This is a genomic window from Belliella kenyensis (genome assembly GCF_022549675.1).
In the GTDB taxonomy this organism is placed as follows: domain Bacteria; phylum Bacteroidota; class Bacteroidia; order Cytophagales; family Cyclobacteriaceae; genus Belliella; species Belliella kenyensis.
Map to the genome: position 1 here is coordinate 1 of NZ_JAKZGR010000014.1, position 57,671 is coordinate 57,671.

Sequence of the window (57,671 nt, forward strand, 5' to 3'; positions counted from 1 at the left end):
CGTTACGCACCCGTGCGCCACTCTCATCAGAACCGAAGTCCCGAATCCCGTTCGACTTGCATGTATTAGGCCTGCCGCTAGCGTTCATCCTGAGCCAGGATCAAACTCTCCATTGTAAAGTTTCTATACGCTACTATTAGGTAGCTGTTTCCTATTGCTCTTGGATAATAAATTTGAAATTGATCAATCAATTTCCTGTCGTTTCGTCCTACAATACTTCAATGAACTTTCTCTCTTTTGAGATTTGTTTCAAACCCTTTGTCTGAAAGCGAGTGCAAATATCGAGATGTTTTTTTTAACTTCCAAAAAGTTTTTAAAAATAATTTTGACTATTTTTTTTCAACTTTTCGAACTCAAAATTTACTCTAATTTCAATCGGCTTTTAATCATTTTATTTGATCGTTTCCCTCATTTGGGATTGCAAACATAGAGGCTATTTATAAATTTACCAAACCAGATATTCATTTTTTTTGAACATTCTTGGTAAACCGTTGTAGGCAAGCTAAATAAATTATTTGGGAGCCTTATATAATGGCACAGTGCTGCATGGTTCACCATACATAATTGATTTTGCATATGGCTGAATCAAATTTAAGAGACGACCATATGCATATGCTGGCACTGGAAACTTACTACAACCTTTGATTACAACAGGTCGATCTTTATAAATTATCGGGTCTACTTTTGAAATCGAAGATTCAAACAAAAAATTCTCTAAAACCATCAAATCTCCTATAACATGTTCTACCTCATTGCTTGACAAATAAGTGCTAACCAACATAAAAGCCCAAGCAGGCACTATTGCATCTGCTGTACAGGTAACTGCCACAAGCTTGCTTTTATACTTATTCCAATCCAAAGACTTCAATGCAGTTCTGAAATCGAGCTCTTTTAATACTAACTCTTGAAACAAAAAATCCTTTATATCAAACACTGCTCGCTCTTCCTTTCTATAAAGATCCTCTAGATTTATAGTAACAAGAGGACTATTTGCTACTCTATTAACAATCTCGCTCATGATAGAAATGGGTTTTTCTTAGATTGGACAACCTTAAATTCCTTTAAGTAGTTCGGCTCAAAGTAAGCTAAATCTTCAAAATCCTTTACTATAAACTTTTCATAAGCCAAAAGGCCTAAAGATTTACTGGAGTTTTCTATTCCCAAAAAGATCGCATTTCTATGATTGATGATATTTTTGAATTTTGTTGCTCCGTCTCCGATAAAATAAACTAAGCCATTATCTAACATAGTTCTATAGGAAAACTCATCAAGTATCACAGGTTTTGGTGACTCTAGTAAAGTGCCATCACCAAGGAACGAAGATGCATATACCTCCATTCTTCTAGCATCAATCATACTTACAATTGTACTTTTCCTATCAATTAGCCCTACTATTTGATATGCTAGAGCTTTGAGTGTGTCTAACCCGATTAACGGAATATCATTAGCAAAAGCTAGGCCTTTGGCAACCGAAACCCCAATTCTTAAGCCTGTATAGCTTCCAGGTCCAGCAGAAATAGCCACAGCATTTAAGTCCTTTGGAGATAAAGACGCTGTTTGAAGAAGGTTTTGAATCATAATCATCATAACCTTTGAATGCACATTATCATCATTCAGCTCAGAAAGTCCTACTAGCCTTCCATTCTGATGTAAAGAAATCGAGCAAACCTTAGTTGCTGATTCTATGGAAAGAATTGAAACCATTTAACCTACTTCCGCTTAGAATTCACACTTAACAAAGTATTTATTTTATTTGAATTGGACAAAATATCAAGTGATTGTTTGACCGCTAAGTCTTCACTTAAAGATGCCTCAATCACTCCCTCTTGATAATAATACCTAGATATCAATTCGTCTTTTATCGCTTCTTTGATTTCGGACTTGAAGGTTTGTAAGTCTTGCTCTTTACTATGCGTAACCTTCTTTTTTAGACTTTGAATCTGATCTTTTATTTCATCAAAATACTTCTCTTTTTCGGCATATTTCTCAAGATCTTCTATAGATTTCTCCACATAAGTCGTATAGTCATACTCCTTCCCTTCTAGCCATGCTACAAAATCGTTGTAAGTTTCATCAGAAACTTTGAATTCCCTAGGACTGGGAATTTCCTTATTTTTCAAAAAGTATTGATTTCCAAAATCAAAGATCAAACTCCTCGCAACCAAACTATATGTAATAGGTGCGTATGTTCTGTCTTCAACAGATTCATCAGGTTCTATTCCCGCTCCATCAAATACAACTCTTCCGTTTTTGGTTTTAAATTGATTTCTTAATGAATCGGGCACTACCCTTTCTTCACCATCCTTTTTACTATAATCTATAGCTTGAATACATCTTCCGCTAGGAATATAGTATTTTGCCGTAGTCAATTTAATTTGAGAATTATAAGATAAAGGCACGGTAGTTTGTACAAGACCTTTACCAAATGTCTTTTTCCCTACAAGCACTGCTCTATCATAGTCTTGTAATGCACCTGCTACAATTTCAGATGCAGAAGCACTTCTCTCATTAATCAGTACGACTAATGGTATATCTTTATCCAAAGGTGATTTGGTAGTCTTATATACTACATTGACACTTTCTAGTTTCCCTTTAGTGCTTACCACTTCTTTTCCTTTAGGAATAAACAAGTTCACAATTTCAACTGCTTCTTTCAAAATCCCCCCTGGATTATCCCTCACATCTAATACAAGACTGGTTATACCTTGAGACTTTAGGTCAATCAATGCTTTCCTTACATCAGAGGCAGCATTTGTGGTAAAATCTGTGAGTTTTATATATCCTGTGTTATCATCCAGTTTGCCATAATATGGCACATTGCTAATTACGATCTTCTTCCTCTCCAAATCTACAGAAATGGTATCTTGTCCTCTCTTCACTTGAACAAAAACAGATGTATTGGCTGGGCCTTTGAGTAACCTTGAAATGTCTGCGGTCTCCTTTTCTCTAACATCAACCGTATCAACTTTTAAAAATTCATCTCCAATTCGCAATCCAGCAGATTGGGCAGGAAAACCCTTGTAAGGCATGAGAACCATATTTTTACCAGTTCTGTTACCTATCAATGCGCCTACACCTCCATATTCTCCTGTGGTTAGCATTCTAAAATCATCTGAGTTTTCTTCTGGGATAAACTCTGTATAAGGATCAAGTTCTTCCAACATAGCGTTAATCCCCACAGTCACCAACTCTTCTGCATCTATTTCATCAACATAATATGAATCCAATTCTCTTACCAACGAAGCGAAAATATCTAGATTTTTGGCTATCGCAAAAAGCTTGTCATTCTTCAAATTGAAAGAAAGCAATATTGAAACTATGGCAGCTCCTAAAATTGATGGAAGGATGAATTTAGATTTATTATATTTCATGGTGTGGTATTATCTATTGTGGTGTGATTCATTCAATTTTGTAAGTGCCTTGATCACCGACGATTCAATTTTCTTAAATTCAAGAATCTCTGAAGAAACATAAATTAATGCTATCTGTAAGTTCGAGTGATTTCCTGAAGCTAACAGGCTCTTGTTCAACCTATAAGCTTCTTTTAATCTGCGTTTTATCAAATTGCGGCCAACAGCTTTTTTTATCTTTCTCTTTGAAACGGAAAAAAGTACCTGAATAGTTTCAGCATCGCTATTATTACTTGAAAAGTATAGAATCTTAAGTGGATATAAAAAAAAAGAGGAACCTTTATCAAAAAGTTCCTTTATAGCCTTTTGAGAATGTAATCTTTCATTCTTTGGAAGTCCGTATTTCTTCATATTCATTGCTTGCGTATAAATATACGAAATCAATGTAATGAATTACTTCTTAAGTGTCTTTTCTGAAGAAACAGTAAGTTTATGTCTACCCTTTGCTCTTCTAGACTTGATTACTCTTCTTCCATTAGCAGTAGACATTCTTTCTCTGAATCCATGCTTATTTCTTCTTTTTCTACGAGAAGGCTGAAATGTTCTTTTCATGACGCTATGTTTTAATATTTTGTATGCTTACCTAAATCCTTCCATCGGTTCACCCTAAAAAGGACTGCAAAGATAGATAGGTTTTTTTTATTTACAAATCAGAGATTTACTTTTGTTGAATAACAATCATATTTTGATATGCAATATTTAATCAATAGACCTTTTATCACATCCCAATATATAGATTTAAAGCTCTTAATTTCCTGCAAAGCAAATGAAATCGTTTCTCTACAACTTGCAACTTGGAGACCCGGAAGGTATGAAATCATTGATTTTGCTGCAAAAATAAAAAATTTTGAAGTTTATTTTCAAAATGACCTATTTGCTTGGTCAAAAGTAAGCAAAAGCCTGTGGGTATTTGAAGCAATAGAAGAAGGGATTTATGAAGTCAATTATAAGTTCTATGCGAATCAAATGGATGCTGGTGGCTCTTGGTCTGATGATACCCAACTATACATCAATTTTAGCAATTGTATATTTGAAATCAAAGAAAGGGCTGAAGAGCCAATTGAGGTTTCTATAGATCTTCCAAGTGACTATATCGTAGCTTCTTCCTTGAAAAGGATTAATCAAAACACCTGGGAGGCTCTGAATTACCAAGAGATCATAGATAGCCCATTGCTTGCAAGTTCTCAATTGACTCATTTGCATTATGAAAGCGAAAAGTCAGTTTTCCACATTTGGTTAAATGGGAATTCCTATTTCGACCATGAAGAATTGATCAAGGTGTTCAGATCTTTTACCAAAAGACAAGTTGAGGATTTTGGTGAATTTACTGCAAAAAACTATCACTTTATAATCCAATTACTCCCTTACAAGCATTACCATGGTGTTGAGCATAAGTTTTCAACAGTAATTACAATTGGCCCAGACAAGGATCTGGCAGACAAGAAACTTTTCAAAGAATTGATAGGTGTAAGCTCTCATGAGTTGTATCATTTCTGGAATGTGTGCAGGATAAGGCCAAAAGAACTATTGTCATATGACCTTAGTAAAGAAGTGAATTTAGATTCAGGGTTTGTATTGGAAGGAATCACTACATATATGGGGGATTTATATTTGCTAAAATCAAACTTTTTCTCTTTGGAGGAATACCTTCAAGAGGCTATACTCGCCAGACTGCAAAGAGAATTTGACAACTTTGGTTGGAAAAATCAAAGCATCATTGAATCAAGCATAGACCTCTGGCTAGATGGTTATAAACCTGGCATTCCTGATAAAAAAGTAAATATTTATAATAGAGGATCATTACTAGCCTTTTGTCTCGATGTAATGTTGGTTGAAAATCAGAGTTCACTAGCCAATGTAATGCGTATCATGTGGGAAAAGTATGGATCTCAAAAGACAGGATACAATATGACGCAATTCATCAACATAATCTCGAAAGCTATGAATGATCCTAGAAAAGCTGAAAAGTTTATGATGAATTTTGTATTTGGAAAGAATGACCTTTTCCCTTTAATTGAAAAATGCTGTGCTATGTTAGGGTTTCAAATAAATAAAAAATATGAAAGCGGTAATGAGTTATTGCACCAATTTGGGATAAGAGTTGTGGAGAATTGTGTCACTCAAATACATCCAGATGCTGTAGCATATAAATCGATTATGATAAACGACAAGATCACCTCATTAGAAACCTATAAGGAAGGGATCTATTTGGAGGTAGACCGTTATTCACGAAAGATATCAATTGAAATTCCACATTCTGATCTTAATTTTTTCCCAACATTTCAAATCGAGGTCAAATCCCCAACGCCTATATTTGAAAAATGGAAGAAATAAAAAAGGAGGCTCTCACCTCCTTTTTTATTTTCAATTAATTAAAATCTTCATCATTGAGCTCTTTGTTCAATTCAATCTTGACTATTTTAGTTTCTAGTGGAACGGGTAGCATGGGGCTATTCATTGTAATAGTATGAGGGTAGAGCACCCCACTTACTTCTTTATAATCAGAATAAATCATATCTCCTGCTGCATCTGAGCTGGTTTTCAACTTCAAGCCAGATTTTGTAGAGTAATACTCAACTGTTTTCATACCATTTGGTAACGTAAGTATCATAACATTTGCTTCTTCACCATCGACTTGCTCAGTTCCTCTAAGCGAAAGTTCAATACCAAGATCCTTATACATTGGTTCAGGAAAAACATAAGTCTGAGTCTTGATCATTGCTAACATTTCTTCTGGTAAATCTTGAGACTGACCACCAGCTTCCATATAACCTTTTCCATCCTTGAGAATCATTTTCTGCTGAACCTCACCCATTACTTTGGTCTCTTGTTTCAATCGTGAATTCTCGGAGTCAGCGAATAAAATTGTCTCAATTTTCATTCCTTGAAAATCCGCCACCATTGAAACATAAGATGTCTTAATTTTCTTAACATTTTCTAACCCGCCCACTGCTTCTACATATTTAGCTATCACTTCTTCAGGCTCGAGTAAAGTGAGCTTGGCTTCTATTTTGTGATTTTCGTCTAATGAACGTTCAAATGCAAATACAGAATGCATAAAAGTTGATCCCACTATGAAAGCAGTAGACATTAAAAGAATTTTAATTTTCATAATAAATATAGTTTAGTGATAATTTTACAAAATCCACGTCCAATGAATGAACAAGGTTAATTGAATTGCTCGTCTTCAATTGAAACATTGAATTCAATATTTTCTACTTTGGCCGCCAATGGCACAGGTATCATAGGGTTGCTGATAGTCATCAACATGGGATACTTTACACCATTTACTTCCCTGTAATTGTTATAGACTACTTCTCCTGAGGTTGGACTTTCCATTTTCAATTTCAAGCCACTTTCGACACCAAAAAAGAAATCAGATGAACTTCCTGAAGCTGTAGTTACGATTAATTTATAGGCATTTTCTCCCTCAACTTCTTTTATGCCATCAAGTTTTAGGGTGTAGCCTAGCGATTCAAAATGCAGTTCAGGGAAAATGTACATTGAAAGTTTCGCTTCCTCGTATTGTTCATCAGGAAGTTGTTGCGTTTGTCCCATTGCAACTACTGATGCCTTCCCGTCTTTTATAATGGTATTGGACATGACATTGCCGCCCATCAAAACTTTATTGGAGAAAGCTTCTTTATTTTCGTCATGATAAAAGTTCATGCCAAGTTTCATTCCTTGAATTTCGGCATTAGCTTCTATGACAGCTGTTCTCACCGATTTAACTTTATCCACTCCTCCTAAAGCTTCGAAATACTTTTCTAGTACTTTTTCAACTGTCATATCTGCATCCATAGCAATTATCTTCTCTGGATCGCCCGCTGTATTGAATCTATTGATATCTCCATATGCCATCAAACCCTCAGAAACCAAAGATCCATTTCCAACTATTGTAATGTACATGTTATCAGGCTTCAAAAACTTTTTGGCTGCTTCATTTACTTCTTCCACCGTTAAAGCATTTAATCTCTGAAGGTATGTTGCATAATAATCTTTGGGTAACCCGTATCTCTCAATATTGATTGCAAAATTCGCTATAGTTGAAGGGCTTTCAAGAGATCTTCCAAATGAGCCACTCAAATTGGCTTTAGCAGCATCTAATTCTTCTTGTGTGACACCATTGTCTTTCATATTTCTGATTTCATGAATCATCTCATAAATTGCTGAATCTGTAGCAGTACCTCTCACACTAGCATTTGCAGAAAAGCTTGAGACAAGGCTATTGGAGCCAATTCTGGCATAGGCACCGTAAGTATAACCTTTATCTTCTCTCAGGTTCATAAACAACCTTGAAGAACCACCTCCACCAAGAATAAACCCAGCCACTTGGCTAGCCAAATAATCTGGAGAAGGAAGGTGATTTTCGATAGGATAAGTCAATTCTACAACAGACTGTTGCGCAGATGGTCTATCTACAAGGGCCACTGTGTTTCGTTCAGGAATTTGAGGTTTCTTGTATTCATGCTTTGGAACCTCTTTCTTCTCCCATTTGGCAAAATGCTTATTGACTAGCTTTTTTGCTTGATCCAAAGTAACATCTCCTACAATAGCTAAATATGCGATATTCGGTCTATAATATGTTTCATAGTAAGCCTTTATATCCGCTACTTCGATATTATCAATGGTTTCTTCAGTCTCGCTCTCACCATAAGGATGATCTGTGCCAAAAACTAACTTACTTGTCAAAATTGAAGAAATTGTAGATGGGTCAGATTTCGCGGCAGCAATTCCAGATTTGGCTTGTGTTTTCAACTTTTGCAGTTCCTCTTCCGGGAAAATTGGGTTAAAAAGTACATCAGCCATAAGTTCCAATACTTTTTCTTGATGCTTAGTCAAAGTAGATGCTGAGATAGAAGTAGAAGATGCTGAAATTCTGGCTCCAAGAAAATCCACTTCCTCATTAAATTGATCCTTAGATCTGTTTTTAGTTCCCGCAGTAATCATTTCTCCTACAAAGTCTAACATTCCTGCTTTATCACCTTCCAGGATTGGATCCCTATCCAATATTAATGAATAGGTTACCCTAGGAAGCTTTGAGTTTTGAATCACAAAAACTTTCAATCCATTTGGCAAAGTAAACGATTCTGCGTCACCAAATCTGATCTCTGGAGCTGGACCAGCTTCAGGCATCTTGGACCTATCTAACTGTGCATTTGCTACAAATGACAGCGATATTAAAAGTAATATTATATATAGTTTTTTCATTTTTATTCACGTTAAATTCAAAACTTATTCAGTTGCATCGGTAGGTTTTGGCAAATACTTCAGTACTACGCGACTATCTTTCTTCAGGTATTCGTTAGCCACTCTTTTGATGTCGGATGCTGTCACCTTTCTGTACTTATCAAGCTGTGTATTTACATAGTCTGCACTTCCATAAAACACATGACCTTGTGCCAGTGACTGAGCGATACTAGCTATAGATCCAAAACCATTTACAAGCTGATTCTCTTTGATATTGATCAATTTCTCAAGGTCTTTTTCTGCGATTCCATTTGATTTCACAGATTCCAAAACTTCATCAATTGAAGTATTCAAATCATCTACATCTACACCCATGTTTGCAATTGCCAAAACCAAAAACATTCCTCCATCCTCAAGATCATTTGGGAAAGCAACCGCCTGTACTGCCTTTTGCTGCTTGTCTACCAATTCTCTATACATCAATGAACTTTTACCAGAGAGCAAATAGGTACTCAACAAACTCAGCGCATAGGTATCTGGATGATTCTTCTTAGGCATCAAATATCCCTGAAAAACTGCAGGTAGTTGGATGTTATCATATACTATATCCTCCTGCTGTGTGGAAAGCTTCGCTATTTCAATATTTGGCCTGTAGAAATCTCTTTTACCTGCTGGAATTTCAGAAAAATACTTCCGAATCATGGACTCGGCATTTGCATAATCTATATCACCTGCTACGACTAATGTAGCATTGTTTGGAACATAATACATGTCATAGAAATCCATAAACTCATCAAGCTTTGCGTTATCCAAATGCTCAGCTGAGCCAATGATAGGCCAATTGTATGGGTGATTTGGGTATAATCTTACTGGAATCTCTCTTTGAAAAGAACCATAAGGTTGCTCATCCATCACCTGCTTCATTTCTTGCTTGATCACTTCTCTTTGAGTATCTACACCTGTTTGATCTACTTTGGCATGCAACATTCTCTCTGATTCTAGGTAAAGCGAAAGTTCTAATTTATTTGAAGGTAGAATTTCATAGTAAACAGTGTAGTCTTGATTTGTACCTGCATTCAAAGTACCACCCGCTGATTCTACAATTTCAAAAAACTTCCCTCTAGGAATGTATTCAGAGCCTTCAAACATCAAATGTTCAAAGAAATGGGCAAAACCAGTTCTTTCTGGATTTTCATTTTTTGACCCAACATGGTACAATACTGTAGTAGCTACAATCGGGGTAGTTTTGTCTTGATGTAAAATGACATGTAGACCATTTTCTAATTTGAATTCTTTGAATTCTATCTTGTTTTGGGCAAAAACTGAGCATGTCACCAGCACACCCAGCAAAATAGATAGGGTAATTTTCCTCATCATCTTATTCATTTAATTTTAACAATATTTTACGTTTCAAAAATTATGCAGTTTAAAACAGTACAGGCAAGATAATTAGGAATGTTAAATAAAACATGTATTTGACAACAATTTATCAATTTAACACATTTTAAACTGTCTCTTTTATATCAAATATTAGAAAGGACAAGTGATCATATTCGGACGTTCGAAATGCAATTATGTCCCAAATCGGTCAATTTCTCACCTACCCTCCCTTCGAATACACAAATTCAAAAACCTTATTTAAATCCTTTCTAATTGATTTTTGACCAATTGAATTGTTTTCCAAATGCGAAGTCTGAAGTGTCAAATCAGCCATGACTAACCTTTCCTCAAGGTCATATAATATATATCTCGTTATAAGCCAATAATTCAAATTATCTAAAGGACCAATGGGACCTACATAGGGACTATTTTGAATAGTTTTATTATAACTCATTGTAGCACCGAGCTTACTTACTCTTAAATACCTTTTGGCAAGCACCTCAATTTCTAATAGGTATCTAACCCCCAATTCGTTAGAAAGTTTCTCTTTATTCCTAACAGTTGAAAAATCATGAATCCCCACAGACTTCAACTCCAGCTCATGAAAATCAGTATCCCAAACTTCCCTGAATCCTTTTGTTTTCAACTCTTTAGGCAATGTCTCAAGATAAGTATTATAATCTTTTTGAGGAAAACCTGCTGGAATCGTCACTAGAATAATTGCATCCCTATCCAAAGGCATTCTCATATCATTTATCCTAGCATCTACTACATATTGTTGTACAGGTTTTGCGCAACCTGTCAATAAAATACAACAAATTGATATGGTAAATGGTCTGAAAAGTTTGGTTAATTTCATAAGCAACATCAGATTCCATGCAAAGACTTAAAATAAGTCATTGATTTCGATAATCTACTCCCATACCAAGAAAAAGGTTCGCCATTTACCAAAATAATTTTAGTTTTCTGTAATTTACTTTCAAAAAAGGCAATGTGCTTTTCTTTGAAAGGAAAAGGCTCTGAGCTCAATAAAAGAAACTTAGGATTTAAAGATTGAATTGTTTCTAAGCTTACTACAGGATATCTTTCAAAATTGACAAGATTTTCAAAACCAGCAAAATCAAGCATTTGATCAATAAATGTATTGGATCCAGCACACATTATGGGATCATTCCAGATAAGGTATACCGCTGAACCCAATTTTGGCAATGATGAATCAAATTGACCTATGACTGAGTTGACGATATCCATTGCCTTGTCAGATGTCGAAGTAATTTTTCCAATTGCTCTAATCATCTCACATGCATCTGAAAGTTTAAAGATATCACTCATCCAGACTGGATATTTTTCCATTAACATCTCTATGCCTTCTTGATAATTTTCCTCTTTGTTACCTATGATCAAATCAGGCTTCAGCGCATCTATTTTATCAATATGAAAGTTCTTTGTACCTCCTATGATTTGTTTTTCGTTTTTAAAACCCCTTGGATGTATGCAAAACTTTGTAAGACCAACAATCCGATCACCTAGCCCCAAATCAACCAATAGCTCAGTCTGCGAAGGTACTAGCGAAATGATTCTTTGGGGATAAGAATTTATATTTACTACTCTTTGGAGCTGATCGATATAAGCTGGCATTTTCTTGAAATTTAAAGCAAGAGATAATTTTGGAAAATAAAATCACTCAAAATTTAACCAAAAGAATTATTGAATATCCTTCTCTTCAGAAAAAAAATTATCATTGTTCTTTAAATATTTTTTCTCGAACTTTAAATGCATTTCTAAAGATTTTAAAATAAACACATTTCCATTCAACCAAGATTTGAAAACTTGTTAACCAACTTTTATCCTCAATTTTATAATTATCAATCATTTAACTTTATTAATTATGGGACTTTTAAATTTAAACAAAAAGAAAACTTGCTTTGCTTATGTAATGCTGGTATTATCCTGCATCTCTTATTCATGTAATAGCTTTTTAGATGACAGCTATGCAGAATTAGAAGAGGCTAATATTCTGGAAGAAAAATTATTAACGCAGGGGCAATTGATTGACATCACAGATTATTCCAACTTAAGGGTGGGGGACTTTACAGGACATTATATATTACTTTCTAAATCTCCAAATTTATCTAAAAATATCACTCAGGAAATTGCAAAAGCGGGAGGTGAAATAATAAGCTCTTATCCTCAAATAGGTGTAGTTATAGCCAAAGCAATCAACGTAGATTTTGTCCAAAATGTCAAAAAACTAAATTCAGTAGAATCAATAACTGCGGACTACATCGTCCAATATACTAGTGAACCAGACCAATTAAAATTCACTGAAATGAATGATAATTTTTCTGAACCTTCCTCAAATTTAATTCCTTTTGATTACAAATCTGCATTTTTCGATGGGTTTCAATGGGCGCCGAAAGCTATTAATGCAGATAAAGCATGGGAAGCCGGAATAACAGGAAATGGAGTTAGAGTTGCAGTAATTGACGGAGGTTTTCATAGCACTCATATTGATTTAAGTCCTAATTTGGATCTTTCATTCTCAAGATCAACCGTCCCTGGTTTTAATTTCAATCAAGATGTTGGTACTTTTTGGCATGGGACACATGTTGCAGGCATTATTGCTTCCTCTGGTTTAGGTGCAGTTGGAATAGCGCCAAGGGCTAAAATCATAGGGATTAAATCACTCCATAATGGAACAGGAGCATTTTCGTGGATTCTAGAAGGTCTACTATATGCAGCCACGCCAATAGAAGCTGGAGGTGCTGGTGCAGACATTATTAATATGAGTTTGGGAGCAACCATAGATTACAGAAGTCCATGGGGAGATAAGGACTTTAGAGATGCATTTAGAGAATTACAAAAAATTTATGACAGAGCTACTAGATATGCGTGGCAAAATGGTGTAACCGTGATTGTCTCTGCTGGAAATGGAGGCAACAACTATGATGTTTCAAAGGAGTTGTTTCAATTACCAGCTCAAAGTCAACATGCACTTTCAATTAGCTCGACTGGGCCTACAGGTTGGGGTTTTGGAGCGAGTAATTTCTTCCAACCTGCCTATTATACCGATCATGGGAAATCTTTGGTGGATTTTGCCGCACCGGGTGGCACTGTAGGGTTAGCTTTGGTAGATGGTAATTTCAATCCTTGTACAATTTTAGGCACGTATACTTCTTCGACAAATACTTGTGCCGTTTTTGATCAAGTTTTTAGTACAATAAGAGGCACTAGTAATGGAAGCTTCGGATGGTCGCAGGGTACTTCTATGGCTGCTCCTGCGGTAGCAGGAGTAGTAGCTTTAATGATGGAAGCTGAAAGCAATAGAATTTCTCCTTCTCAAGTAAGGGCTAAACTTAGACAAAGTTCCGAAGACCTAGGAGCTCCTGGAAATGATGCATTTTATGGTCATGGATTTGTAAATGCAGCCAAAGCCATCGGAATCAATTAGATATCCCTGTTAAAATCTAAGGAAATGTTAAAGACTATTTTGAATATTTATCTATTCAAAATAGTCTTTTTTTGTTAAATATCCAATGAACACCTTAAATCCACTTAATGCAATTTTACCTAATTAGCTAATTTTAATTCCATTGGTAAATATATTATTCAATAATATGGATATACGGAACTTTGCCAATAACATTACAAAATTCCGGATTATCTAACTTCCGATATAAATTGATATTGGATATTTATGGATATTGACCATTTACAACCTGTTGAGCCAATGAATTCAAGTTACTGGCAAAAAAGCGTATAATCAGATATCGATAATAGTGATTTTTAAAAATCAAGACTAGAATTGTTAATTTTTAACTAAACGAAGCTAATTTACTTATATTTAAAAGTCTTCACACTACATACCTAAAATCAAAATTTGGATCAAAGTCTTCTAAAAATCCTTTGATCAAATTAATGACTTGTTGGATATCATCCTTACTAGCAGTCTCAACAGTAGTATGCATATATTTGAGTGGAAGAGAAATCAATGCAGAGGGGACTCCTTCATTTGAATAAGCAAAAGCATCAGTATCAGTACCTGTCACCCTTGATGCAGCAGCTCTTTGAAAATCAATTTTTCGCTTTTGGGCAGACTGTATGATTAAGTCTAGCAATTTTTTATGAACAGAGGCACCATAAGTCAATACGGGTCCTTTTCCAGCAACTTGCTCCCCTGAAGTGATCTTATTATATAAAGGTGCAGTAGTATCATGGCAAACATCAGTGATGATAGCAATCTGAGGCTTGATCCTAGCAGCTATCATGCTCGCACCTCGAAGTCCTATTTCCTCTTGTACCGCATTCACAATATATAACCCAAATGGTAATTTCACTTTCGATTCATACAACAGCCTAGCTACCTCAGCGATCATGTAACCACCTACTCTATTGTCGAGTGCTCTTCCACTATAAAATTTATCATTTAATTCTGTCAGTTCATCTTGAAAAGTAATCACACACCCTACATGTATTCCCATTTCAGATACTTCATCCTTGGTACGAGCCCCAACATCAATAAAAATATTATCTAAGGTTGGCGCATCATCTTTCCCATCTTTCCTGACATGAATTGCAGGCCATCCAAAAACTCCAGGAATCACCTTATTTTCTGTATGGATATTCACCCGCATTGAAGGTGCTATCATATGATCTGACCCCCCATTCTTTCTGACATAAATATATCCTTCTGGGGTGATGTAATGTACAAACCAACTGATCTCATCAGCATGTGCTTCAATCACTACTCTGAACTCCGCATTAGGATTGATCACTCCTACGGCCGTACCATAATTATCTGTAAAATAATCATCTACATAAGGCTTGATATAATCCAGCCAAACTTGCTGACCTGATGCTTCAAAGCCTGTCGGGCTAGCTGTGTTCAGGTATTTGTATATAAATTTTTCTGATTGAGACATCATTTCAATTTTTTGTATGATTAATCGACTGTCTATTGTCAATAGCAAACAACTATGAATTCAAAAACAGTTTCAAGCTTTATCTGAACCTGTGTTGCATCTGCTGTTTTCCGACTGTAGTTTGTTGACTATAGAGGAATATTGCCATGTTTTTTTCTCGGCAATTTATCTACTTTGTTCTCTAACATTTTGAAGCCTCTGATTAGTTTTTCGCGAGTTTCGGAAGGAATGATTACCTCATCTATAAATCCTCTATGAGCAGCTCTATATGGATTAGCGAATTTGGCAGTATAATCATCAATTTTCTCCTGTAACTTAGCCTCCGGATCTTCTGATTCTGCAATTTCCCTTTTGAAAATAATCTCTGCTGCTCCTTTAGCTCCCATAACTGCTATCTCTGCTGTAGGCCAAGCAAAATTCAAGTCAGCACCAATGTGCTTAGAGTTCATCACATCATAAGCTCCCCCATACGCTTTTCTGGTAATCACAGTCACTCGCGGTACCGTTGCTTCCGAAAAAGCATAAAGTAATTTTGCTCCATTAGTAATTATCCCATTCCATTCTTGATCTGTTCCTGGCAAAAAACCTGGCACATCAACTAAAACAAGCAAAGGCACATTGAAAGAATCGCAAAACCTCACAAATCGAGCAGCCTTGGTTGATGCATTGTTATCTAACACCCCTGCCATCGATTGTGGTTGATTGCCTACGATTCCAATACTTCTTCCAGCCAATCTAGCAAACCCTACAACTATATTGTCAGCATATTCCTTGTGAACTTCTAAAAAAGACTCTTCATCCACGATACCATGGACCACACTTCTGATATCATAGGGGTGATTTGGGTTTTCAGGAATAAGTTCATCTAAGACTTTTCTTGACTCATCCTCTTTCAACTCATAAGGATAGACAGGAGCTTCATCTTCACAATTTTGAGGAATGTAACTAAGCAAAGATTTGAGATGATTGATACAATCAAGCTCATTTGCACATGAAAAATGAGTCACACCACTCTTAGTACTATGTGTGCTAGCACCTCCGAGCTCCTCAGCAGTCACTGTCTCTTGTGTCACAGTCTTCACGACATTGGGTCCTGTCACAAACATATATGAGGTATTCTCAACCATCAAAATAAAATCCGTGATTGCGGGTGAATAGACTGCACCTCCAGCGCAAGGCCCCATAATAGCTGATAGTTGAGGTATGACTCCAGAGGCTAGTGTATTCCTATAGAAAATATCCGCATATCCACCCAAAGAAACCACACCTTCTTGTATTCTTGCACCACCAGAATCATTAAGACCAATCACAGGTGCTCCATTTTTCATGGCCATATCCATTATTTTACAGATTTTTTCTGCATGAGTCTCAGAAAGTGATCCACCAAAGACAGTGAAATCCTGGGAATAAACATAAGTGAGACGTCCATTAATCTCTCCATAACCTGTCACTACCCCATCACCTAGATAATGTTCTTTATCCAAACCAAAGTCCTTGGCCCTATGCATGACAAACTTATCAATCTCTTGAAATGTCCCTTCATCCATCAGAAGATAAATTCTTTCTCTAGCTGTCAGCTTACCTTTTTTATGTTGGGATGAAATTCTATCTATACCTCCACCTTCGAGCGCCTCCTGATTTTTCCTTTTTAAAAGTTCAATTTTCTCTTTGATACTTGGAAGGGTATATACTCCTACAGTTTTATTTTCCATAAATTTTATCCTAAAGTTAATTTGGCTTCTTCAAATATACATCCTGCAAGTAAAGTGCAAAAGTTTTTTATCATATATAGAAAGATTATAAAGGACTTAAAGAATTGATAATATACTTGGTAGAAAGTGTCTGGCATGATTTTAAATAAATCCTCTATATTCGCACAACTTTAACGGAGGCGCTTATGACTAATAGGAAAGCTGCTATCATTGACATGGGCACCAATACATTTCATTTGTTATTGGTTGAGTTGAATGCAGAGAACTTTAAGACTATATACAAGGAAAAAATACCTGTAAAAATCGGACAAGGTGGTATAAGTAATAATATCATTACAAATGCTGCAAGTAAACGAGCATTTCACACACTGGGTCATTTCAAAAACCTGATAGATGGAGAAGGTATTACCGATATTTTTGCCTTTGCCACTAGCGCAGTAAGAAATGCTGAAAATGGATTAGTTTTCGTCTCTGAAATCAAGATAAAGTTTGATATAGACGTTCATGTCATTGACGGTGATGAAGAAGCACAGCTGATCTATGAGGGAATTAGGTTCAGTGGGGCATTAGATGACTCTACTCACTTGATGATGGATATCGGTGGAGGATCTGTAGAATTTATCATTGGAAATCACAAAGAAGCATTTTGGAAACAAAGCTTTGAAATTGGAGGACAAAGACTTTTGGATCTATTTCATTATCATGACCCTATTTTAGATTCAGAGGTGGTTAACTTAAATAGCTTTTTGGCAGATAAACTACAACCTCTGATCAATGCTATCGAGCTTTATCGTCCAGGAAAAATAGTAGGAGCCTCTGGTACATTTGACACGCTTAGCGATATGTATTACGAAAGTATTCATGGCAAAAAGAGAGTCCAAGAACTAGCCTTTCAATTACCCCGATTGGGTTTTGAATCTCTTGCGAGTCAACTTGTCTCACTAGACAAATCTGCAAGACTACAAATTCCAGGCATGATTCCAATGAGAGTAGATATGATCGTAGTAGCAACATGTCTCATTACTTACATTTTACAATATGTTTCGGGAGATTACTTGATTTGCTCGAGTTATGCTCTCAAAGAAGGGGCTATCTCTAGGTTGGTGAAAGCTGATTCTTTGACAAGTGCGATTACAAATTAACTTAAGAACAAAACATGAACACCTATAACTACGAAGCTTTATATAAATTCACTAAAAGCCTACTTTTAAAAATTGGATGCCCAGAGGCTGATGCAGATACAGCTTCGAAAGTATTGCTATCAGCTGATCTAAGGGGAGTAGACTCCCATGGCGTAGCGAGATTATCTGGCTACATAAGACTTTGGGAAAAAGGCCGAATCAATCCTACACCAAATCTAAAAATCACCTATGAAACCCCAAGCACTGCTGTGGTAGATGGTGATGCAGGCTTGGGCTTGATAGTGGCACCCTTTGCAATGCAAGTAGCCATCGAAAAAGCGAAAAATGTAGGCACAGGTTGGGTAAGTGTAAAAAACTCCAATCATTACGGAATCGCTGGTTACCACTCCATGATGGCTTTAGAGCATGATATGATTGGAATATCTTTAACCAATGCAAGCCCTTTGGTAAGCCCAACGTTTTCTAAAGAAAGAATGCTAGGAACTAATCCAATTTCTGTAGCAATTCCTGCTGACGAACAGCCTCCTTTTGTGGCAGATATGGCTACGACTACAGCTGCAAATGGAAAGCTTGAAATTCTTCAGCGAAAAGATCTAGATGCTCCACTTGGCTGGGTCCAAGATGCTCATGGCACCCCTACTACAGATGCAAATGGTGTAAAAAAAGGTGGCGCATTGCTTCCTCTTGGAGGTGATCGAGAGCATGGGTCGCACAAAGGCTACATTTTAGGTTCGATAGTAGATATACTTTCAGCAGTCTTATCTGGTGCCAATTATGGTCCTTGGGCTCCACCTTTTGTTGCATTCTTAGAGCCTGACCCCAATCCAGTCGGTGAAGGCCTAGGTCACTTTTTTGGGGCCATGAGAGTAGATGCCTTTAGACCAGCTGAAGAATTTAAGGCTCATATGGACAACTGGATTGCCAGGTTTAGGAAAGCAGCACCAGCTCCTGGTTTTGACAAAGTATTGATCCCCGGCGATCCTGAAAGGGAACTTGAGGCTGAAAGAAAGGTATCAGGCATTCCATTGATCAAAGCTGTGGAAGATGATTTAATGGAATTAGGTGAAAAGTTTGGAATAAAACTCGACAATTGACCTTACACTTTACTATTTAGTCTTTATCTTTTGTTAACTTGAGAATCTCAAACCACACAAAAGATAGACATGTCACACCCGAAACAATCCAGAAGAGACTTTTTAAAAAAATCCTCAGCAGCATTAGCACTGGCAAGTCTTAGCCTAGGGTCTTTTAAATCTATTGCAAATCCAGACACTCTAAAAGTAGCTTTGGTAGGCTGCGGTTGGTATGGAAAAATGGATTTATGGAGACTATTACAGGTTGCTAATGTAGAAGTAGTTGCGCTTTGCGATGTGGATAAAAACCATTTAGAAGAAACAAAAAATCTACTCGCAAAAAGATCTCCAAAAAGTAATCCCAAACTCTATAAAGATTATAGATCTTTGTTTTCCTCCCATGAAATAGACATCACAGTGATAGGTACGCCAGATCACTGGCATGCACTTCAAACCATAGCTGCAATTGAAGCTGGGTCTCATGTATATTTACAAAAACCAATTTCGGTTGATGTGCTTGAGGGTGAAGCTGTAGTGGCTGCTGCTAAAAAACATCAGAGAATCGTACAAGTAGGTCTACAAAGGAGAAGCACTCCCCATCTAATTGACGCAAAAGAAAAAATTATAGATAAAGGAGTACTGGGTAAAATTGGTCATGTAGAGATTTGCTGCTATTACCACATGCGTGCAAATGGGAACCCTTCTAGGGAACCTGTACCAGATTTTTTTGATTATGAGTTATGGACAGGCCCAGCACCAATGAGAGAGTTTGATGGATTACCTCATCAGAGATGGTGGAGAACGTTCATGGAATATGGCAATGGAATCACTGGAGATATGTGTGTACACATGTTGGATTGTGTCAGGTGGATGCTAGATCTAGGTTGGCCAACTAAAATCTCCGCCACTGGAGGCATATTGGTTCAAAAAGAAGGTAAATCCAATATAGCAGATACGCAAACAGCCGTATTTGAATTCCCCGAATTCAACGTAGTATGGCAGCATAGGACATGGGGAAACCCAGTAGATCCTGAATACCCTTGGGCATTCAAGATATTTGGCGAAAACGGCTACTTGGCAGGAAGTCCTCAAAAAGCAGACTATTTCCCAAAAGACAAATCAGACCCCATTCATTGGGATGTCAAATACGAAAAAGAAGAATTTTCTGAAGACTTAAAAGAAGAAAAAATAGAACTTCATGCAGTTCCAGCCACAAGGAAACACATGAAGGATCTTTTGAAAGCTATTGAAAACAAAAAGTCACCAGTGGCCAATGTAGAAGAAAGTCATATATCTACTGCAAGTTGTATATTGGCAAATATCAGCATGGAACTTGGAAGGCCTCTTTCGTACGATCCAGATTCTAAAACAATCCCAAATGATAAAGAAGCATCGGACTTGCTCAAAAGATCCTATAGATCACCGTGGAAGCATCCTTATGTCTAATATTTCAATTGATAGCAGCAGGAACTTGAATCAGAGTAAAGTTGATTTTCTTGAAATACGACAACATTGATCTATAATTAAACAAAACACAAAAAGTGATGCTCCCTTAAGTATCACTTTTTTTTATCCTCAAATTTTCTTTTCTTTTTTTTTGGACTGTGTAGCATTTTTAAAAATTGTACCGTCTAGTGGATGAAAAGATTCAAAAACCAACTTATAATTACTACAATGAATATTAGAAATGCTTTTAAAAATTTGCTTACTCCTATTGTTATCATTTTAGGATTAAGTAGCTGTCTGAATGATAATGATGGTGCTCCTATCCAGCCATTTGCATTTGTTTCCATCTATCATGGTGCTCCTGAGACAGCTTCTCTTGATGTGTTTGCAAACAGTAGTAAAGTAACCAATAGTCCTTTTAGATTTACGGAAACCTTACCTTACTTGAGATATTATCTTGGACAAAGAACATTCAAGTTTTCTCCTTATAATTCTGTTACCACATTACTTGAGGACACTTTCACGATTGAAGACAATAAAGTGTACAGCATATTTTTAACAGGTTTACCTAACGATCTGGAAGCCATTATAGTAGAAGACTCTTGGGGGTCTTTCAATCAAAATCAAACAAAAATCAGGTTTGTGCATCTATCACCAGATGCCGGTGAGGTCGAAATCTTACTAGACAACGAAGAAACATCAAAATTCGAGAACAATGAGTTCAAATCACACTCTAATTTTGAGGCTTTGGAAGCAAAAAGCTATAATATCAAAGTGGTCTCTAAAGAAACAGGAGAGACTTTGATAACTGCAAACAATGTAGAGCTTAAAAGAAACAGGGCATACAGCCTTATCTTAAGAGGTTTAGAAAGTGAACAAACCGATGTAAATAAGCAACTCAATTTACAACTTATAACCAACTTTATTAATTACTAGAATATCATCATGCTTGTTGATTAAAATCAGGGTTTGTCTAAAATCACATCTTGCTAGTAAATTAACCTGATGCCACGATGAGCCAAAAATTTCAAGCTAAATAAAAAGTCCCGAGATCCAAACTCGGGACTTTTATTTTACATTCAAATTTTAAGCAACAGACTTATTAATTAGCTATTTTATAAGGAAATACACTCCTTAGCAAGCATTAATAAGCTCTTGCAAAAAGTACTCTACCTTTGGATGAGTTTCCAGTAAATACACATGTCCCTTGTTCTTCTTTTTGATCAAGAGGAATACACCTAATTGTAGCTTTCGTTAGCTCTTTGATCTTGTCCTCCGTTTCAGAGCTTCCATCCCAGTGAGCCGAAACAAATCCACCTTTATTTTCAATCACATCCTGAAATTCTTCCCAAGAATTTACTTCCGTGGTATGAGTTGTTCTAAAATCAAATGCCTTTTGGTAAATGGTTGTTTGAATTTCTTCCAACTTTGCTACGATAAAAGAATCAATTTCAATTTCATTAAGATTGATCGTTTCCTTTGTCAAAGTATCTCGTCTTGCCAATTCTATGGTATTGTTTTCAAGATCTCTAGGTCCCATTGCAATCCTTAAAGGAACTCCTTTCAGTTCATACTCTGCAAATTTCCAGCCTGGCTTATGCGTATCTCTGTGATCAAAATGAACTGAAACACCAAGCTTTCTCAATTTTGAAACTATTTCTTTCGCCTTTTCTGAGATTCTGTCCAATTCTTCATCAGACTTGAATATCGGAACTATTACCACTTGAATAGGCGCAAGTTTTGGAGGCAAAACCAATCCATTATCATCAGAATGCGCCATGATAAGTGCTCCCATCAATCTTGTACTCACACCCCATGATGTCCCCCAAACATAATCCAGTCCACCCTCTTTTGTCGCAAATTTCACATCAAATGCCTTGGCAAAATTCTGTCCCAGAAAGTGGGATGTACCAGCTTGTAAAGCCTTACCATCTTGCATCATCGCCTCAATACAGTAAGTGTCTTCTGCTCCTGCAAACCTCTCATTTGGGGTCTTCACTCCTTTGACTACAGGCAGAGCCATGAATGACTCGGCAAAAGTAGCATACACATTGAGCATTTGCACAGTCTCATCGATAGCTTCTTGCTTTGTAGCATGTGCTGTATGGCCTTCTTGCCACAAAAACTCCGCTGTCCTCAAGAATAGTCTGGTTCGCATTTCCCATCTTACTACATTTGCCCATTGATTTACCAAAAGAGGCAAATCTCTGTAGGATTGAATCCAATTCTTATACGTACTCCAAATGACCGTTTCTGAAGTAGGTCTTACGATCAGCTCTTCTTCGAGTTTGGCTTCGGGATCCACAACTACGCCCTTACCATCCTCAGAATTTTTAAGTCTATAATGAGTCACCACGGCACACTCTTTTGCAAACCCTTCTACATGACTTGCTTCTTTGGATAAGTATGATTTTGGGATAAAAAGTGGAAAATAGGCATTAGTATGTCCGGTTTCTTTAAACATCCTATCAAGCTCAGCTTGCATCTTTTCCCAGATGGAATAACCATAAGGTTTGATGACCATACACCCTCTTACCGCAGAGTTTTCGGCTAGGTCAGCTCTCTTTACTAATTCGTTGTACCACAAAGAGTAGTCTTCACTTCTTTTAGGCAATCCTTTGCTCATGATTTATTTGTTGATTTGGAAATTCTATTTATATTCGTCTCTTATTGAGAGTTGGCAAATATAATTCAAAAATAACAACCCTCTTAGATAACACTCGTATAATAGTGTTGGAGATAGTAAACAACAACAAAATGAAACGATTTAACACATTCCTGACTTTAGGTGCATCAGCATTGGTAGCCTTGTCGTCTTGTAGCACCAGCTACAATGCTATGCAAGGTGAATCTGATGACCTTTACTTCATGGCTTCTGACGCAAGATTAGCGACAGAATTTGCTGTAAGTAACAATAACGCCCAAAATTTCAGAGCGCTATCAGAAACAAGTTCAGATCAATTTGAACAGGAAAATTTTTCCGCTCGAAATGTAAATCCTGAATATATAGCTAAATATCAAGCTGATTCAAACACCAGCGGTGATGGAGCAGTATATTTTGATGACAGTCAAGCAGCCGCAGAAGGTAATCCAAATATCAATGTATATAATAATTACTATAGTAATGCTGGAGGTAATTTCAACACATTCGGAGGTCCATTTATGAGTCCATGGATGATGGGTGGCTTCTCTCCTTGGGGTATGGGTATGGGAATGTGGGATCCTTTTTGGGGTCCAGGTTTTGGAATGGGTATGATGCCAGGAATGGGCTTTGGATTTAGACCAGGACTTCACATGTCTGTAGGATTCGGTTTCGGCGGAGGCTGGGGCTGGGGCAATCCTTGGATGATGAGAAGAGGCTTTGGAATGGGAGGATTTTATGATCCTTTCTGGGATCCTTTCTGGCCAGGAATGGGATTCGCTGGCGGCGGATGGGGCTGGGGTGCTCCAGGCTGGGGATGGGGCGGAAGACCTATCTATGTGATTCCAGGAAATGAATTTGGAAATAGACAAATAGTACGTGGTGCTAGACCGACTAGAGGTTCAGCCCTAGCAGCGACAGGTTCTAGATCAAGAGTTAACAACACAGCTGTAAACCCAAGCTCTTCAAGAGCAGCAGCTAGAAGAGATGCCACAGCTACAAGTAGAACTGGTACATCTGTAGCTAATTCCACAAGAAATTCAAGAGCTGATTTTGGAAGAAGTCAGAATGATTACTACAATAATTCTAGAGGAAGTGCTGCGGCTTCTTCAAGGTCAGCAGCTCCTTCTTCAAGAAACACCAGGTCTGCTGTCATGGATAGAGGTGCAAATAGAGTTGGTAGTACTACAGCAGCTCCATCTTACAGAAACTCAGCTCCTTCAAATTCAAGATCAAATGTAGGAACTACAGCTGCTCCAAGCAGATCCACAGCATCTCCTAGTTATAATAATTCTAGATCTACAGCTCCAAGCAGGAATACTTATTCACAGCCAGCAAGAACATCTACGCCAAGTAGAAGTACTTACAGCGCTCCATCAAGAAGTTCTGGTGGAAGTATGGGAGGTGGTAGTGTAGGTGGAGGAAGTCGAGGTGGTGGATCCAGCTCAGGAGGTGCTTCTCGAGGTGGTAGAGGAGGCTGATATTAAAACTATCTCAACAAATAAAAAAGATACCCAAACCTTATAGTTTGGGTATCTTTTTTATTACATAATTTAATATTTTATGATCTCTGATTATCTTTTTTTTTATTTATTACGTTTATAAATTCAGATCAAGCACCATATTTGATAATTGCTTGAATGATTAACTTAACTTATTACTATGTCTCTAATCAAAAAATCACTAATAGTTGGGGCTTTAGCCTGTGGGTTCAACCTATCAAATGCTTCAGCTCAGACAAGCTTTCTAGACGACACACAACTTTTTAGTCAGTTTCGATCTACTGGTTCTGCTCGCGTTAGTGCTTTGGGTGGTGCGCAGATGTCCCTCGGAGGTGATGTATCTAACATCCACACCAACCCAGCAGGTCTTGGATTTTACAGAAGGTCAGAATTCTCTTTTACCCCATCATTTTCTGCGAATCAAGCTCGGTCGAATTTCCTCGGTCAAATACAGGAAGATCGAACTCCAAATTTCTCGGTCCCTAACCTCAGCTTAGTTATAAGCAAACCAAAAGGCGACTTACAGCCAGGCTCATTTAGAGGAGGCACATTTGGTATCAGTTTCAACAGAATAGCTGATTTCAATAATCAATTTGGCTTTTATTCTGATGTACAACACGGAAATTCTCTCCTAGATTTCTATATCAACCAGTACAGTACTTTCGGTGAGCCTCCATTAGGAGCTACGGATGGATTGGTATTAGATATAGAGCTGGTTCAAGGTAATCCTGCAAATGGATTCATCAAAGACCCTGAATATGCGATTGGTTTGCCATTTGCCGATGAGACTATCATTACAGAAGGAGGTATTACCCAAACTTCTTTTTCTTATGGAGCCAATTTTAACAACAAGTTATTTGTTGGGGCTGGTTTAGGTATTCAATCAGTTAATTTCTTCCAAAATAGAATTTATGGAGAGGAATTCCTTGATGGGAATGGCGTACGCTCTTTACTGTATTCCATTGAGGACAATACCAGAATCAATGGGTTCGGGGCTAGCCTAACAGCAGGATTAATATTCAAACCTGTTGAGACGGTGAACCTTGGCTTGAACTTCAAAAGTCCAACTTGGTACAGGTTAAACAAAGAAGTAGATGCCAATATTATTGGTGAGTTTTACGACCTAAATGGTCAGCTGGAGTTTACTGAAAGAGCAAATTCTGACTTGGAGATAAGCACAACAACTTTAAGTACACCACTTGTTTTGAGCGCAGGAGGAACAGTTTTCATTGGTAAAAACGGATTCTTAACCGCAGATGTAGATTATGTCGATTACAGCCAAAACAGATTGAACTCTAGAGATTTCGACACATCATTTGACAATGCGGACATCAATACATTCCTAGGTTCTACATTCAACTTTAGGGTTGGTGGTGAATATAGGTTAAATATTTGGAGATTAAGAGCTGGATATGCCCTATACGGAGATCCTACTACAGACGAATCTTTTGATAGAAGTATGCAGAGAATCACAGGAGGCATTGGTGTAAGACTTAGAAAAATGTATGTTGACTTTGCTTTAATCAATTCAAGATCTGAAAGTCTCTACAATTCATATGCGATCATCAACAGTTCCAATCAAAATGTAGGGCCTTTTACAGAAACAAGAAATAACATGACACAAGGCATGCTGACTTTAGGATTCAACTTCTAAAAAGTTAATCAATTTAGCCATTAAAAGCTCAGTGGAAGGATCATCCCCACTGAGCTTTATTTTTGCTTGATGATAATATCCCTCACGAGAAGCCAAAAGATCCTTCAGCTTTAAAATGATCTCGCCAGCATCCAAGCCAGAGAACATAGGCCTTTGATTTGCATGATCTCTTGTGAGCCTATGTAATATAGTTTCTAAAGAAACATCCAAGTAGACGGACACCCCCAACTTATTTATGATATTCATGTTATCATTGAAGCATGGCGTACCCCCTCCTGTTGATAAAACAAATCCTTCTACTTGATTCAAGATTTTATTTAGATAATTGGTTTCCAACTCTCTAAATCTTCCTTCACCTTTCTTTTCAAAAATCTCCTTTATTTGCATGCTTTCCCCAATTTCAATCTGATGATCGAGGTCAACAAAAGCAAAATTGAGTGTTCTTGCTAGATTTTTTCCAAAAGTAGATTTGCCAGAACCAGGCATCCCAACCAGTACTATCTTCAAAGGCAGTCTCATTTCGTTAAAATTGATTTAACTTCTTCTGGATTTGGAGTGTTTCTGAAATGATATTTTTTCACTACTGTACCCTCGTCTAATAGCAATAATCCAGGATTGGATCTCATGATTGTCTTCAATACAGTTGCATCAGCCTGATATCCTAAGACATCCCAACTATGTTGATTGAGGAAAGCATCTATATCAGGCTGAGAGGATGCAGCAACTAATATCACTTCGATTTCTGAATTTTGTAATCCAGTGACTAATCTTTCCAGCTTACTCAAGCTGTTATCTGTCACCTTTGCAAGATTAGTCGCCAAAACAACCGCTTTTTGTCCAGATAAAATTTCTTCTGTATAATCACCATCCTCATTCCAGACAGCAAAATCAGATATTTTTGGCAATGCTTCCTCATTATTGAGTTTCAATTCAACAAATTCATAAGCTTCATCAGAGGGATATTGATCAAAAATCTCTTCTTTACCATCCTTTTGCATAACATAACTATACTCAAGTGGTGCTGAAGGTTGCATTGCTTGCGGAATATTCACCCCTTCCTTATAGGCCCTGAAATCTATAAAAGGGAGATTTCTAATCGCTAAAATTGCCACCGAAATAGAAAATACCAATGAAAACGAAGCAGTCCATAGAGCCCAATTTGCTCGATTATCTTTAAGTGATTTTCTAGAAAGAAAAAGGATAAGAATCATCACCAGAAGTACAATATCCTTATAGAATGACTCCCAAGGTGTTAACTTGATCGCATCTCCAAAACATCCACAATCGGTCACCTTATTGAAATATGCTGAATAGAACGTAAGAAAAGTGAAGAATAAAATCATCAAGCCCAGAGCCCACACAGTAAATCTAAGCTTAAACCCTACTATCAGCATCACTCCTAACACGACTTCCGCCACGACCATTACTACACCAATCTCCAAAGCCCAAGGCTTGAACATTTCAAAAAATCCAGCAATATCATAGGAAAAAACATCAAAATACTCCTCAAGCTTGATCGCTGTACCTACTGGATCATTTACTTTGATCAATCCAGAAAAGATGAATAGACCGCCTACCAATAAGCGGATGAGACGCAATAGCAAGTCCTTAAGCATGGTTTTGTATTTTTATAAGACAAAAAATCGCATAATTGATCATATCTTGGTAGTTGGCCTCAATACCTTCAGAGACTAAAGTCTTGCCTGCATTATCTTCAATTTGTTTTACCCTGTAAAGTTTCATGAGGATAATATCTGTCATCGATGAAATGCGCAAATCTCTCCATGCTTCATCATAATCATGATTTTTATTTTCTAACAACCCCCTAGTGGCATTCACCCAGTGCTCATACATAGGAGCTAACTCTTCATAACTTAGCTCCATTCGATCATCATCCTTTAGAGAAATCTGAATAAGTGCAATCAGACAGTAGTTGATGATTCCCACAAACTCATCCGAAATCGGATCATCGACTCTTTGAGTACCTTTTTCTTGTATAGAACGTATGCGCTGTGCTTTGATAAAAATCTGGTCTGTGATCGATGGAATCCTCAAGATTCTCCACGCCGTACCATAATCTATTGTTTTCTTCTTAAAAAGTTCTTTACAAAGGCCAATAACTTGATTATATTCGCTGACAGTTTGCGTTTTCAAGGTAGTTTGATTTAATGAACAACTTATTCTCTTCTTCTTCGGAAATCGAAGATAAATTATTTCCTCCAAAAATAACACTTCAAAGTAGAGGAAAGCTATTTTTATTGGATAAACCCTGGGTAATGGGCATCATGAACATCACCACAGACTCATTTCATGAAAAAAGTAGAGTAGCATTTGATGAAGCGGCTATACTTAATGCAGCTTCTAAAATGATAAATGAAGGGGCTGACATATTGGATATAGGTGGCTACAGTAGTAGACCTGGCGCAGATGATGTTCCTGAATCTGTAGAAATTAAACGGGTAGTATCGGCAATCAGTGCGATTCGAAAAGAATTTCCTGATATTTTGATTTCCGTAGATACATTCCGCTCAAAGGTTGCTTGGGAAGCAGTAAATGAGGGTGCATCAATGGTAAATGACATATCAGCAGGTGAGTTAGATGAGCAAATGATCCCGACAGTAGGAAAGTTGAAAATTCCCTACATTGCTATGCATATGAGAGGTAATCCTAAAAACATGAAGGATTTGACGACCTATGATGATATTGTTTTAGAGTTAATGACTTTTTTTTCAAAAAAATTGAACCAATGTATCAAAGCTGGCATTAATGATGTGATACTTGACCCAGGTCTAGGTTTTTCAAAAACACTTGAACAAAATTATTGTATTCTTAAGAATTTATATTATTTTAAGAGTATGCAAAACCCGATCTTGATAGGACTATCGAGAAAGTCTATGATCTATAAAAAACTACATGTGGATCCTAGTCAAGCACTCAATGGCACCACAGCACTTCACATGGCTGCATTACTTAAAGGTGCAAATATCCTGCGTGTTCATGATGTAAAAGAAGCAAATGAAACCATAACTTTATTCAAACAACTATACTCTTGAGTTTATTATTTAAAATAGGATTTTTAGAAATATCCATCGTCAATATCATAGATATTACCTTGGTCAGTATGCTTTTGTATCAAGTCTACAAACTACTAAGAGGTAGTGTTGCCATCAAGATTTTCTTAGGATTTCTGTCTATATACTTGATATATTTGATGGTGAGTGCCGCTAGGATGGAATTACTCTCTATCATATTAGGCCAGTTTATGGGTGTAGGTGTGATCGCCGCAATCATCATTTTCGCTCCTGAAATTCGAAAATTCTTATTGATCATAGGAAAGTCCTCGTTTTTATCCAATGAAAACATCTTACAAGAACTACTATTTTGGAGAAAACGAGAAACTCAGGTATTCAATATTAATCCCATCATAGATGCCTCAAAATCTCTTTCTGGAACAAACATGGGTGCATTGATGGTGATTTCAAGAAACTCTGAGCTAAAGTTTTATGCAGAAAGTGGAGATTTGATGGATGCTATAGTTTCCAAAAGATTGTTGATATCTATTTTCAATAAATATAGTCCGCTACATGACGGAGCGGTGATCATCTATAATGGAAAAGTAAAAGCAGCTAGGTGCATTCTACCAGTCACGGAAAGAGATGTCCCTGCTCAATTTGGACTTAGGCATAGGGCAGCAATAGGAATGTCAGAAGCTACAGATACTTTGGTATTGATAGTGTCAGAAGAAACTGGACAAATTTCTTTGGCAAAAAACGGAAAAATCCTGCATAACCTTTCATTTCAAGAAGTAAGGGAATTTATCAATGATTACCTCACTGGTGTGGACATAGATGATAAATTTGAACCCATCACAGCTTATCAAAGAGACAGGTTGAAAACAAGCTAATACCTTCAAAGATAATTTAGACAATAAAAAAGAGGCCTTTCATAAAGCCTCTTTTTTATTGTCTTTGCAATAGGAAACAATTAAGAAATGACCCCTAGCTCTTTTCCAACAGCCACAAAAGCTTCGATAGCTTGATCTAAATGAGACTGTTCATGCCCTGCTGAGATCTGAACCCTGATACGAGCTTGACCTTTTGGCACCACAGGATAGTAGAAGCCTATTACATAGACCCCTTTTTCGAGAAGCTTTTCCGCCATTTTCTGTGATAGGACAGCGTCATAAAGCATAATAGGGACTATGGCATGCTCACCTGGCTTGATATCAAATCCAGCTTCTGTCATTTTTTTTCTAAAATAAGTAGTATTGGATTCTAGCTTGTCTCTGAGTTCCGTGGTCTCAGTAAGCAAATTGAACACCTCTATAGAAGCACCAGTGATAGATGGGGCCAAGGTATTAGAAAACAAATAAGGTCTAGAGCGCTGTCTGAGGATCTCTATGATTTCTTTTCTACCAGAAGTAAAACCACCCGATGCACCTCCGAGTGCTTTCCCTAATGTACCTGTAATGATATCGATTTTACCCATTACACCTTTTAGTTCATGTACTCCTCTTCCAGTTTTACCCATGAATCCTGTAGAATGACATTCATCCGACATTACAAGTGCTTTATACTTTTCTGCCAAAGCTACTATCTTGTCTAGTTGAGCTATGGTTCCATCCATAGAGAATACTCCATCTGTTACAATGATTTTGTTCACTGCACCTTTGGCTTCTGCCTCTTGAAGCTGTTTTTCCAAGTCTTCCATATCATTATGCTGATACCTGAACCTCATCGCCTTACACAGCCTTACTCCGTCAATGATGGATGCATGATTCAGCGCATCAGATATAATCGCATCTTCAGGACCAAGTATAGGCTCAAATACACCACCATTAGCGTCAAATGCAGCAGCATAAAGAATAGTATCTTCTGTACCCAAGAATTCTGAAATCTTTTGCTCTAAGGTTTTATGGATATCTTGAGTTCCGCAGATGAATCTTACAGAAGACATCCCGAAGCCATGACTATCGATGGCATCCTTTGCCGCTTGGATTACTCTTGGGTGTGAAGATAGCCCTAGGTAATTATTGGCACAGAAATTCAACACCTCTTTTCCTCCAGCAATGGTAATACTGGCTGATTGTGGTGAGGTGATTATACGTTCATTTTTGAACAAGCCTGCCTCTTGAATCTCTTTTAACTCTTGTTCTAATTTGGGCTTTAAGGTTTCAAACATATTATTTTGTTTTTATTCTAAATTCATGACAAATCAAAAGAAATTAAATAAGAATCCTCAATTGAAATTATTATTTTTGCTCCAATCGATACCCAAATATATCAAAAGCTAAAGGGTCTAAAAAACCTTATAGATTGAAAGTTTCAAAATGGAAAGAATTCTTATCATAGGAGCAGCTGGACAGCTGGGTTCAGAGCTCACATTCACCCTATCTCAGCAATACGGAGGTGATAACATCATCGCTTCCGATCTTAACCCGAAAGCACTAGAAAAGTTCGAATACTGTAAGACCGCAGTACTAGACATCATGGATCAAGATGCAGTAAGAAAACTTGTCAAAGACCAAAATGTCAAACAAATCTATCACCTGGCCGCCGTTCTTTCTGCCACTGGCGAAAAGAACCCAAGATTTGCTTGGCAACTCAACATGGACAGCCTACTATTTGTCTTAGAACTGGCCATGGAGTTCAAGATGGATAAAATTTACTGGCCTTCTTCAATAGCTGTTTTTGGTCCTAACACTCCTAAAATTAACACCCCTCAGTTCTGTGTCAAAGAACCAAATACAGTCTATGGCATATCCAAACAAGCTGGTGAGAGGTGGTGTGAATACTATTTTCAAAAATTCGGAGTAGACGTAAGAAGCTTGAGGTACCCAGGATTGATAGGATACAAGTCACTTCCAGGAGGCGGAACTACGGATTATGCAGTTGACATATACCACAAGGCAATAGCAGGAGAGCATTTCGATTGCTTTTTGAGTGCTGAGACTGCACTTCCTATGATGTATATGCCAGATGCGATCAAAGCAACACTAGACCTGATGCACGCACCTAAAGAAAGCGTTAAAATAAGATCAAGCTACAATCTGGCAGCTATTAGCTTTACACCAGAAGATATTTATCAATGCATCAAAACTCATCACCCTGATTTTACGATCTCCTATTCACCCGATTTCAGGCAGTCTATTGCTGACAGTTGGCCAGATAGTATAGATGATACAAGGGCAAGGGAAGATTGGGGATGGAATCATGAATATGACCTTAAAAAAATGACTGAAGATATTCTAAGAAACCTACCTGCATATTTGGTTAATTTTTAGAAAAAAGGGGGATAAAGCTAAGCTTTATCCCCCTTTTTTCTAAAAATTTTGATTATATCGTGTTTTGCAACAAATCATTTATTTTTCTATTCTGATTTGTCTTCTAATAACGCCTTCTTGATGAATTATATGAAGGTAATAAAATCCATATTTAAATTTCCGAACATCAACAATGGTTTTCTTTTCGGAAGTTACCGCAGCATGGACTTCATTACCAGATGCATCGAACAATTTTAGCTCTATCTTCCCGTTTTTGGAATATTTACTTTCCGGACTTTCAGACTGATTGATTTCAATATTGAGTACATCGGAGGCAGGGTTTGGGTATATCTTGTAATCACTGAGATATCCATAGCATTGTTCTGACCTAAATGCAAAGTCTTTGAAATCGCTTCCACAATCATTCTGTGTGGTCAGCCTAAATATTATTTCTTGACCATAGTCCCAGAAATCAAAATAAATTGTCGCCAAATCATCACTGAAAGTTACATTATAAGTAAGACTAGGGTCCGAAACATGAAGAATCTGAAGATTATGAAAGTTAGAAATTCCAGCTTCAATTGGTATTTCTGCACTAACTGGTGTATACAAATCACATACCACGTTGTTAATAATCGAAAAATAGGGCTGGGTGGGTTGGGTGTTATTATTATAGGAATAGGTTCCCATATTTATTTTTGGAGAACCTACAGTAATATCCTTGGTTATTTCAATTTCACCACACCCAGTATTCACATTAAAAGTTAAGGTAGCAGTACCCGATATAGCACTGCTTGCAGGGCTTAGACTTGCTGTAGCACCTGTGCCCGATGTCGCTCCCGAGAACAAATTAGTAGGAGAAACAGACCATGAGACCATACTGCCAGCAGGTGGGTTTTGAAGTGAATAGGAAGAGGAGGTGCAGAGAAAGTCAGGGCCGGAGATGGTGGGAAGGGCTGCTTGAACAGCGTCAAAGGCATTAACACGGCCAAAACCAAAAGTATTATTAAAACCAGCTGACCCCATGTCTGTTGCCGTTTGTTGTAAAATACTTCTAACCTCATTTTCTGTAAGGTTACAATTGACTGATAACATTAATGCTGCAACTCCAGAAACCTGAGGTGCTGCGGCAGAAGTGCCTCCGAATGTAAATGTATAATTCCCTGGATCATACCCTAAGTTCCCCATCCGATCTGTTGTAACCACATCACTATTGCTAGCACCATTCCCTGAAGGAGCCACTAAATCCATTTCTGCCCCCCTACTGCTGTAATTCCAAATATTACCGTTCCGGTCAATGGCACCAACAGTGATAACACCATCGACATTAGCAGGGAAAGTAACACCATTAAAACAGCCTGCCCCGACTGGGCAATCTGGTCTTGGATTAGAATTGCCTGATGAAAAAACAACTAAACTGCCTAATCCTCCACGACCCTGAGTTCTGGCATTATTTATAGCTTGTATGATTTGTCCTGATTCAATAATATTATTTGGATTTGTTGTATTATAACCCCAAGAATTACTTAATATATCAGATTGACCATCATCCCAAGCCCAATTTATAGCATCTGCTATATTTTGAGCATCTTCTATCCATCTTAGTCGTTGTCCTGCGGGAAAATTAAAATCCAATATCCAGCTATTAAAAATGTTTATTGGTACTATCTCTGAACTAGGCGAAACCCCAGCAATTCCTACATTGTTATGGGTAGCTCCAATAATTCCTGCACATGCTTGCCCATGTCCAATAATCCCTTCATTAGCGGGTGGTAAGTTGTTGGTAGGCGCACCAAACCCATTTGGATCTAAAGGAGTAAAACCCTGTAAAACTCTTCCATTCAAATCTTCATGTTCTTCGACACCATCATCAATTACAGCTACTCTAACTACATTTAAACCTGTATTTAATTGCCAAGCTTTAGGGGCATTAATATCGATATTATTATTTTGCTTTAAATAATATTGTTGGTTAAAAAGTGGGTCTGTGGGAGACTGATGTTTAATAATTTCTACTATAAAGTTAGGCTCACTCCACTCAACCAAACCACTTTGATATATTTGATTAGCTAGACTCAAAAGCTCATTGATATCTTTTGGGGTTACAGTAATAGTCCCGTATTTTGATTTGCTTAAAAAAGTAACCTTTCCTTTGCAATAATCGATTACTTTTTGGTAGTTCACATCCACTTTTGGTTGAAATACAATTTCACCCGTAGGTATCAATGGGAAATCCCCTGATTTAAAAACCGGCAATAAATGAAAGTCATCAAATTTTTGACTTTTTAAAATTGAAGCACTCTTTAATTTTAAGATAATTTCATTGCGATTTGATAAAGCGGATAAACTCTCACTTTCAACGATGGTATTTAATGATTAGAAATTTAAATTTTTATCTCCGTTACTTGGAATCAATACAGCTTGCAACGAATCAGCTGTTAATGGATATTTTGTTTTATACCCCCAGTAATGTAAATCCGACTGGGCATAAATTGGTGTAACATTAAATAAAAGAAGGATAAAAGTGATTTTTGTGATTAAGTATCTATTCTTCATGAAACTTTATAATTAAGTCGATAAATATTAAAAATCAGATGTTTGCGGACAACCATTGAAAGATAGATCTGTAATTATGAGGACTGGTATTTCATAGCTATCATAGACTTCTGTACATCCGGTATTCCTAATTGCATTAATCTCGTTTTCTGTTGCTATACGATAGTTGAAATATATTTTTCCCCCTAATAGACTATCTAATTGATTGCTTTCAATAAATAAACTGGAGAATGGAATCTCAACTATATTCTTGTATTGGATAGGAGAATTTGGTTGACCACCTGGGCTAGGGGTATAGATATTTACATCCTTACCTAATTCATCACTATTAAGAATTTCAATCCATAATGAATTCGAAAAACATTCTTCATGAATTAATCTATACAATATATCTTTAGGTATTATTCCTTCAACGCATTGAATTTCTAAGTTTGGTTCTTGCAAACACCCTCCTCCTATCATCGCCAACCCGAGAATTAATGAAATTTTTATAATTCCATTTTTTAACTTCCCCATCTTTTTATCATATTGTGATTTTTGAATTAATTAAAACAGCATCATAACTTCTTAGAGCTTGTTTAAACTTCAATTGAATCCTTATACTTTCGTTGTTTCTTAAGACTTAATGCTTTCAAACCTGATTTTTGTAATTCATTCAATAATCTCAGGACGATTTACATGACCAACATGTCTCAATTTAATAAATAGTTTTAAAAAAATCAAAAAGAAATCTTTGAACAATGGGATATAAAATTCTTGTGCTAGGCAGTTTTAGCTTCAATCTACATCTAGGCTGCAAATTGTAGATTTTATAGTTTTATCTACGAAAAGCTGATAAATTACGTCAAAGAACCAAATACAGTCTATGGGATTTCTAAACAAGCCGGTGAAAGATGGTGTGAATATTATTTCCAAAAATTCGGAGTTGATGTAAGGAGCTTAAGATATCCTGGCTTGATAGGTTACAAATCTTTACCCGGTGGTGGCACCACAGATTATGCTGTGGATATTTACCACAAAGCCATAGCAGGAGAACACTTTGTCTCTTTCCTTCGCGAGGACAGCTATCTACCTATGATGTATATGCCCGATGCGATCAAAGCAACCTTGGATTTGATGCATGCACCCAAAGAGCAAGTCAAAATCAGATCAAGTTATAATTTGTCGGCAATAAGCTTTTCTCCAAAAGAAATTTATGAAAGCATCAAAATCCATCACCCTGATTTCAGGATCTCATATGAGCCTGATTTCAGACAAGCCATTGCTGATAGTTGGCCGGACAGCATAGATGATACAAGGGCAAGGGAAGATTGGGGATGGAAACATGAATATGACCTTAAAAAAATGACTGAAGACATTCTTAGAAACCTACCTGCATATTTGGTTAATTTTTAGAAAAAAGGGGATAAGGCATAGCTTTATCCCCCTTTTTTCTAAAAATTTTGATTATATGGTGTTTTGCAACAAATCATTTATTTTTCTATTCTGATTTGTCTTCTAATAACGCCTTCTTGATGAATTATATGAAGGTAATAAAATCCATATTTAAATTTCCGAACATCAACAATGGTTTTCTTTTCGGAAGTTATCACAGAATGGACTTCATTACCAGATGCATCGAACAATTTTAGCTCTATCTTCCCGTTTTTAGAATATTTACTTTCCAGACTTTCAGACTAATTGATTTCAATATTGAGTACATCGGAAGCAGGGTTTGGGTATACCTTATAATCACTGAGATATCCATAGCATTGTTCTGACCTAAATGCAAAATCTTTGAAATCGCTTCCACAATCATTCTGAGTTGTCAGCCTAAATATTATTTCTTGACCATAGTCCCAGAAATCAAAATAAATTGTCGCCAAATCATCACTGAAAGTTACATTATAAGTAAGACTAGGGTTCGAAACATGAAGAATCTGAAGATTATGAAAGTTAGAAATACCAGCTTCAATTGGTATTTCTGCACTAACTGGTGTATACAAATCACATACCACGTTGTTAATAATCGAAATATAGGGCTGGGTGGGTTGGGTGTTATTATTATAGGAATAGGTTCCCATATTTATTTTTGGAGAACCTACAGTTATATTTTTAGAAACGTACCACGATTCCCCATTTTGAGTAAAGGTAAAAGTCAAAGTCCCAGTTCCTGAAGAGGAAGCTGTGGCAGGGCTTAAATTGGCTATCTTTCCAGTTCCTGTACTAGTGGAAAATAAGTTTGAAGGAGTTGCGGTCCAAGTTATTGTGGCATCTAATGGACTATTTAAGACCGTGTAACTATTAGTACTACATAATTGATCGGATCCGGATATTTCACTAAATATTTTTGGCTCAGCCTGATTTGTTATAGTATTCATTGCTACAATACCCTCGTTTTCAGGATCTAAAAATTCAGAAAACTTATACCAAGACCTACTTAGTCTTCCATACAAAAGAGAAGGACTATCAGGATTATCACATTCATAATTCAAACCGCTTCTTCTTCCGTGATTAGCTCCAATTATTCTTTTATTTTGATCAAAAATTGGACTTCCTGAAGCTATAATTTCCAAAAGCCCATTTGTCAATTGAGTTTCCCAAAAATAATTGTTGTTAATTGTTGTGGGAGATGGAGAACTGCCTTCCATAAATTTTTGGACATCACCTAAAGAATGATGAATCCCTGTAACATAAGGAATGTTTTGATCAACAATACTCCATCCTAAATAGGAAACTGGATTATTTGCAAAAACTGGACTATAATAGGGGTTTACATCTAATTTAATTAGCTTTAAATCGGTTTCTGCAACAAATGTTAAATTCTTAGCACCTTGAATAGTTATATTTGTAGAGGAATTTAAGGTTGGGGAGCATTGAGGGCTTCTATAATGAAACATGAACTGCATATCCTCCAATAAAATTGTCGAGGAAACATGAATTGCAGTTAAAAGTATGGGGTCAAAATCTTGTTTACCATTATTAATTAGAGTTCCCGTACCATGGGCGAAATATGTATTTTCTGATTTCCTCAACATTAAAGCCACTCCAAGTGATTCAACTGTGTGATTTTGATGACATATAATATTTTCATTACAAATAGCAGAGCAACCAAACCCAATACAGTTAGATTGTGAAAATTTATAATTTTCTATTGCAAAAAAATCTAAAATACCATGTGAAACTTGAGAAATCACAACTTTACTCTTATTTTGTTCTATATATGGTTCTTTTAATAGAATTCGTAGCTTTTCTCCAGGCATAAGGCCAGAAATGAAATTATCCGGTATATTTACTGTACTCTTAGTGTATGGCCCTTGTATGTAAGATTCATCATCATTAATAATAAATAATTCCGAATTTTCTGACAAATGAAGGCTTTTGAAAACAAATCCTAGTGTATTTGACCCCTCTGATAAGACCTCTACTTCTTTATAGCAAAATCCATTTTTACACAATCCCTTTATTTGACTTAAATCAAGATAAAAATCTGTAAAAATCCCAAACGCCAATTCATCTTTCCCTAATTCTTTTCCAACTAAATTTGTTTCTAAGTTTCGAATTTTAAATTCTTTACTAGGGATTTCAACAACCATTAGCTTACTAAGACTGGTTTTTCTACTAATTGGAATTTGTTCAATTGAGACTTTTTCAGTTTTGACTTGTGAAAAAACTGAATTTGCTACCAACAAAAATAAAAAAAACAACACTTTTTCTCATAATTTTATTTTTTTTTAGCAAAAACATTAACTAAATTTCTTAAAAATAAAATTAATTATGAAAACCTCCTATAAAATCTCAATTTATTTTATTTTACTTACAACACTCTTGGGATGCCAAAATGAAGAGAGTCCAAGCTCTATTAACGCAACTGAACAACAAGAGCTTAAAGATATTTTGAATAGCTCTTTGTTGACTCCAAGTGGGAGTTTAGCCAGAGTTTACACATTTGCCGGAAATGAGGATAGCTTTCGAAATGTACAAAATCTGTATTATGATGCAGCTGGAAATAAAATTCTAACCGTCAATTTAAATCACCAAAATGACACCTTAGGAGCAAGTATCTTCTTTTATGACCTTCTTGGAAGGCTCGAAACCAAAAAATCATTTGAATATCTTGACGGGGATTTTTCATGGACAGGAAATCTCAAAAGCACATTTGAGGTCAACGGCACGATTGAGAATGTCCATCTTGAGAGTCCTGACAATCCTTCACCCCAATTTAGATTAAGAAATGTCTTTGACACAGAAGGCTTCCTTCTCAAGACAGAGTTTTCTGACAACGAACGATTTGAATATACAAATGAAGGTAATCTCACAATAAGAAAAAACCATATAATTGGAGAGACCGTCTATTTGGAATACCAATACAGATACAATAGCGAAGGTCAGCTAGAAGCTAAAGAAACGAATTTACATGGAGGTGGTGACGCTTTCCAGTATTTCTATGATGCAACAGGCAAATTGAATGAAGAAAGAGAAAATTCTCCTCAATGGGGCTATCCTGTTTTAACCCGAAAGATTTATGATTATCATTAAGTTTATAAGTCATGCTATACTTTTTTTCACGTAAAAAGAAACTAATAAAAAATAAAAAGTATAACTAACAATCAAAGGTAATATTCCAGCTTAATGATTATTGAAAGAACTTTAGATATAATTGAAGGAAAGCATGGCTTACTAACTAAGGCGTGCAAGGACGAGTTCATCGCCAGTTCAAAGTTCTGTACATTCAAGAAAGGTGATGTAGTCATTAGAGAAGGGCAATACTCCCAAAAGGCATATTTGATCATTGAAGGATGTTCTAGAGCATATTACCTTAAGAACGGGAAAGATATTTCTGATTGGTTTACTTTTGAAAATCAGTTTATGGCTCCAATCGTTAGTTTTTTCAGCAAAAAACCAAGTCCTCATTTTGTTGAATTTGTTGAAGACTCAAAAGTCCTTGAATTTTCGAAAGAAATCATGGATTATTTGAGTTCGAAACATCATGATTTCGAACATTTTATAAGCACAGTAGTGACAGAAACCATGTTAGGACTCGGCGAGAGGCTATATACTATTCAGTTCAATAAGGCAGAAGAAAGATACGATCATTTACTTAGCATATATCCCGAAATTACAAACCGCATTCCACTTACACATATTGCATCTTATTTAGGGATCACCCTTGAAACTTTGAGCAGAATAAGAAGTCCCAAAAGACGAATTTGATTTAGATCAAATGTCCTTATTTCCATTTATGAGAATTTTGATAAAATTTTAAAAATGGGAGAAATGAGCAACAAAAAGATCACAATTTTTGGAAATAGATGGGAGCCAATTAGAAAATGGTTATATCCAAGTTGGATATTTTATGAATTGTCTATTCGTTTTTACGAATATGCAATTTCTATCCAAAGTTATTTAGTGGGGCGACACAATTTACTCGCCGTTTACCTTGGAGACATTGAGATGAAGACTTTAGCTCTTACTTTCAGCCTTTCCACTTTTATTATTTCCACATTTTTCTTAACTCTTCCTTCATGCTATGTGCTTTATTATTTTTTTAAAAGAGAGAATTTAACAAGTACTTCATTTGAAATTAAGCTAAAAAAATACTTCTAAGAAAAATGAAAAAGATACTAATCATAAATGGTCACCCCGACAAGAAGAGCTTCAATTTTGGACTATCAGAAGCCTATTTAAAGGGTGCTAAAAATTCAGGTGCAGAGGTAAAAGTCATCAATATTCGAGAATTGGACTTCAACCCCAATTTGGAATATGGATACCGAAAACGAAAGGAACTGGAGCCAGATTTAATGGATGCACAAGCTAAGTTGAATTGGGCTGAGCATTTAGTTTGGATATACCCAGTGTGGTGGAGTTCTGTGCCCGCTATAATGAAAGGATTTATAGATCGTGTATTTTTGCCTGGATTTGCATTTAATAAGAGGGAAGGTTCTTTGTTCAGTGACAAATGCTTTAGCGGAAAAACTGCACGAATAATTTGCACTTTGGACCAACCTGCTTGGTATTACAGATGGGTATATGGAAACCCTAGCCATAATGCTATGAAAAAAGGAACCTTGAACTTTATCGGAATAAAGCGGGTAAAATCAACAACAATAGGACCTATACGGCTTTCAAAAGATAATTTCAGAGAGAAATGGTTAAAGAAAATTGAAAAATTAGGAGAAATGAACGGGTAAAAATCTTAAAAAGTATAAGGGAGGGCTATCAACCCTCCCAGTCTGTTTCTACATTTTCCCTTTGATCTCATCTGGCTCAAATCCCAGTATCAAGTCTCCATTAGGAAACTCAACAATTGGTCTTTTGATCATGGAGCTTTTTTCTGCTAATACAGCCAAAGCAGATTTCTCAGATTCCAATTTTTCTTTGTCTGAATCTTCCAGTTTTCTATAAGTTGTACCTCGTTTGTTGATTAAAGATTCAAAACCTACTTTATCTGCAAATTTGACCAACAATGCAGCATCAGGAGCTTGCTTCTTATAATCTACAAATTCATATTCAATCCCTTCTGATTCCAAAAAATCAAAAGTTTTCTTCATTGTGTTGCAGTTTTTGATACCATAAATTCTAAGTTGCATGATGCTAGCTATTTAAATTTTGAATGAAAGTTTCGAACCTCTAATTTATTGAATTCAAAAAGGAATTGGTATGTTTACTTTTAAAATTTAAAGTGTGAAAAAGTCCAGAAAGCTAGATCATTGTCTGAATTGCGGAGAATCTTTGCTACATGAAGAGAACTTCTGTCCTGTATGTGGACAAGAGAACAAGGACCAAAGGGTGTCTATTGGCATTTTTATTTCAGACTTCTTCTCAAACTATATCAACTTCGACTCTACTTTTTTTCGAACACTACCTAAACTACTTTTCAAACCGGGTAGTCTGACACTAACTTTTAGCGAAGGCAAAAGAAAAAAATACATACATCCCATACGGTTGTATCTCATTTTTTCACTATTCTATTTCTTCATCTTTAGCCTAATCATACCAAAAAACATGCTGGACACATTTCTGAGCAACGATAGGTTTATAGATGATGATTTCATCAGTATTAATGAAGGGAATAAAAAGAAAAATAAGTTAACTGAAGAGGAGGGGCTTGCCCTAGCTGAAGAAATAGAGACAGCTTCAAAAAATCCAGAGGAATCAAAGTCCTCAAAAACAAAATGGAAAGAACTAAAAATACTCGCTCAAGATAGCGATGTTAGTATGGCAGAATTCGAACAATCACTTCAAGAGTCATCTTGGGGTATAGGGAATATCATAAGCACTGAAAAACAAAGGGCATTCATTGCAAACTCCAATTTATTTATCAGTGGTGTAGCTAGAAACTTACCGCTGATGATGTTTGCTTTGTTACCTATTTTTGCAGGAATTCTAATGTTACTTTATATTCGATCTGACAAATACTTTGTAGAACACATGGTGCATGCTTTGCACTTGCACACTTTTGCTTATTTGATTTATGGACTAGGGATACTGGGGATCACCAATTTGAATTTCAGCTCGGACTGGGTAGTAACCATCACTTTCACTTTAGTATCGGTGTATTCTTTTTTGTCGTTTAAGAACATCTACAAACAAAGTTGGATAAAGACAATGATCAAGTTTTTCATATTGGGGCATATTTACATCACATTTTTATCACTTGGGCTCATGACTGAGCTATATATCACTTTACTTCTTATGTAAGGGATAGTACCTTAATATGAATGATTATACAGTAAACAGGAGACTTTCCATAGCCAATCTATTTCTAAAAAAAACTTATAGAAAAATAATAAAAGCATAAAATAAAGGAGGCTTATTAAATCACCTCCTTTATCAAATTACTAAAAACTTTACAAACCTAAAGCCTGAATCAACGACTCCTCATGGGCAGTCAAAATTTGCTCAATCAGGTGGTCGGTCAAAGCCGTGGAGAGGAAAAGGCTTTCGAATTGGGAAGGTGCCAAGTACACTCCTCTTTGAAGCATAGCCTGAAAGTACTTACCAAAAACAGCCGTATCAGATTGCTTCGCTGTTTCAAAATCCACTATTTCCTGATTCGTAAAAAACAAGCTATACATACTACCAACATGGTTGATAGAAAAATCAAGCTGATGCTTTAGCAAAGAAGATTTAATACCTTTAACTAACTTGCCCCCTATAGCATCAAGTTCTTTATAAACCTCATCATTGCTATCAAGATGCTTTAACATAGCTAAGCCCGCAGCCATTGCAATAGGGTTACCAGACAAAGTACCCGCTTGATAAACCGGACCAGCAGGAGAGACAAACTCCATGATCTCTTTTTTCCCGCCATAAGCACCTACAGGCATGCCTCCTCCGATAATTTTACCTAAAGTTGTCATATCAGGAGTCACTCCAAAACGCTCCTGAGCACCACCCTTTGCCAACCTGAATCCTGTCATTACTTCATCAAATATCAACACTATACCTTCTCTATCACAAATTTTTCGCAAGCCCTCTAGGTATCCTGGTTTCGGCAAAACCAGCCCCATATTACCAGGGACAGGCTCTAGTATCAAAGCTGCAATTTCACCCTTGTTAGCTGAAATTAGCTGCTCTATGGCTTCTAGATCGTTGTATGGTGCCAACAAGGTGTCTTTGGCTGTACCTTTGGTCACACCTGGAGAGTCTGGATTTCCCATAGTGATAGCGCCAGAGCCAGCTGCAATCAGGAAAGAATCTCCATGCCCATGGTAATGACCTTCCATCTTGATAAACTTGTCTCTGCCAGTAAAGCCCCTTGCTACCCTGATTGCAGACATGGTTGCCTCAGTACCTGAGTTTACCATTCTTACTTTCTCTACAGAAGGCACCATCTTGGTGATCAATTCGGCAATCTCCACTTCTCTTGCTGTAGGGGCACCAAAAGAAGTCCCATTTTCCATTGCTTTGACTATAGCTTCCTTGATCATGGGATGATTGTGCCCAAGGATCATTGGTCCCCAGCTGTTGATCAGCTCTATATAACTATTACCATCAGCGTCATATATATGCGCTCCCTCTGCTCTTTCTATAAATATTGGATTCCCTCCTACTGCCCTGAATGCCCTCACAGGTGAATTGACTCCACCCGGAATGTAGTCTTGTGCTTTTTCGAATAAAGATTTGCTCTTACTGATCTGCATGTGATTCTATTATTTTATATCTAAAACACCATCTCCCAAATGTAAGATAGGGACATAGCGATTGTTTTTACTTCCTCTGAAATCCAAGCCATAGGTAATCTTTCCCCCTACTCCACTTTTCTGGTCTAAACTTTTTCTGAAATCAAAACCTGATGAACTATTCATTGTACTCGACAGCCACGACATCAATTCATACCCAAGATGAGCATTCAATGATGGGTATATTTGATATTTTTGAAAAAAACTTTCACGAAAATCTTCCAACTCCTTACTTCCAAATTTTGCTGTATTGTTAGAAATAAAATGAAAATTGTCATGTTGAATCATTTCATAGTTTGCAAAATTGAAGTATAGCCAACTGTCCATAACTAGCACTGGAATATCTCTGGAAATAGATTCCATCAACTGAAAGGTGGGTGCTGCAATATTTGGATCATCTGTCAGTATGACAATCATATCAGCAGAAGGTGCTCCCCCTCCTCTTCGAAGATTTACTTTTTCAAAGAAGCCTCTAATACTTCTATCATCAACCTTTTCGAAACTTACTACTTGAAAGCCTTTACTACTAGCTTGGTCGGAAAGCTTCTTGGCAAGATTCTCATCCCTTGTAGATGAAGTATATGCTATGGCAATTCTTCTACCTCTCACTTCCTGACGAGCAAATGCCAATACTCCATCTGTGATGGCACTGACAGATGGTCTAAAAAGATATGCATACTCAAAATTCTCAACTTTATCATCAATGTTTGACAAAGGATTGATAAAAGGTATTCTTCTATCCTCTGCAAATGAACTCATCAAATCAACTTCTTCCGGATACAAAGGACCAATGATTATATCTGCTTTGTCAAAAAAAGGATCCGCAAAAATACCCTTCATACGGTCGACGCTGCGCTGAGTATCAAAAGCCTTAACATTCACCTTTAAACCTTTCTTTTTTGCTTCATCAAGTGCAAATGCAATACCTTGGTAGAGTTCGAAAATAAAATTGGACGTATTTATTGCTCGAGTTTGTGTCCCAGAAGATTGTGAAAATGGCAAGACCACAGCCACATCTAAAACATCATCTTTCTTCTTAAAATCATTCTTTACTTGGGAAGAAGAGTTTCCTAATTCAACATTTTTTATTTGGTTGTATATTAATCTATCATTTGTAGACATGACTGACTGCTTCTCTATCTTCTCCTTGAGTGACACAACAAAACCTCTGTTTGTCTCATATTTCTTCAAATTAGCCGCTAAATAACTTAAAGAGACATCCTTCAAGTATTTATAAGTTGCATTTTCTGCTTGTTGTTTTACAGTTTCGTCCTTGATCTCCAGTATTCTTTCCAAAGCATTTGCATGATTGCCTTCCTCAAAATAAATCAACGCCATCAAATATCTTGCATCATCTTGTCCATCCCAATTGGATAGATTGAGTAAAGGCTCAAGTGTAGCTTTTGACAGATTTGGTTGCTTATTCATAAATGCGGCTTGTGCAAAATAAAAAGTCGCATATCTTGACAAATCACCATATTGCTTTTCGTCCATATAAGATCGAAACAGCTCCATGGCATCTTTATTATTCCCATAGCCTAATAGCGTTTTGGCTCTGTTGTAATTATTCAATGCATCTTGGGCAATGGAATTTGCAAAAAAAGAGACCATAATGAAGGTCAATAGAAAAACTTGCTTCATGATTTTTTTGGAGTTAACTGACAAATATCATTCCTCTTCGAAAGGGACACGAATTTAATCCATTTTTCAACCAAATGAAAAGAATTGCCAATGTTGTCTTTGATAAAGTGTAAGTTAGTCATCTAAAAAACAAAACTCCTCTCTGAACCCATTGTCAAACATAGGTACAGAGAGGAGATACTAAACTAGAGAAACTATAGAAGTGCTTATTCCCACTCTATGGTTGCTGGTGGTTTAGAGGAGATATCATATACCACTCTATTTACACCTTTTACTCTATTGATGATTTCATTGGAAATTTTTCCTAAAAATTCATACGGTAAGTGAATCCAATCAGCTGTCATGCCATCCACAGAACCTACTGCTCGTAAAGCAACTACTCTTTCATAGGTACGCTCATCCCCCATCACACCGACGGATTGGATAGGAAGTAAAATAGCCCCAGCTTGCCATACTTGATCATACAATCCATGATCTTTCAAGCCTTGAATAAATATATAATCTACTTCTTGTAAAGTTTTTACTTTGTCCGCAGTGATATCTCCCAAGATTCTAATTGCTAAACCTGGCCCTGGGAATGGATGTCTGCCAACAATTGTTTCAGGAATCTCTAATGCCCTACCTACTTCTCTTACTTCATCTTTAAATAATGTATTCAAAGGCTCTACCACTGATAACTTCATAAAATCAGGCAGACCTCCTACATTGTGATGCGACTTGATGGTTGCTGATGGTCCTTTTACGGAAACAGATTCTATGACATCTGGGTAGATCGTTCCTTGACCTAGCCATTTGACTCCCTCAAGCTTGTTGGATTCATCATCGAACACCTCTATAAAAACTCTTCCAATGGCTTTCCGTTTGGCTTCTGGATCGGTAAGCCCCTCCAATGCATCATAGAATCTCTGCTTTGCATCAACTCCAATCACATTCAGACCCATATCTTTGTAAGAATGAAGAACTTCTTCAAACTCATTTTTTCTCAATAGTCCATTGTCCACAAATACACAATAAAGGTTGCTGCCTATTGCTTTGTGTATCAATGTGGCTGCCACAGATGAATCAACACCTCCTGACAATCCCATCACAACTTTATCGTCACCTATTCTTGCTTTCAGTTCTTCAACAGTAGCATCTATGAAAACATCAGATGTCCAATCTTGTGAACATCCACAGATATTTACGACGAAGTTTCTAAGCAAATTCTTCCCTTCTGATGAATGGGTTACTTCTGGGTGAAATTGTATACCATAAGTTTCTTCATTCCTAACCTTGAAGGCCGCTACTTTTACAGAGTCAGTACTTGCAATGACATCAAAACCGTCAGGCAATGTCTTGATTGTATCTCCATGCGACATCCATACTTGAGAACCATGTGTCAACTCTTTCAACAAGTCATAGTGATTGTCCAAATGAGTTAAATTTGCACGTCCATATTCTCTAATTTCTGAAGGTAAAACTTCCCCACCGTATTTTTGTGCGAGGAGTTGAGAACCGTAGCATACGCCAAGAAGCGGTAACTTACCTCTCAAGCTATCTAAGTCCAAATCAGGAGATCCTTCATCTCTTACAGAGCATGGGCTTCCTGAAAGAATTACTCCTTTGACTGCTTCTGTAAGCTCAGGGACTTTATTATAAGGGTGAATTTCACAATATACGTTTAGTTCTCTAACTCTTCGGGCGATGAGTTGTGTGTACTGAGAACCAAAATCTAGGATCAAAATCTGTTCTGCCATGCGCAAAGGTAATCAGCCTATCACAATTGATAAAGTTTAAATGAAAAATATTATCAAATTAAGGTGTACCTTTTCCACAAAAAAGTAATGACTTATTAAGTTAAACTAAAGAAATCGCACTCAAAACTACATTGTATCAGACTATAAACTAAATCCCTATTCTTCAATTTCCGTCAGCTTAGCTAAGATCACTATAAAAAAATAACCTACACAAAGATAGTAGATTTAAAGCTTAATCATCACCACAATTTTTCCGTCATATAGATTTTATGGATATACGGAACTTTGCCAATAACATTACAAAATTCCGATTTATCTAACTTCCGATACAAATTGATATTGGATACTTAATTGATATTGGATACTTATGGATATTGACCATTAACAACCTGTTGAGCCAATGAATTGAAGTTACTGGCAAAAAAACGTATAATCAGATAGATTTAATATTTGGCTAAATCTTAGAGAAGCTTTTCTACTTCCTTACCTGGCTTTGGGTAACTCAGCTTACCTAATCTTTTCCCAATGTAATATTCATCTAAACCATTGACAGTGACTGTCTCCATCTTTTCCAAATCCAAAGAACCGTCTTCTCTCAATCCGCCATCTACTACCCATACATGCTCTATGGATGCAATAATCAGCACTGTATCGTTCACATCAAGTGTCTGACTTGATATTAGCTTGCAGGCTATTTGCAAAGGGCTGATTTTCACAAATGGGGCTGTGCATTCAGGTCTATTCAAGACTTCTAATCCAACAGCCTCAAACTCAGACACCTCATACCTCGCCGCTGTTTGATGAGCTTTTTCATAAAAAGATTTGGCTACATGATTGAGCGTAAACTCTGCCGTATCTAGGATATTCTGAAGTGTATGCCTTTCGACCGTATGTGGTCTAAAGAGAACTCCTACCAAAGGCGGAGAAGCTCCTATATGAAACACTTGAGAAAATGGTGCTAAGTTGGTTTCGTTGGCCTTACTTATGGTTCCAATTAAATTGAGACTTTTGTAGCCTGATAAGGCATTGACAAAATCCCTTCTAAAAGATGCATCTCCTTGAAGCAAATTTTCTTTACTAAAGCTTTTCATTAATCTGCTATTGCCTCTTCTAAACTATCACAGTATTTGATATTTAATTGATCTATGATATGGTCAGGATTATTTTTCATAATCTGCTCTTTGGCGATCATCACCATCTTTTCAAACCACTTCTCTGCTGGTAAAATTTTCCTGTGCTGACGAAGACCTAGTGCTAACATTTCCTTTTTCCACTCTAAAAAATACCATTCCATACTTGGCTGGTGAAAAGCTCTCAAAGATCGCTTATCAAAAATGAATTTATGGTAATCCCCCTTTTTGATGATCTCTGAAATCCTATGAAAAACATTTTTAAATATATCAATGGGAACATAATCTGTCAACAATTGACAGATCACAATGCCACTCTCTGAATTGGCAAATACTTTTGCATCCCTTTCTTCAAATATCAATTCAAAATCATTAATACCGATTATGTTATCAATAGCATTCATAGCTAAGAAGTTAATTTACTAAATTAGTGAAAAGATTTCTTTTTTAGGCTTGGAACATTAGCGACTTCTACCTTGAGATGATCAAGATTTTCTTCCAATCTGATCGCATACTCTAATGTAGTCTTCATTAGTTCTTGTTGTGCAGCAATCTGTTCTTTCAACCTTGAAAGTTCACTATTCATTGACTGCAATTGAGACTCATATTCCTTTTGAAGCTTTTCCTTCTCTAATCTTGCCTTCTTTAGCTCTTCCTTGAAAATCAAATATGATTCTGGTGGAGTCTTCATAATACTTGTACTTGTTACTCGTGGGAAAATACCCTATTCATACTACTAACAAATTTACCAAATTGTTTTGAGTTAAAAGCACTAAACACCTCTCACCGAAGACATACCGCCATCTATACGCAATATTTGACCAGTCATCCAAGATGAACTGTCAGATAACAGGTATGAAACGGCCGCCGCCATTTCTTCAGGATCACCAAATCTTCCCAAAGGGTGGCGCTTTTTTGCAGCTTCTTTCTTTTCATCGCTTGATAGCAGCTGTCCAGCCAATGGTGTATCTGTAAGTGAGGGTGCGACTGCATTTACTCGAATACCATTGGGAGACCATTCTGCCGCTAATGACTTGACCAAACCTTCAACGGCACCTTTTGAACTAGCAATAGAACTATGAAACCCCATACCCATAGACACAGCCACGGTACTAAAGAGAACAACAGATGGTTTATTTGCTTGTTTGAGACCCTTGAAGCAGGCTTGAAGCACCTTTACGGCCCCAAAGAAATTCACCTCTAGATCTTCTTTAAATTGATCAATCGTCAATCTATGAAAAGGTTTTAAGTTGATAGTGCCAGGACAATATACCAAACCATCGATCACATCTGGAAGTTGTTTGATCTCCTTGAAGTCCGATGTGGCATCAAGATGAAAATCCCCCTCTGAACTTCTAGAGTAGGTTGTAACTTCTGCTCCTTCAGACTTAAGTCTTTCTACAATTGATTTACCTATTCCCGAGCTTCCTCCTATGACGACAACCTTTTTATGCTTCATAATTTTATTATTGTTTTTTTCTAGTCAGATACATTGAATTCACTACTGCCTTATTGAACAAATAACCTTAATTCTCAATCTATGTTTAGAAAATATATAGAATAGTAAGTTTTTCAGTATTTTAAATTTGTGTACCGATTCGAGAGTTAGTATTTATTCAAAATCCGCACGATCAATGCTAATTTAAATCAATGCAAACAGCCAAGTTTTGAAAGTGCTTGAGGCTAAAACCAAGCTGATATTTACACAAAAAACCTCATTTTCAACAATATACATTTATTGTCAACAAAAAAATCTCAATAAAAAAAATCCCTATTGAAATTATGATGAATTTCAATAAGGATTCAAACTACTAGAAGAGGTGAATTCACAAATAAAGTTGAAAACCCTTCATTGACATTTTCAGGCGTGGTGTGTGACGATGAAAACCCTCGATTACAAAGAGATGTATTTCATGAATTCATTCCTTGACTGCTCTTCTCTCTCAAACTTCCCACTATAGTAGGAAGTCACTGTAGAACTATTGACATCATTGATTCCCCTGGAGGATACACACATGTGGTTAGCATCAATCACCACAGCTATATCATCAGTACCTAACACTTCCTTAAGTTCATTACCTATCTGCATCGTCAACCTTTCTTGTACTTGAGGACGCTTTGCATAATATTGAACTATTCTATTGATCTTAGAAAGACCAATCACATTTCCATTTGAAATATAAGCCACATGTGCCTTACCATAGATAGGGACAAAATGGTGTTCGCAATTTGAAAAGAAAGTAATATCCTTTTCTACGAGCATTTCATTATACTTGTACTTGTTCTCAAAAAGCTTCGCCTCTGGCTTATTTTTAGGATTCAGGCCACTGAAAATTTCTTTTATGTACATTTTGGCCACTCTTTTCGGCGTACCTTTCAAGCTATCATCGGTCAAATCCAGCCCCATTATAAGCATGATTTCTTTGAAGTGCTTTTCTATAAGCTCGATTTTGAGCTCATCGTCCATTTCAAAGGCATCCTCTCTTAGAGGCGTGTCATATGAAGTCCCCACATGCTCATCCCCGATTTCGTCAATGTCTCGTGTCACATTAATTGCCATCGTATTCAACAAAGTTTCTTTCTGTTTCATATAATCGAACTATTAAGTCGTATTTTATATCAATTTCTTTTCTTAAAATATTCCAAACCACCACCGCTATGTTTTCAGCAGTTGGGTTGATTTCTTTAAACTCTTCTGTGTCTAAGTTTAAATTTTTGTGATCAAATTTGTTCAACACTTTTTCCTTGATCAAATCACTCAATATTTTCATGTCATAAACATAGCCTGTATCTGCATCAATCTCGCCTGTAAGCTTGATGATCAATTCATAATTATGCCCATGAAAATTGGAGTTGTTACACTTCCCAAATATTTCTTGATTTTTTTCATCAGACCATTTAGGATTAAACAATCTGTGAGCTGCGTTGAAGTGCTCTTTTCTATATACGGATACTTTCATTGATAACAGAACTTGATAGTGAAATTTTTGTTTATGTTTTACATATCAATAATTAAACAAAAATCACAAAGCATTGATTTATAAAGCGATAAAAAACCAGAAAAGATTTATAATCACTTCACTTTTTATTAAATCTTGATCACGCAAATTAACACAGAAAATAACAAAAACAGTTCCAAGGCACGCAAAGTAGTGCAGTTGAGACCTAATCGCCCCAATTCACAGGAACTTAAAACACTGAATACTTGTCTTTTAAAAGAACATGCACTTTCTTTGCTGACTACAGATCGAAATAATTACATTAGATGAAAAAAATCACCTTAGCTTTAATTTTCCTTACAACCAGTTTATTTTCCGATTATTTTGCTGCTGACAGCTCACCGTCTCAGCCTAAAGTAATCAATCCAACCACCAGCCTGAATGCTAATTTAATTTTTTCGAATCCAATCAATTCCAATTTTGTCTTACCTAATCTTACTATCCTTGAAATAGGAATCGCAGGCTATCAGAAACTGGTCGAGATTGATGAATTAAACAAAGACAAACCACTTAGCATCATAGATTTTTCACTTCCGTCCACACACAAGAGGCTATGGATCATAGATATTGCATCTGGAGAAATACTGCACCATGGATACGTATCTCATGGTCGGAATTCAGGTGATCTTATGGCTAAGTCCTTTTCAAACGTCAATTCATCCTACATGAGTAGCTTAGGTTTTTACAAAACAGGCGAAACATACCAAGGAAAACATGGGTATTCCTTGAGACTTGATGGCTTGGAAATTGGTATAAATGACAAAGCAAGAGAAAGAGCAATCGTCATACATGGTGCTGACTATGCCAATGAAGATTTTATCAAAACCACAGGTAGACTTGGCAGAAGCTTGGGTTGCCCAGCTCTTCCAACATCAGAAGCCAACCAAGTGATCGATTTGATAAAAGACAAATCGCTTCTGTTTATCTTTGGAAATGATGATCAGTATCTTCTAAAATCTCCAATTCTAAACGCCTGATTTCTTTCCTCTAGTTTGCTTGAGTGCTTCTAGAATCTCATTATCTCTATCGTAGATATCTTTCCTGAAGAAGTTATTTCCTCTGGAGTCCGCCCAAAATGTCATATACAATATTACAACAGGAATCTTACGATCAAGTTTGACTATTACTTCTTTAGATTTTTTCATAGATTCTTTGATCTTGTCGTCAGTCCAAGAACTATCATGCTTGAGTAGTACTTTGGCAAAATCAAATGGTCTCTGAATTCTAATACAACCATGACTCAATGCTCTGTCCTCCCTAGCAAACAAACTTCTAGCAGGAGTATCATGAATGTAAACACTGTGCTTGTTTGGAAACATGAATTTCACTAACCCTAATGAGTTTTGATCGCCAGGCTCTTGTCTGACCATATATGGGAAATTCTTCCCATTAGCTTTTTGCCAATCTATACTCTGAGGATCTACTTCTTTTCCATCAGAAGTCAATATTTTCATATTCTTACTTCGGAGGTAACCAATATCTTTCTTTACTGCTGGAATGATTTCGTTGCGGGTGATTGAATTAGGAATAGTCCAAGTAGGACTGAATACCATGTAGGACATTTCAGCACTAAACTGAGGTGTGGCATGATAACTTTTCCCTACAATAACCTTCGAGCTCAGGACAGTATCTCTTTTTGAAATGTAATCAAGCTGGAAGTTTGCTGTATTGACTAAAATCACCTCTTGATCCTTTACGTCTCTTGGCAACCATCTAAACCTCTCCATATTTACCCTTGCAGTCTCTATCAAATCTAAGGGACTTTGGTTCAAAGCATGAATGGTCCCTTGACCGATCACCCCATCAGGCTCCATGCCATGTCTTATTTGCAATTTGGTAATGGCAGGTACAAGCAGTGAATCGTATTGTTTACCACTCTCTAGATCCTCTTTACTCAAAAATCCCCAAAACTTAAGTCTGTCTTTTACTTCATCCAATTGATTATAACTATCCCCCACTTTGACAGACTTATCAATTTTTAATTTCTTCCAATTGTTAGATTTTTCTGATTCCCAACGTGCCAGATCATCGTAGAGAAACCTTAGTGCATCTCGCATTTTTTTGTACACTTGAAATGATGGGTAAAGTTCCTCGAGACTCTTTCGAATACTTTGTTGTAAAAGTGCTTGATGAAGCCTCTGATCGATCATCAATTCAGGTGCTGACCTTTGGATATCCCAAGAAGACTTCAAGTTTTCAGGATCAATCTTACCTAGATAAAGGTGTGAGGATATAATGATATAGGCATCACTTAGCAAGATATCCAAACTTGCAAAATCATAAACAGAAAATTCTGCTATACCTTTTTTTGACTGTTCATACTTGTCAAATAACTCATCAATAGCTCGAAGGTGATAGTCCTGAGGATTGAGTCCATCAAACTGAACTTGCTTAATCTCATAGCGCATTTCATAAGCTAGCTCTGGGAGGATATCTCCATCAGACCAAGCCGGAAAAAAAGTACGATCACTGTAAAATTTTCTAATGACTACTGAACTGAATAAATCCTGGCCCGCAACTTTCTTTGTCCTCTCTGAGTCATCTATTTCTATAATACTATTGATAACTGAAGAAACAGAGCTATTCTGATCTTGAGCTATCAGTGAGAAATTAATGGTCAGGAGAAATATGAAACACAAAATATTCTTCATAGTCAGTTTTCTTTTTTGGTAGTTAATCTTTGGTGTGCAATATGTTTGAAACGGGTGCAAACTTACTTACGAAAAAAAGGCTGCCTCTATCAAAGAGTCAGCCCTTTTTTGGATTGGAATATTTTAAACTTTAAAGTCTTGAAACTTCCTACCTAATTCCCATGAGGATTTGAGCATTTCTAAGAAACCTTCCATTTTGTCCAAAGGAATCAAATTTGGACCATCACTCAAGGCTTTGGATGGCTCTGGATGAGTCTCTATAAAAAATCCATCTATACCTGTAGCTGCGGCAGCTCGAGCTAATATCGGCGCAAACTCTCGCTGACCTCCACTTGTGCCTCCTTGACCCCCTGGCTGCTGAACACTGTGCGTGATATCAAAAACAACTGGGGAAAATTGCCTCATCGTAGGCAAGCCTCTCATGTCTACCACCAAATTGTGGTAACCTAATGAAAAACCCCTCTCTGTCAGACAAACATTATCATTCCCCGTGGATCTAACCTTCGAAACAGCATATTGCATATCCTCTGGAGCCATGAACTGTCCTCTCTTTATTTTCACAGCTTTACCTGTATTGCCAGCTGCAAGAAGTAGATCAGTCTGTCGGCATAAAAAAGCTGGAATTTGTAGTACATCCACCACTTCTGCAACCTCAGCTGCCTGATAGCTTTCATGTATATCAGTCACCAATGGCACATCCAAAGATGAACCTACTCTCTGAAGTACTTCAAGAGACTTATCCATCCCTATACTTCTAAATGATCCAGAGGAAGTTCTATTAGCTTTGTCAAAAGAAGCTTTGAATACATAGGAAAAACCAAATTTTTCCGCTAAGCTTTTTACCTTACTGCCTATTTCTATACAAATGTCAAAACTCTCTACCGCACATGGACCTGCAAATAATACAGGCTTATCGGAACCTAGAATCACCTCATCGGTGATTTTCATTATATGGGCACTTCTATTCATGGTTACTTTAGTAAATTTTCTATGATTTCATCCATCAGACCCTTTGCTATCAAAATAGCGTCACCTAATTCTCTGAACACACCCTCTCCACCTTTTCTGCTGGATATGAAATCTACCTTTTGCTGGATATAAGGAAGAGCGTCTGCGGGACATGCAGACAGGCCTACTCGGCAGAGAATTGGCAAATCTATCAAATCATCGCCAATATAGGCGACTTCTTCTGGATCGAGTTCCAAAGTTTCCAATATTTCTTCCAGTTTTTTACCTTTATCTTTGATCCCATGATAATGGAAATCAAACTTCAATTCTTCGCATCGGTCTTCTACCACTTTAGATTTTCTGCCAGTGATAGCACCTATCAAAACACCATTTCTCCTCAAATGACCGACTATCAGTCCGTCTTTTACATTGAATTTTTTGTATTCTAGCCTATTGTCGTCGTAGATAATTCCACCATCAGTCAATACTCCATCTACATCAGTGATTATCAATCTTATTTTTTGAGCCTTAGATTTGACAATTTCAGTCAGTCCAGAAAGGTAATTTTCCATGCCTATTTTTTTCTTTTAAGTTGGACCGAATATAAGTCCAAACGTCTCTGCTCTAGATTCCTTACACTTCCTGCTTTACGCTGTTTGGTCAATAGATCCAAGTCCACATCTGCCACGATGGTCGTTTCTGCATTCTCTGAGGCCTGGGCTACAGTAGCATCATGAGGAAATGAAAAATCTGAAGGGGAATAAATTGCAGCTTGAGAATATTGAATATCCATATTTTCTACCCTAGGAAGATTACCTACTGATCCAGTGATCGCCACATAGCATTCATTCTCAACTGCTCTCGCTTTTGCACAAGTATTTACTCTTAAGAAGGCATTCTTTGTATCTGTCCAAAATGGGACAAAAAGAATGTCCATTTCCTGCTCAGCAAGAATCCTCCCTAGCTCAGGAAACTCAACATCATAACAAATCAAAATCCCAATTTTTCCTGCATCTGTATCAAAAACTTTAATTCCGTTTCCACCTTGAAGACCCCAGTAAGATTGCTCATCTGGTGTAATATGCAGCTTGTATTGCTTATCAATCGTCCCGTCTCTTCTACACAGGTAACTTACATTTCTCAATTTTTTCCCATCATATTCAGGCATACTACCTGCGATGATATTGACATTGTATGAAAGTGCTAAGTCTCTCATGCGACTTACAATCTCGTCGGTATAATCAGCCAAATTCCTAATGGCCTCTGAGGCATCCATATCATTGAATTCTGCCAGTAAGGGTGCATTAAAAAACTCTGGAAGCAAGCAGAAATCCGATTTGTATCCTGACACAGTATCCACAAAAAACTCCACTTGCTGCATGAGATCATCCACATTATTGAATCTTCTCATTTTCCATTGTACCAAGCCTAGCCTCACGATAGATTTTTTATTACCAATAAGCTTTTCATCTTTTTCGTAATAAATATTGATCCACTCGAGCAAGGTCGCATATGCCCTAGAATCTGTATCCTCTGGAAGATACTTTGTGATCACCTTTCTTACGTGAAATTCATTTGCCAACTGGAAAGACAACACTGGATCAAATATCTCCTTGCTTTTCACCAAGTCTATATATTTCCTAGGTGTCATTTGATCATAATATTTGGAGTATCCGGGGATCCGTCCTCCTGCAATTATTGATCTAAGATTCAGGTTCTCGCACAGTTCTTTTCGGGCATCATATAGCCTACGTCCCAAGCGCATTCCTCTATACTCATTGTCCACAAAGACATCAGTTCCATATAAAGTATCCCCTTCATTGTCATGGGTATCAAATTTCCCAAAACCAGTGATTTGGTCATAAGTATGATTATCTCCAAATTTGGCATAATCTACAATCAAACTCAAGGCCGCTGCCACTACCTTTCCATTATCTTCAATACAGATCTGACCTTCAGGAAATGCTTTTATTTGATTTTTCAACTCTTGTCGAGTCCAAGCCCCTCCCTGATCTTTGTAAATACTGACCATGATGTCCCTAATATCATCATAATCAGAAAGTTTAATATTCCTTAACTTTAATCGATGCTCTAACTCTTCTTTATGCTTAGTCATGTTACAAAATTATATAAAATTCAGTCAAATATTTCAAATCTGACATAGCTTCTATAAGAAACCAAAGTATATTCTGTTATTTATAAACAAAGATTTAGCCAAATTGATTTATAAAATTAAAATTGTATTTTGCCTCTACAAAAATTTTTAAAGCATCAGTAATGAATGAAATACTTGAATTCAAAAAGGAAAAAATATCTGGCTTTTTAGATATTATGAATGATTTCTTGACGATAAAGCTTTTCTCTATAGGAGAATCAAGCTTGACTGTCGGACTGCTTATCACATTAATATTTTCTGTTTTTGTACTTCTTTTCATTTCGGAGCTAGTTAGAAAAATACTAGTCAACAGAATCTTACCAAAATATAAGATCGAAGTAGGAACAAGACAATCTG

General features: G+C 36.8%; 52 protein-coding genes, 1 rRNA gene and 1 pseudogene (1 of these 54 running past the window's edge). 18 read left to right on the forward strand and 36 right to left on the reverse strand.

The features are described 5' to 3' along the window. The 6 genes from MM214_RS14375 to rpmH form a co-directional block, all read right to left on the reverse strand. Positions 1-116, reverse strand: a 16S ribosomal RNA gene (locus tag MM214_RS14375); the annotation flags it as partial. Between the two features lie 395 nt (positions 117-511). After that, positions 512-1,018, reverse strand: a complete 507-nt coding sequence (locus MM214_RS14380) for a DUF2480 family protein (protein WP_241296354.1) — start codon at positions 1,016-1,018, stop codon at positions 512-514. Then, positions 1,015-1,704: a tRNA (adenosine(37)-N6)-threonylcarbamoyltransferase complex dimerization subunit type 1 TsaB gene (tsaB, locus tag MM214_RS14385; RefSeq protein ID WP_241296356.1), complete on the reverse strand. Its 690-nt coding sequence runs from the start codon at positions 1,702-1,704 to the stop codon at positions 1,015-1,017. The genes MM214_RS14380 and tsaB overlap by 4 nt, the downstream gene beginning before the upstream one ends. 5 nt (positions 1,705-1,709) lie before the next feature. Then, positions 1,710-3,371 carry a S41 family peptidase gene (locus tag MM214_RS14390; RefSeq protein WP_241296358.1) on the reverse strand — a complete coding sequence of 554 codons (1,662 nt, stop codon included), beginning with the start codon at positions 3,369-3,371 and terminating at the stop codon, positions 1,710-1,712. A gap of 9 nt (positions 3,372-3,380) precedes the next feature. Beyond that, positions 3,381-3,761 carry a ribonuclease P protein component gene (rnpA, locus tag MM214_RS14395; RefSeq protein ID WP_317208494.1) on the reverse strand — a complete coding sequence of 127 codons (381 nt, stop codon included), beginning with the start codon at positions 3,759-3,761 and terminating at the stop codon, positions 3,381-3,383. 42 nt (positions 3,762-3,803) lie between these two features. Further along, positions 3,804-3,962 (reverse strand): 50S ribosomal protein L34, encoded by a 159-nt coding sequence (gene rpmH / locus MM214_RS14400; RefSeq protein ID WP_076503142.1) that lies wholly within the window; start codon positions 3,960-3,962, stop codon positions 3,804-3,806. Positions 3,963-4,100: 138 nt separating this feature from the next. Between rpmH and MM214_RS14405 the strand changes: the two genes are divergently transcribed. Beyond that, positions 4,101-5,744, forward strand: coding sequence for a M61 family metallopeptidase (locus tag MM214_RS14405; protein ID WP_241296362.1), 1,644 nt, complete (start codon positions 4,101-4,103; stop codon positions 5,742-5,744). Between the two features lie 34 nt (positions 5,745-5,778). Here MM214_RS14405 and MM214_RS14410 read toward each other — a convergent pair whose 3' ends face one another. The 5 genes from MM214_RS14410 to MM214_RS14430 all read right to left on the reverse strand — a co-directional run bounded on the left by MM214_RS14410 (position 5,779) and on the right by MM214_RS14430 (position 11,618). Further along, positions 5,779-6,522 (reverse strand): outer membrane lipoprotein-sorting protein, encoded by a 744-nt coding sequence (locus tag MM214_RS14410; protein ID WP_241296364.1) that lies wholly within the window; start codon positions 6,520-6,522, stop codon positions 5,779-5,781. 56 nt (positions 6,523-6,578) lie between these two features. After that, on the reverse strand, positions 6,579-8,621 hold the full coding sequence (locus MM214_RS14415; protein ID WP_241296366.1) for a M16 family metallopeptidase: 2,043 nt from the start codon (positions 8,619-8,621) through the stop codon (positions 6,579-6,581). Positions 8,622-8,645: 24 nt separating this feature from the next. Beyond that, a complete protein-coding gene (locus MM214_RS14420) occupies positions 8,646-9,974 on the reverse strand; it encodes a M16 family metallopeptidase (protein ID WP_241296543.1) in 1,329 nt (442 codons plus the stop codon). 226 nt (positions 9,975-10,200) lie between these two features. Next, a complete protein-coding gene (locus MM214_RS14425; protein ID WP_241296367.1) occupies positions 10,201-10,839 on the reverse strand; it encodes a hypothetical protein in 639 nt (212 codons plus the stop codon). 8 nt (positions 10,840-10,847) lie between these two features. Continuing rightward, positions 10,848-11,618 (reverse strand): helical backbone metal receptor, encoded by a 771-nt coding sequence (locus MM214_RS14430; protein ID WP_241296369.1) that lies wholly within the window; start codon positions 11,616-11,618, stop codon positions 10,848-10,850. Positions 11,619-11,868: 250 nt separating this feature from the next. On the opposite strand from MM214_RS14430, the gene MM214_RS14435 reads away from it, so the two are divergent. After that, on the forward strand, positions 11,869-13,431 hold the full coding sequence (locus tag MM214_RS14435) for a S8 family peptidase (RefSeq protein WP_241296371.1): 1,563 nt from the start codon (positions 11,869-11,871) through the stop codon (positions 13,429-13,431). A gap of 403 nt (positions 13,432-13,834) precedes the next feature. On the opposite strand, the gene MM214_RS14440 is transcribed toward MM214_RS14435, so the two are convergent. Further along, positions 13,835-14,902, reverse strand: a complete 1,068-nt coding sequence (locus tag MM214_RS14440) for a M20/M25/M40 family metallo-hydrolase (protein WP_241296545.1) — start codon at positions 14,900-14,902, stop codon at positions 13,835-13,837. Positions 14,903-15,030: 128 nt separating this feature from the next. Continuing rightward, the gene (locus MM214_RS14445) at positions 15,031-16,614 is read right to left on the reverse strand and encodes an acyl-CoA carboxylase subunit beta (RefSeq protein ID WP_241296373.1); all 1,584 of its coding nucleotides are present in this window, start codon (positions 16,612-16,614) and stop codon (positions 15,031-15,033) included. A gap of 185 nt (positions 16,615-16,799) precedes the next feature. On the opposite strand from MM214_RS14445, the gene MM214_RS14450 reads away from it, so the two are divergent. The 4 genes from MM214_RS14450 to MM214_RS14465 all read left to right on the forward strand — a co-directional run bounded on the left by MM214_RS14450 (position 16,800) and on the right by MM214_RS14465 (position 21,211). Further along, positions 16,800-17,756, forward strand: coding sequence for a Ppx/GppA phosphatase family protein (locus MM214_RS14450; protein WP_241296375.1), 957 nt, complete (start codon positions 16,800-16,802; stop codon positions 17,754-17,756). A 14-nt stretch (positions 17,757-17,770) separates the two neighbouring features. Further along, the gene (locus MM214_RS14455; protein WP_241296377.1) at positions 17,771-18,850 is read left to right on the forward strand and encodes an Ldh family oxidoreductase; all 1,080 of its coding nucleotides are present in this window, start codon (positions 17,771-17,773) and stop codon (positions 18,848-18,850) included. Positions 18,851-18,919: 69 nt separating this feature from the next. Further along, positions 18,920-20,275: a Gfo/Idh/MocA family protein gene (locus tag MM214_RS14460; RefSeq protein ID WP_241296379.1), complete on the forward strand. Its 1,356-nt coding sequence runs from the start codon at positions 18,920-18,922 to the stop codon at positions 20,273-20,275. A gap of 192 nt (positions 20,276-20,467) precedes the next feature. Next, on the forward strand, positions 20,468-21,211 hold the full coding sequence (locus MM214_RS14465) for a DUF4397 domain-containing protein (RefSeq protein ID WP_241296381.1): 744 nt from the start codon (positions 20,468-20,470) through the stop codon (positions 21,209-21,211). A 208-nt stretch (positions 21,212-21,419) separates the two neighbouring features. Here the strand turns inward: MM214_RS14465 and proS are convergent, their stop codons facing one another. After that, positions 21,420-22,901, reverse strand: coding sequence for a proline--tRNA ligase (gene proS / locus MM214_RS14470; protein ID WP_241296383.1), 1,482 nt, complete (start codon positions 22,899-22,901; stop codon positions 21,420-21,422). Positions 22,902-23,032: 131 nt separating this feature from the next. On the opposite strand from proS, the gene MM214_RS14475 reads away from it, so the two are divergent. Beyond that, positions 23,033-24,397 carry a hypothetical protein gene (locus MM214_RS14475; RefSeq protein WP_241296385.1) on the forward strand — a complete coding sequence of 455 codons (1,365 nt, stop codon included), beginning with the start codon at positions 23,033-23,035 and terminating at the stop codon, positions 24,395-24,397. Positions 24,398-24,578: 181 nt separating this feature from the next. Beyond that, on the forward strand, positions 24,579-26,072 hold the full coding sequence (locus MM214_RS14480) for an OmpP1/FadL family transporter (protein ID WP_241296387.1): 1,494 nt from the start codon (positions 24,579-24,581) through the stop codon (positions 26,070-26,072). Here MM214_RS14480 and MM214_RS14485 read toward each other — a convergent pair. Genes MM214_RS14485 through MM214_RS14495 form a run of 3 tightly spaced genes read right to left on the reverse strand, consistent with a single transcriptional unit; the run spans position 26,055 to position 28,226 of the window. Then, positions 26,055-26,591 carry a shikimate kinase gene (locus MM214_RS14485; protein WP_241296389.1) on the reverse strand — a complete coding sequence of 179 codons (537 nt, stop codon included), beginning with the start codon at positions 26,589-26,591 and terminating at the stop codon, positions 26,055-26,057. The two genes, MM214_RS14480 and MM214_RS14485, sit on opposite strands and share 18 nt — an antisense overlap. Then, positions 26,588-27,688, reverse strand: coding sequence for a BT_3928 family protein (locus MM214_RS14490; RefSeq protein ID WP_241296391.1), 1,101 nt, complete (start codon positions 27,686-27,688; stop codon positions 26,588-26,590). Before MM214_RS14490 ends, MM214_RS14485 begins: the two co-directional genes overlap by 4 nt. Next, on the reverse strand, positions 27,681-28,226 hold the full coding sequence (locus tag MM214_RS14495; protein ID WP_241296393.1) for a DUF1599 domain-containing protein: 546 nt from the start codon (positions 28,224-28,226) through the stop codon (positions 27,681-27,683). Before MM214_RS14495 ends, MM214_RS14490 begins: the two co-directional genes overlap by 8 nt. Before the next feature lie 14 nt (positions 28,227-28,240). On the opposite strand from MM214_RS14495, the gene folP reads away from it, so the two are divergent. Both folP and cdaA read left to right on the forward strand, forming a co-directional pair. After that, positions 28,241-29,125 (forward strand): dihydropteroate synthase, encoded by an 885-nt coding sequence (gene folP, locus MM214_RS14500; protein ID WP_241296395.1) that lies wholly within the window; start codon positions 28,241-28,243, stop codon positions 29,123-29,125. Beyond that, entirely contained in the window at positions 29,122-29,976 is an 855-nt protein-coding gene (gene cdaA / locus MM214_RS14505; protein WP_241296397.1) for a diadenylate cyclase CdaA, read from the forward strand. The genes folP and cdaA overlap by 4 nt, the downstream gene beginning before the upstream one ends. 80 nt (positions 29,977-30,056) lie before the next feature. On the opposite strand, the gene kbl is transcribed toward cdaA, so the two are convergent. Then, on the reverse strand, positions 30,057-31,253 hold the full coding sequence (gene kbl, locus MM214_RS14510; protein WP_241296399.1) for a glycine C-acetyltransferase: 1,197 nt from the start codon (positions 31,251-31,253) through the stop codon (positions 30,057-30,059). A gap of 148 nt (positions 31,254-31,401) precedes the next feature. Between kbl and MM214_RS14515 the strand changes: the two genes are divergently transcribed. Continuing rightward, a complete protein-coding gene (locus MM214_RS14515) occupies positions 31,402-32,355 on the forward strand; it encodes an NAD-dependent epimerase/dehydratase family protein (RefSeq protein ID WP_241296401.1) in 954 nt (317 codons plus the stop codon). Positions 32,356-32,433: 78 nt separating this feature from the next. Here MM214_RS14515 and MM214_RS14520 read toward each other — a convergent pair whose 3' ends face one another. Continuing rightward, on the reverse strand, positions 32,434-34,590 hold the full coding sequence (locus MM214_RS14520; protein WP_241296403.1) for a S8 family serine peptidase: 2,157 nt from the start codon (positions 34,588-34,590) through the stop codon (positions 32,434-32,436). 327 nt (positions 34,591-34,917) lie between these two features. Continuing rightward, positions 34,918-35,406, reverse strand: a complete 489-nt coding sequence (locus tag MM214_RS14525; RefSeq protein ID WP_241296405.1) for a hypothetical protein — start codon at positions 35,404-35,406, stop codon at positions 34,918-34,920. Between the two features lie 327 nt (positions 35,407-35,733). Here MM214_RS14525 and MM214_RS14530 point away from each other — a divergent pair. Beyond that, a pseudogene (locus MM214_RS14530) lies at positions 35,734-36,285 on the forward strand (NAD-dependent epimerase/dehydratase family protein); the annotation flags it as partial. A 77-nt stretch (positions 36,286-36,362) separates the two neighbouring features. Here the strand turns inward: MM214_RS14530 and MM214_RS19150 are convergent. Continuing rightward, positions 36,363-36,557, reverse strand: a complete 195-nt coding sequence (locus MM214_RS19150; protein WP_353959791.1) for a T9SS type A sorting domain-containing protein — start codon at positions 36,555-36,557, stop codon at positions 36,363-36,365. A gap of 9 nt (positions 36,558-36,566) precedes the next feature. Then, positions 36,567-38,579 (reverse strand): hypothetical protein, encoded by a 2,013-nt coding sequence (locus MM214_RS14535; protein WP_241296407.1) that lies wholly within the window; start codon positions 38,577-38,579, stop codon positions 36,567-36,569. A gap of 67 nt (positions 38,580-38,646) precedes the next feature. Here MM214_RS14535 and MM214_RS14540 point away from each other — a divergent pair, with 67 nt between their 5' ends. From MM214_RS14540 to MM214_RS14550, 3 genes are all read left to right on the forward strand, one after another. Beyond that, the gene (locus tag MM214_RS14540) at positions 38,647-39,408 is read left to right on the forward strand and encodes a hypothetical protein (RefSeq protein ID WP_241296409.1); all 762 of its coding nucleotides are present in this window, start codon (positions 38,647-38,649) and stop codon (positions 39,406-39,408) included. Positions 39,409-39,501: 93 nt separating this feature from the next. After that, a complete protein-coding gene (locus MM214_RS14545; RefSeq protein WP_241296410.1) occupies positions 39,502-40,083 on the forward strand; it encodes a Crp/Fnr family transcriptional regulator in 582 nt (193 codons plus the stop codon). Between the two features lie 398 nt (positions 40,084-40,481). Beyond that, the gene (locus MM214_RS14550) at positions 40,482-41,060 is read left to right on the forward strand and encodes an NAD(P)H-dependent oxidoreductase (RefSeq protein ID WP_241296412.1); all 579 of its coding nucleotides are present in this window, start codon (positions 40,482-40,484) and stop codon (positions 41,058-41,060) included. A gap of 48 nt (positions 41,061-41,108) precedes the next feature. Here the strand turns inward: MM214_RS14550 and MM214_RS14555 are convergent, their stop codons facing one another. Further along, entirely contained in the window at positions 41,109-41,459 is a 351-nt protein-coding gene (locus MM214_RS14555) for a Spx/MgsR family RNA polymerase-binding regulatory protein (RefSeq protein ID WP_262916643.1), read from the reverse strand. Between the two features lie 94 nt (positions 41,460-41,553). Between MM214_RS14555 and MM214_RS14560 the strand changes: the two genes are divergently transcribed. Next, on the forward strand, positions 41,554-42,570 hold the full coding sequence (locus MM214_RS14560; protein ID WP_241296416.1) for a DUF3667 domain-containing protein: 1,017 nt from the start codon (positions 41,554-41,556) through the stop codon (positions 42,568-42,570). A 149-nt stretch (positions 42,571-42,719) separates the two neighbouring features. Here MM214_RS14560 and hemL read toward each other — a convergent pair whose 3' ends face one another. From hemL to MM214_RS14605, 9 genes are all read right to left on the reverse strand, one after another. Beyond that, positions 42,720-44,015 (reverse strand): glutamate-1-semialdehyde 2,1-aminomutase, encoded by a 1,296-nt coding sequence (hemL, locus tag MM214_RS14565; protein WP_241296418.1) that lies wholly within the window; start codon positions 44,013-44,015, stop codon positions 42,720-42,722. A gap of 9 nt (positions 44,016-44,024) precedes the next feature. Further along, positions 44,025-45,695: an ABC transporter substrate-binding protein gene (locus tag MM214_RS14570; RefSeq protein ID WP_241296420.1), complete on the reverse strand. Its 1,671-nt coding sequence runs from the start codon at positions 45,693-45,695 to the stop codon at positions 44,025-44,027. Between the two features lie 206 nt (positions 45,696-45,901). Then, positions 45,902-47,431, reverse strand: coding sequence for a glutamine-hydrolyzing GMP synthase (guaA, locus tag MM214_RS14575; RefSeq protein WP_241296422.1), 1,530 nt, complete (start codon positions 47,429-47,431; stop codon positions 45,902-45,904). Between the two features lie 461 nt (positions 47,432-47,892). Next, positions 47,893-48,522 carry a flavin reductase family protein gene (locus MM214_RS14580; RefSeq protein ID WP_241296424.1) on the reverse strand — a complete coding sequence of 210 codons (630 nt, stop codon included), beginning with the start codon at positions 48,520-48,522 and terminating at the stop codon, positions 47,893-47,895. After that, positions 48,522-48,965 carry a hypothetical protein gene (locus tag MM214_RS14585; RefSeq protein WP_241296425.1) on the reverse strand — a complete coding sequence of 148 codons (444 nt, stop codon included), beginning with the start codon at positions 48,963-48,965 and terminating at the stop codon, positions 48,522-48,524. Before MM214_RS14585 ends, MM214_RS14580 begins: the two co-directional genes overlap by 1 nt. Positions 48,966-48,988: 23 nt before the next feature. Beyond that, positions 48,989-49,252 (reverse strand): hypothetical protein, encoded by a 264-nt coding sequence (locus MM214_RS14590; protein WP_241296427.1) that lies wholly within the window; start codon positions 49,250-49,252, stop codon positions 48,989-48,991. An 81-nt stretch (positions 49,253-49,333) separates the two neighbouring features. After that, positions 49,334-50,020 carry an SDR family NAD(P)-dependent oxidoreductase gene (locus tag MM214_RS14595; protein ID WP_241296429.1) on the reverse strand — a complete coding sequence of 229 codons (687 nt, stop codon included), beginning with the start codon at positions 50,018-50,020 and terminating at the stop codon, positions 49,334-49,336. 435 nt (positions 50,021-50,455) lie between these two features. After that, a complete protein-coding gene (gene folE, locus MM214_RS14600) occupies positions 50,456-51,151 on the reverse strand; it encodes a GTP cyclohydrolase I FolE (RefSeq protein ID WP_241296432.1) in 696 nt (231 codons plus the stop codon). Further along, the gene (locus MM214_RS14605; RefSeq protein WP_241296434.1) at positions 51,111-51,521 is read right to left on the reverse strand and encodes a 6-pyruvoyl trahydropterin synthase family protein; all 411 of its coding nucleotides are present in this window, start codon (positions 51,519-51,521) and stop codon (positions 51,111-51,113) included. Before MM214_RS14605 ends, folE begins: the two co-directional genes overlap by 41 nt. Positions 51,522-51,826: 305 nt before the next feature. On the opposite strand from MM214_RS14605, the gene MM214_RS14610 reads away from it, so the two are divergent. Then, the gene (locus MM214_RS14610) at positions 51,827-52,537 is read left to right on the forward strand and encodes a murein L,D-transpeptidase catalytic domain family protein (RefSeq protein ID WP_241296436.1); all 711 of its coding nucleotides are present in this window, start codon (positions 51,827-51,829) and stop codon (positions 52,535-52,537) included. Here the strand turns inward: MM214_RS14610 and MM214_RS14615 are convergent. From MM214_RS14615 to MM214_RS14630, 4 genes are all read right to left on the reverse strand, one after another. Then, positions 52,526-54,211 carry a L,D-transpeptidase family protein gene (locus MM214_RS14615; protein WP_241296438.1) on the reverse strand — a complete coding sequence of 562 codons (1,686 nt, stop codon included), beginning with the start codon at positions 54,209-54,211 and terminating at the stop codon, positions 52,526-52,528. The genes MM214_RS14610 and MM214_RS14615 overlap by 12 nt on opposite strands. A 123-nt stretch (positions 54,212-54,334) precedes the next feature. After that, positions 54,335-55,180 (reverse strand): 3-deoxy-8-phosphooctulonate synthase, encoded by an 846-nt coding sequence (kdsA, locus tag MM214_RS14620; protein WP_241296440.1) that lies wholly within the window; start codon positions 55,178-55,180, stop codon positions 54,335-54,337. A gap of 2 nt (positions 55,181-55,182) precedes the next feature. Next, a complete protein-coding gene (locus tag MM214_RS14625) occupies positions 55,183-55,731 on the reverse strand; it encodes a KdsC family phosphatase (RefSeq protein WP_241296442.1) in 549 nt (182 codons plus the stop codon). 2 nt (positions 55,732-55,733) lie between these two features. Beyond that, positions 55,734-57,275, reverse strand: coding sequence for a bifunctional GNAT family N-acetyltransferase/carbon-nitrogen hydrolase family protein (locus MM214_RS14630; RefSeq protein ID WP_241296444.1), 1,542 nt, complete (start codon positions 57,273-57,275; stop codon positions 55,734-55,736). Positions 57,276-57,436: 161 nt separating this feature from the next. Between MM214_RS14630 and MM214_RS14635 the strand changes: the two genes are divergently transcribed. Continuing rightward, a protein-coding gene (locus MM214_RS14635; protein WP_241296446.1) for a mechanosensitive ion channel family protein crosses the window boundary here: on the forward strand, positions 57,437-57,671 show its start. Its footprint extends 665 nt past the window's final position; 235 of the gene's 900 nt are visible here — the first part of the coding sequence; it begins with the start codon at positions 57,437-57,439; its stop codon lies off the right edge, out of view.

Bases quoted from the DNA above. Each gene is read 5' to 3' on its own strand.
- MM214_RS14555 (WP_262916643.1), bottom strand. From the start codon at position 41,459: ATGCAACTTAGAATTTATGGTATCAAAAACTGCAACACAATGAAGAAA.
- hemL (WP_241296418.1), bottom strand. From the start codon at position 44,015: ATGCAGATCAGTAAGAGCAAATCTTTATTCGAAAAAGCACAAGACTAC.
- MM214_RS14415 (WP_241296366.1), bottom strand. From the start codon at position 8,621: ATGAAAAAACTATATATAATATTACTTTTAATATCGCTGTCATTTGTA.
- MM214_RS14460 (WP_241296379.1), top strand. From the start codon at position 18,920: ATGTCACACCCGAAACAATCCAGAAGAGACTTTTTAAAAAAATCCTCA.
- MM214_RS14455 (WP_241296377.1), top strand. From the start codon at position 17,771: ATGAACACCTATAACTACGAAGCTTTATATAAATTCACTAAAAGCCTA.
- MM214_RS14585 (WP_241296425.1), bottom strand. From the start codon at position 48,965: ATGAATGCTATTGATAACATAATCGGTATTAATGATTTTGAATTGATA.
- kbl (WP_241296399.1), bottom strand. From the start codon at position 31,253: ATGTTTGAAACCTTAAAGCCCAAATTAGAACAAGAGTTAAAAGAGATT.
- MM214_RS14450 (WP_241296375.1), top strand. From the start codon at position 16,800: ATGACTAATAGGAAAGCTGCTATCATTGACATGGGCACCAATACATTT.
- MM214_RS14445 (WP_241296373.1), bottom strand. From the start codon at position 16,614: ATGGAAAATAAAACTGTAGGAGTATATACCCTTCCAAGTATCAAAGAG.
- MM214_RS14490 (WP_241296391.1), bottom strand. From the start codon at position 27,688: ATGCTTAAGGACTTGCTATTGCGTCTCATCCGCTTATTGGTAGGCGGT.
- MM214_RS14420 (WP_241296543.1), bottom strand. From the start codon at position 9,974: ATGAGGAAAATTACCCTATCTATTTTGCTGGGTGTGCTGGTGACATGC.
- MM214_RS14440 (WP_241296545.1), bottom strand. From the start codon at position 14,902: ATGTCTCAATCAGAAAAATTTATATACAAATACCTGAACACAGCTAGC.
- folE (WP_241296432.1), bottom strand. From the start codon at position 51,151: ATGAAACAGAAAGAAACTTTGTTGAATACGATGGCAATTAATGTGACA.
- rpmH (WP_076503142.1), bottom strand. From the start codon at position 3,962: ATGAAAAGAACATTTCAGCCTTCTCGTAGAAAAAGAAGAAATAAGCAT.
- MM214_RS14480 (WP_241296387.1), top strand. From the start codon at position 24,579: ATGTCTCTAATCAAAAAATCACTAATAGTTGGGGCTTTAGCCTGTGGG.
- kdsA (WP_241296440.1), bottom strand. From the start codon at position 55,180: ATGAATAGAAGTGCCCATATAATGAAAATCACCGATGAGGTGATTCTA.
- MM214_RS14525 (WP_241296405.1), bottom strand. From the start codon at position 35,406: ATGGGGAAGTTAAAAAATGGAATTATAAAAATTTCATTAATTCTCGGG.
- MM214_RS14630 (WP_241296444.1), bottom strand. From the start codon at position 57,275: ATGACTAAGCATAAAGAAGAGTTAGAGCATCGATTAAAGTTAAGGAAT.
- MM214_RS14515 (WP_241296401.1), top strand. From the start codon at position 31,402: ATGGAAAGAATTCTTATCATAGGAGCAGCTGGACAGCTGGGTTCAGAG.
- MM214_RS14475 (WP_241296385.1), top strand. From the start codon at position 23,033: ATGAAACGATTTAACACATTCCTGACTTTAGGTGCATCAGCATTGGTA.
- MM214_RS14545 (WP_241296410.1), top strand. From the start codon at position 39,502: ATGATTATTGAAAGAACTTTAGATATAATTGAAGGAAAGCATGGCTTA.
- MM214_RS14485 (WP_241296389.1), bottom strand. From the start codon at position 26,591: ATGAGACTGCCTTTGAAGATAGTACTGGTTGGGATGCCTGGTTCTGGC.
- guaA (WP_241296422.1), bottom strand. From the start codon at position 47,431: ATGGCAGAACAGATTTTGATCCTAGATTTTGGTTCTCAGTACACACAA.
- MM214_RS14435 (WP_241296371.1), top strand. From the start codon at position 11,869: ATGGGACTTTTAAATTTAAACAAAAAGAAAACTTGCTTTGCTTATGTA.
- MM214_RS14570 (WP_241296420.1), bottom strand. From the start codon at position 45,695: ATGAAGCAAGTTTTTCTATTGACCTTCATTATGGTCTCTTTTTTTGCA.
- proS (WP_241296383.1), bottom strand. From the start codon at position 22,901: ATGAGCAAAGGATTGCCTAAAAGAAGTGAAGACTACTCTTTGTGGTAC.
- folP (WP_241296395.1), top strand. From the start codon at position 28,241: ATGAACAACTTATTCTCTTCTTCTTCGGAAATCGAAGATAAATTATTT.
- MM214_RS14590 (WP_241296427.1), bottom strand. From the start codon at position 49,252: ATGAAGACTCCACCAGAATCATATTTGATTTTCAAGGAAGAGCTAAAG.
- MM214_RS14580 (WP_241296424.1), bottom strand. From the start codon at position 48,522: ATGAAAAGCTTTAGTAAAGAAAATTTGCTTCAAGGAGATGCATCTTTT.
- MM214_RS14465 (WP_241296381.1), top strand. From the start codon at position 20,468: ATGAAAAGATTCAAAAACCAACTTATAATTACTACAATGAATATTAGA.
- MM214_RS14540 (WP_241296409.1), top strand. From the start codon at position 38,647: ATGAAAACCTCCTATAAAATCTCAATTTATTTTATTTTACTTACAACA.
- MM214_RS14615 (WP_241296438.1), bottom strand. From the start codon at position 54,211: ATGAAGAATATTTTGTGTTTCATATTTCTCCTGACCATTAATTTCTCA.
- rnpA (WP_317208494.1), bottom strand. From the start codon at position 3,761: ATGAAGAAATACGGACTTCCAAAGAATGAAAGATTACATTCTCAAAAG.
- MM214_RS14390 (WP_241296358.1), bottom strand. From the start codon at position 3,371: ATGAAATATAATAAATCTAAATTCATCCTTCCATCAATTTTAGGAGCT.
- MM214_RS14625 (WP_241296442.1), bottom strand. From the start codon at position 55,731: ATGGAAAATTACCTTTCTGGACTGACTGAAATTGTCAAATCTAAGGCT.
- MM214_RS14595 (WP_241296429.1), bottom strand. From the start codon at position 50,020: ATGAAGCATAAAAAGGTTGTCGTCATAGGAGGAAGCTCGGGAATAGGT.
- MM214_RS14605 (WP_241296434.1), bottom strand. From the start codon at position 51,521: ATGAAAGTATCCGTATATAGAAAAGAGCACTTCAACGCAGCTCACAGA.
- MM214_RS14405 (WP_241296362.1), top strand. From the start codon at position 4,101: ATGCAATATTTAATCAATAGACCTTTTATCACATCCCAATATATAGAT.
- MM214_RS14430 (WP_241296369.1), bottom strand. From the start codon at position 11,618: ATGCCAGCTTATATCGATCAGCTCCAAAGAGTAGTAAATATAAATTCT.
- tsaB (WP_241296356.1), bottom strand. From the start codon at position 1,704: ATGGTTTCAATTCTTTCCATAGAATCAGCAACTAAGGTTTGCTCGATT.
- MM214_RS14610 (WP_241296436.1), top strand. From the start codon at position 51,827: ATGAAAAAAATCACCTTAGCTTTAATTTTCCTTACAACCAGTTTATTT.
- MM214_RS14550 (WP_241296412.1), top strand. From the start codon at position 40,482: ATGAAAAAGATACTAATCATAAATGGTCACCCCGACAAGAAGAGCTTC.
- MM214_RS14410 (WP_241296364.1), bottom strand. From the start codon at position 6,522: ATGAAAATTAAAATTCTTTTAATGTCTACTGCTTTCATAGTGGGATCA.
- MM214_RS14425 (WP_241296367.1), bottom strand. From the start codon at position 10,839: ATGAAATTAACCAAACTTTTCAGACCATTTACCATATCAATTTGTTGT.
- MM214_RS14380 (WP_241296354.1), bottom strand. From the start codon at position 1,018: ATGAGCGAGATTGTTAATAGAGTAGCAAATAGTCCTCTTGTTACTATA.